We start from the raw sequence: 45,492 nt of genomic DNA, 5'->3' as shown, positions 1-45,492 counted from the left end.
ACCAACCCGATGCAAACTCCGAATACCAGTGAGTACTATCCGGGAGACACACGGCGGGTGCTAACGTTCGTCGTGAAGAGGGAAACAACCCAGACCGCCAGCTAAGGTCCCCAAATTCCAGTTAAGTGGGAAACGATGTGGGAAGGCTCAGACAGCTAGGAGGTTGGCTTAGAAGCAGCCATCCTTTAAAGAAAGCGTAATAGCTCACTAGTCGAGTCGGCCTGCGCGGAAGATGTAACGGGGCTCAAACTGGATACCGAAGCTGCGGCAGCGTGCTTATGCATGCTGGGTAGGGGAGCGTTCTGTAAGTCTGTGAAGGTGTGTTGAGAAGCATGCTGGAGATATCAGAAGTGCGAATGCTGACGTGAGTAACGATAATGGGGGTGAAAAACCTCCACGCCGAAAGACCAAGGTTTCCTGCGCAACGCTAATCGGCGCAGGGTAAGTCGGCCCCTAAGGCGAGGCAGAAATGCGTAGCTGATGGGAAACGGGTTAATATTCCCGTACTTCTTATAACTGCGATGGAGAGACGGAGAAGGCTAGGCCTACCGGGCGTTGGTTGTCCCGGGGAAAGGCAGTAGGCTGGGATCTTAGGCAAATCCGGGATCCTAAGGCTGAGAGCCGAGACCATTGGGGCTTTGTCCCCGAGAAGTGGTTGATGCCCTGCTTCCAGGAAAATCTTCTAAGCTTCAGGTTATAAGGAACCGTACCCCAAACCGACACAGGTGGTTGGGATGAGTATTCTAAGGCGCTTGAGAGAACTCGGGTGAAGGAACTAGGCAAAGTGGTACCGTAACTTCGGGAGAAGGTACGCCACCGATGGTGAAGGGCTTGCCCCGTAAGCTGTTGGTGGTCGCAGTGAAAAGGCCCCTGCAACTGTTTATTAAAAACACAGCACTCTGCAAACGCGTAAGCGGACGTATAGGGTGTGACGCCTGCCCGGTGCCGGAAGGTTAATTGATGGGGTTAGCTTCGGCGAAGCTCTTGATCGAAGCCCCGGTAAACGGCGGCCGTAACTATAACGGTCCTAAGGTAGCGAAATTCCTTGTCGGGTAAGTTCCGACCTGCACGAATGGCGTAATGATGGGGGCACTGTCTCCACCCGAGACTCAGTGAAATCGAAATCGCAGTGAAGATGCTGTGTACCCGCGGCTAGACGGAAAGACCCCGTGAACCTTTACTACAGCTTCACAGTGGACTTTGAGCCTGCTTGTGTAGGATAGCTGGGAGACGTTGAAGCAGTGACGCCAGTCATTGTGGAGTCAACCTTGAAATACCAGCCTGGCATGTTTGAGGTTCTAACCCAGGCCCGTTATCCGGGTCGGGGACATTGTGTGGTGGGTAGTTTGACTGGGGCGGTCTCCTCCCAAAGAGTAACGGAGGAGCACAAAGGTACCCTCAGCACGGTCGGACATCGTGCAATGAGCGTAAAGGTAGAAGGGTGCTTGACTGCGAGACCTACAAGTCGAGCAGGTGCGAAAGCAGGTCTTAGTGATCCGGTGGTTCTGTATGGAAGGGCCATCGCTCAACGGATAAAAGGTACTCCGGGGATAACAGGCTGATACCGCCCAAGAGTTCATATCGACGGCGGTGTTTGGCACCTCGATGTCGGCTCATCTCATCCTGGGGCTGAAGCCGGTCCCAAGGGTATGGCTGTTCGCCATTTAAAGAGGTACGCGAGCTGGGTTTAGAACGTCGTGAGACAGTTCGGTCCCTATCTGCCGTGGGCGTTAGAGATTTGAGAGGAGCTGCTCCTAGTACGAGAGGACCGGAGTGGACGAACCTCTGGTGTTCCGGTTGTCACGCCAGTGGCATTGCCGGGTAGCTACGTTCGGACGGGATAACCGCTGAAAGCATCTAAGCGGGAAGCCTCCCTCAAGATGAGATCTCTCTGGGAACTTGATTCCCCTAAAGGGCCGTTGAAGACCACAACGTTGATAGGCGGGGTGTGGAAGCTGCCGTAAGGCGTGAAGCTAACCCGTACTAATTGCCCGTGAGGCTTGACCATATAACGCCAAAGCAGTTGAACTGCATCTGATAGAATGAGTGTTGGATAAACGCTCTGACGCTGGACTTCCTAATTTCTCAGAATACTTTGCTGGCTTAGCCAGTGAGGTAAACAGATTTGGCTGCTTGCCATGGCAAGTGACCAAGCCGGTTTGCCTGACGACTATAGCGAGTGGGAACCACCTGATCCCTTGCCGAACTCAGAAGTGAAACCGCTCAGCGCCGATGGTAGTGTGGGGCTTCCCCATGTGAGAGTAGGTCATCGTCAGGCTCTTAAATATAAAAAGACCCCTTAGCGCTCGTCGCTAAGGGGTCTTTTTATATTTAGGATACGATGAGCTCCTGTCCCTACTTTTGGGCCCATGTGACCGCCTATGCACCGAAGGTGCCAGGCGGAGGCGCCGTAGGCGTCGCGAAGCGATCACGAGCACGGCTCGTGACCTAAGTAGGTCATCGTCATACCCAGAGGGCACAAGGGCTCTTAAATACAAAACGCCCTGTCAGGATAATCTGGCAGGGCGTTTTGCTGTGCGCGTCAGGCGAGTAAGCCCGCTCAGAAATCGAAGTTGCGTTGCAGGATGCCGAACTCTCCATCCTGGTCCATGTCATCCTCCCAAGCCGTCACGATACGATCATTTCCAGCCATGGCCGCGACGGGCTCGAACTGTTGCCCGGTGGCGTCACTGTTGACTGTGAAATCGCTGGTTTTTTCGCTGCCGTCGGCGCGGAATGTGCGGGCATAAATCTGGAAATAGCCGTTGCCGTCGTTATCGTCTTCCCATAGCACGGTGAAGTTGCCTTCCGGACCCATGGCGAGAGCCGGTGCCAACTGCTGACCGGAGGCTTTGCTGTTGGCGGTGAATTCAGGCAGCCATTCCTGGCCGTCGCTGAGGAAGCCCCGCGCGAGGATCTGATAATAACCATTGCCGTCCTTGTCATCCTGCCAGGCAACCACGAAGCGGCCACGATGATCCATGGCCAGCACCGGTTTTTCCTGGGTGCCGCTGACCACCTGATTGACCGTGGTCTCGGGGAAATGTTCACGTCCCCGGTCGGTGAAACCGCGAACGGCTATTTTGCTTTGCCCATCCCCGTCGGTGTCATGCTCCCAGGCCACGGTGAAATGTCCGTCATTACTCATGGCCAATGACGGGCGTTGATGGCGACCCGGGGTCGAGTTGACGTTGCGTTGTGTGAAGCGGGGCAGCCCATTGCGCAAGAAACTTTGCACATGGATGCCATCGCCTTTCTGCTCCCAGGCAATAGTAAAGCGCCCTTTGTCGTTCATGCCTACCGCCGGCCGGCGTTGTTGGCCGTCCAGCCAGTTCCAATAGTCGCCGGGTTTCCAGCGGCCATGGCCGCGTCCGCTATCGCCGGATGCCAGAATACCGGGGAGGAGGGCGGGGAAGCCCGGGCTCCCGTCGGCCCGGAATACGCGGTAATGAATGCGGCCGTGGCCGTCACCGTCCGCATCCATGACCCAGGCCACCACAAAATTGCCTTCGTCATCGGTAGCCACGGTGGGGCTTCGTTGCGGGACACTGTCCCAGGGAGAAACGGCCAGTTCGGGGAACAGGGCATTACCGTCCTCATCGAAACCACGCACGAAGACCTGGCTGTAACCATCGCCGTCTCGGTCTTCCTCCCAGGCGGTGATGGTAATGCCGTTGGCGGCGGCGGCAACGGACGGTGCCCGATGATCACCTCGAAGGGTCCGATGGGGGTGACGATCCTTGTACAGAGTATCGCCGGGGGTATAGCGGTACTCGGGGATAACCGTCATGTCGAAGTCGATAACATAGTCCATGCGATTATGTTGCTGATCGGAGGGTGCCGCGATCTTGTTGTAGTCATCAAAGAATTGCGCGTTTCCACCTGGGAAAATCCGAGGATTACCGTCTTCGACACTCAAGGTTTCCACCTCTATCCGATTGTCCGTGGGGTGGAACGTCAGCAGTCTCAGCCATCCATTGCCCAGGGCGGTGCCGTCACCCATGACCGGCTCGCTCTGAAAGTCGGTCAGTATCTCATGTACCACATTGCCGCCGTTGCCGGTTCGCTGACGGTAGGAGGTGCCGTGAATATGACCGCTGACCGTCATGAAAATGTTGCTGTGTCGCGCCACCAGCTCTTCCCATAGATCCACACCTTCGCGACCGGCGGTGTTATAGCGGTTGGCCCAGCCGGTGAGGTGCTCGCCGTTGTAATCCTGGTAGGCGTGGGTGGAGACGATGACACGATGACGGGGGTGGTCGGAGATCACTTGATTGGCCCAGGTCACTACATCCTTGCGCGGAAGAAACTCAAGATTCACCAGCAGGAATTGCAGGCCGCCGGCCTCCAGGAAGTGATAGGTGTTTTCGCCGCTGTCGCTGAAACTGCCGCCGAAGCCGGGTTTCTCCGCGAAGCGATCAGGACCGAAGTAACGGGTAAAGTAGGATTCCCTGGCATGGATATCATCGCTGGGGTAGAGGTCGTGGTTCCCGGACAGAGCGGTGTATCCGATTCCGGCCTGATCCAGAATGGTGTGGGCCTGATCCACCACTTGCCATTGTTCCTGGGTGTCGTGTTGGGTCATATCGCCGAGATGCAGCACGTACTGGATGTTGCGATCGTAGGTGTGATCCACGATCCACTGGGTTTGATGGTTATAGACATCGTAACTGGCTTTCTCGGCGTAGTTTTGCGTATCTGGTAACAGCACGATCGAGAAAGAGCCCGTGGGGGAGGATAGGGTGTTGCGGTCCTGGGTGGCTGCCGTGAAGGCATTGGTCGACAGGAGCAGCGAGCTGACCAGCAGCGGCATCCCGATCCGATAACGATAGGACATGATCCGTTCTCCATTGTTATTGCTGGAAAGAGAGAGGGGGGAGGCGCGCCGAGCATCCCGTTGGCGCGCAAGTCTCCGCCCCGGAGCCCGACGGTTCCAGGTAAAACGATAATGAGAAGCCCGGTACCCGACGGGCCTGATCAGCGTGGAAAAGTAATGTGTCAGGGCCGCGACATCAGCGGGCCTTGGGGGTGATGAAGATCACAGTCCGGGGGATGATCATAAAAGTGTTGCGATACCAGGAGCGGAAGGCTGAAGTGCGGGCGGGCTGGTGAGCCCATGCCGCCTTGCGTCATCATCGGTTAAAGTAAGGCCATCTTGAACCCAGAGAGAGTCCTATGTCGTTGACCACCCCCGCGCTCCTCTTTCCCGCCATTTCGTTGCTATTGCTGGCCTACACCAACCGCTTCCTGGTTTTGGCGCAGTTGATTCGCAAGCTGGCGGATGAGGAAAAGACGCACCACGAGGAAGTCGCCACGCGTCAGATTGAGCTGCTGCACAGACGAGTCGTACTGACCCAGCGGATGCAGGTGGCCGGGGTGCTCAGCTTCCTGCTTTGCACTTTGTCCATGTTCGCGCTCTATCTGCATCAGGACATGCCCGGGGTGGTGTTGTTCGGAGCCAGCCTGATCAGTCTGTCACTGTCATTGATCTTTTCGCTTTGGGAAGTGCTGATCTCCACCAACGCGCTCAATGTGCAGTTGGAGACGCTGCGACGTCCCAAGCCCTGATCAGGAAAGAAGGGGGATGTCGGGCGGCAAATGAACCCAGAGCGCGCCAGCATGCACTTTTATTTGAAAATGGGTGTCCTCCAGGGGCTCGCCATCCAGATTCAGATACATTGCCTCCGGAGTGCGTATCTCCATGGATTCCAGGCGGGCGCGGACGAACAAGCCCTCCTGCTCACCGTTCCCATTGTTTTCATTGGCGCCATTATTTGAGCTGAACAGGCCGCGAAGGCCAGACATCAGATCCATCTGTGCAGGCAGGATGGCCACGTCCATCAAGCCATCGTTGATCACGGCGTCCGGACACAGTTTCTGCCCGCCTCCAGCCTGCCGTCCGTTACCGACCCCGAGAGCCATGAATTCGCCTTCCCATTCAAAGTCCTTGCCCTGGAAATGGCCTTGCGCGGCCCGGATTTCGGTGAAGCGGGTGAGACCGGTGAGCAGGTAGGCCGCGCCACCCAGCATGGACTTCAACTCCTCCGAGGTTTCCGTGGTCACTTCGGTGCCGAAGCCACCGGTGGCCATATTGAGAAAGTAATGACCGTTGACCTCGAGCACATCGATAGCGGTCGCGGGTTGGTCAAGCAGCGCCAGGGCCTCCTCCGGTGGCACGGGAATGTTCGCGGCGGTGGCGAAGTCGTTGGCGGTCCCCAGCGGTAAAACGGCCAGATTGGCCCCGCCGCCGTTTTTCATCAGGGCATCAGTGATGTCGCGCACCGAGCCATCGCCGCCGCCGGCGATGATGGTGTCGTAGCCGGCTTTCAATGCTTCCTCTACATACCTTTCGGCGTCTCCGCCTTCCCAGGTGACCCGAACATCGAGTTGGTGCCCTTGCTCACGGCGGGCCATGACCGCCTGACGCACCTCATCATTGGTGGCTTGTTTACCGTGAAGGATCAAAACAGCTTTAGCGCTCACCATCGGCACTCCTTGCAATGGACAAAATCAGCCACCGGATTGGCGGATGGCCCGCTACCCATTCTATTCCAGATTGGTTTAGACGGAACCGTCGGTCTCATCATGATACTTGTATTCCCATAGGCTGAGACTATTGATCAAATCATTTCATCTTTCTTTTTATGTTTATGAGAATGGTTATCATATACAAGTAATGATGGAGGTGTCCCATGGTGAAGACATTCAGCTTCGGCATTATGCATATCAGTGTGGCGTTTCTCGTGGTGTGGGCCATGACCGGTGACTGGCGCATTGGTGGCGCCACGGCGTTGGTGGAACCGTGTGTGAACACGGTGGCTTACCACTTCCACGAGAAGGTATGGAAACGTTGGCAGCGTCGCCGGGCTCCCCGGGAAGAGGAAAAGGCCGCTCTGGCTGCCTGATAGACCCTTTGTTTACTGGGTTCCGGGGCTTGGTTTAAGCTACGCCCCGGTAAACAAAAACAAAGGATAAGTTACTGTGTGGAATCAAGGGGATGACCTGGACGCCATCCGCCAGGTGGTTAATCAGGTGCTGGACGCTCATGCCGAGGATGAAGGGGGGCCCCGCTCGCCGGCGCGGGCGGAAATTTTGATTCATTCCGTGCAGGTATTCGCTCAGCGCGGTGTCGAGCGTACCACGGTGCAACATCTGTTGAGTGCGGCGAATGTGTCACGGCGCACTTTCTATAAGTACTTCCGCAACAAGGTGGATGTGCTGGAGAATATCTACCGCATCTTCGTCGACAATATGCTGCTGCATTTCCATCATGAAATGCGCCAGGCCCGTTCCGTTCAGCAGATCATCCACAACACCACCAAGGTCTATTTCGACTACCACATCAGCATGGGGCCGGTGATCAAGCTGATGATGGAAGAGGCGCGCAGTTCCAATTCGGCATTGGCGCCGCATCGGGACCGGGCCCAGACCATTGCCGCCGAGGTGCTCACCGCTGAAATCAACCGGCTTACCGGCCGTGATTTTGACCCTTTGGTGATGCGGACCATGCTGTGGATTCTGGAAAGCTATTCGCTTTATGTCTTCGAAGGTGGGGAGTTCAGCGAGGAGCGGCTGCATCTTTGCCAGCGCACCATGATCGGGATCGCGGAATCGGTGATCCTGGGCCAGGAAGCCACTCCAGGGGCGCTGAAGCGGCAGTCCTGATCCAGGATCGGGCGGTTACAGGTACTTGATCTTTTCCAACTGGTCTTCCAGACGGGCAAGCTGGGAGCGGTAGTCGTCGAGTTTGGCTTTTTCCTTGGTGACCACGGCTTCCGGCGCCTTGTCGACAAAGGCCGGGTTTTTCAGCTTCCCTTCCGCGCGCCCTACCTCTTTGCGCAGCTTGTCCACTTCCTTGGTGAGGCGGTCGATTTCCGCGTCCTTGTCGATCAGTCCGGCCATGGGCACCAGGATTTCCATGTCGCCGACCAGGCTGGTGGCGGAGGCCGGCGCGGAATCGTCGGCGTTGAGCCAGCTGATGCTGTCCAACTTGGCCAGGCGGCAGAGGAAATTGTGGTTAGCTTGCAGGCGACGCTGGTCTTCGTCCTTGCCATTGTGCAAGTACACATCCAGGGTGCGGCTGGGAGGAATGCGCATTTCGCCGCGGATATTCCGGATCGCCGTGATCACCGCCTTGATCCACTCGATGTCTTGCTCCGCTTGTTCATCCACCTTGTCCTGCTCGGGGTGGGGATAGGGCTGCAGCATGATGGTGGTGTTCCCTATACCTGTATCCTCTGCAGGCGCTTTACTCGCATCCGTGGCGGGCATCTTGCCGGCCAGCGGTGCCACCTTCTGCCAGATTTCCTCGGTAATGAACGGCATGAACGGATGCGCCAGACGCAGAATCGCTTCCAGCACCCGCACCAGGGTGCGGCGGGTACCGCGCTTCTCCGCTTCCGAATAATCGTCGCTATAGAGCACCGGTTTGGACAACTCCAGATACCAATCGCAGTACTCGTTCCAGATGAATTCATAGGCGGCATGGGAGGCGACATCGAAGCGGAACTGATCCAGTGCCTCGGTCACTTCGCGCTCGGCCCGCTGTAACGCGGAGATGATCCAGCGGTCCGCCAGTGACAAGCTGACTTCACCCTCTTTCTCATTCACGCCGCAGTCCTGGCCCTCGGTGTTCATCATCACATAACGGGCGGCGTTCCAGATCTTGTTGCAGAAGTTACGGTAGCCTTCGATGCGGCCCATGTCCCACTTGATGTCACGGCCGGTGGAGGCCAGCGACAGGAAGGTGAAACGCAGCGCATCGGTGCCGTAGCTGTTGATGCCTTCGGGAAATTCCGCCCGGGTACGCTTGCTGATCTGCTTTTCCTTCTGAGGTTGCATCAGCCCGCGGGTGCGTTTCTCCACCAGGTTGTCCAGGTCGATGCCGTCGATCAAATCCAGCGGATCGAGCACATTGCCCTTGGACTTGGACATCTTCTGGCCCTCGGCATCCCGTACCAGGCCGTGCACGTACACCTTCTTGAAAGGCACTTCGCCAGTGAACTTCAGCGTCATCATGATCATCCGCGCGACCCAGAAGAAAATGATGTCGAAGCCGGTAACCAGCACGCTGCTGGGGTGGAAGGTACGCAATTCCTCGGTCTGTTCCGGCCAGCCCAGGGTGGAGAAGGTCCACAGCGCGGAGCTGAACCAGGTGTCCAGCACATCCTCGTCCTGGCTGAGCGGGCGATCATCCAGATCATGGGCGGCGCGGACTTCCTCCTCGCTGCGTCCCACATAGACATTGCCGTCCTCGTCGTACCAGGCGGGAATGCGATGTCCCCACCACAGCTGCCGGGAAATGCACCAGTCCTGCAGGTCGCGCATCCAGGAAAAATACATGTTCTCGTAGTTCTTGGGCACGAACTGGATGTCGCCGTTTTCCACCGCTTCGATGGCCGGTTTGGCCAGGCTTTCCACCGCCACGAACCACTGATCGGTGAGGTAGGGCTCGATGACCACGCCGGAACGGTCGCCGCGCGGCACCTGCAAGGTGTGATCGTCGACCTTTTCCAGCAGACCCAGGGCGTCCAGATCATCCACCACCTTTCTGCGTGCCTCGTAGCGGTCCAGACCGCGATAGGCTTCCGGCACCTGGTCGTTGAGGTGGGCATCGATGGTGAGAATGTTGATCATCGGCAGGTCGTGCCGCTTGCCCATTTCATAGTCGTTGAAGTCGTGGGCCGGGGTGATCTTCACGCAGCCGGAGCCGAAGTCCGGATCCACGTAGTCGTCGGCGATGATTGGAATCTCGCGGTCGGCCAGCGGCAAGCGGATGGTCTGGCCAACCAGGTCCTTGTAGCGCGGATCCTCCGGGTGCACCGCCACGGCGGTATCGCCGAGCATGGTTTCCGGGCGGGTGGTGGCCACCACCAGATGGCCGGAGCCATCGGAGAGCGGGTAGCGGAAGTGCCACAGATGACCCTGCTCTTCCTTGTTTTCCACTTCCAGATCGGAGATGGCGGTATGCAGGGCCGGGTCCCAGTTCACCAGACGTTTGCCCCGGTAGATCAGGCCTTCCTCATAGAGGCGCACGAACACTTCGCGTACTGCGTTGGACAGGCCTTCGTCCATGGTGAAGCGCTCACGGGTCCAGTCGACACTGGCGCCCATGCGGCGCAATTGGCGGGTGATGGTGCCGCCGGACTCCGCCTTCCATTCCCAGATTTTCTCGATGAAAGCATCGCGGCCGAGATCGTGGCGGTTCTTGCCCTCGGCGGCCAGACGCCGTTCCACCACCATTTGAGTGGCGATGCCGGCGTGGTCGGAGCCCACCTGCCACAGCGTGTTGCGTCCCTGCATCCGGCGGAACCGGATCAGGGTGTCCATGATGGTGTCCTGGAACGCGTGGCCCATATGCAGACTGCCGGTCACATTGGGCGGCGGGATCATGATGGAATAGGCATCACCCTGGCCGGAAGGGCGGAAATAGCCCGCATCCTCCCAGGTGTTGTACCAGGCCTGCTCGATACGATCGGGTTGGTAGGTCTTGTCCATGATCTCCGCTGTCTTTCATCGCAAAAACGAAAGGCGGATTATACCGGAACCGGGGCCTGCCGTCAGAGGTTGTGGGTTTTCAGTGGAAAGCCCCTTTCCCGATAAAAACGGAACCGCTCACGGCCGCCCTCGCGCTGCTGTGGGTCGCCGGTGATCATCTCGGCGGCCCGTTCAAAGCGGGTGACGAAATCCGGTACCGCCGCCGCCAGATTGATCAGCACGTCGTGGTGACTGCCCGGGTCGTCGCCAAAGCCCAGCACCACCGGTGCCGGGCTCTCACCGAGCAGGGAATGGGGCAGGAAGCCCGAAGCCGGCTGCGCCCAGAATTGTTGATCCAGCTCACGGGCATGGGCCTCGTCCTGGCAGTGGACGTAGATCCGGCGCCCCTGGCGCCAGGCCTTTTCCGCGATGCGCCAGGCGAGGGCGTCACGCACCCCCGTTCCGGCTTGCTCGGTGATGTAAAACAAAACCTCGGTCAATGTCTCAGCCCTTGCCGGCCAGATTGATCAGATAGCGGGTCAGCATCGGTACCGGCCGGCCGGTGGCGCCCTTGTCCTTGCCGCCGCTGATCCAGGCGGTTCCGGCGATGTCCAGATGCGCCCAATTCACGTCCCGGGCAAAACGGTGCAGGAAACAGGCCGCGGTGATCGAGCCGCCCTTCGGGCCGCCGATGTTCTGCATGTCGGCGAAGGGGCTGTCCAACTGGCTTTGGTAGTCCTCCCACAGCGGCATCGGCCAGCCCCGGTCGCCGGTATCCTGGCCCGCCTCCAGCAGTGACTCGCGCAGCACATCGTCGTTGGCGTACACCGCTTGGGCGTGGCTGCCCAGAGCGATTACGCAGGCGCCGGTGAGCGTGGCGATGTCGATGACCGTATGCGGCTTATACTTCTGCTGCACATAGGTGAGGGCGTCGCACAGCACCAGGCGGCCTTCGGCGTCGGTGTTGAGGATTTCCACGGTTTGTCCGGACAGCGTTTTGACGATATCGCCGGGACGGGTGGCGCCGCCGTCGGGCATGTTTTCCGCCGCGGCCACCACGGCCACGAGATGGATCGGCAGGCCCAGCTCACAGACCGTTTTGACGGTACCGAAAACGCTCGCCGCGCCGCCCATGTCGTATTTCATTTCGTCCATGTTGGCGCCCGGTTTAAGGGAGATGCCGCCGGTATCGAAGGTGATCCCCTTGCCAACCAGGGACACCGGCTTGCCGGTGGCGCCCTTGTACTCCATCACGATGAGGCACCCTTCCCGGGTGCTGCCCTTGGCCACCGCGTGGAAAGCCCCCATGCCCATCTTCTCCGCCTGGGCCTGAGTGACGATCTTCACCGTCAGCTTGTCGTATTCCTTGCCCAGGGCCTTGGCGCGCTCGGCCAGATACTCCGGATAGCAGTCGTTGGGAGGCATATTGCCCAGATCGCGTGCCAGAGCGGTGCCGGCGGCCACGGCCCGACCTTGCTTGAGGGCCTGACGCAGGGCAGCATCGCGTTGCGCGTGCCAGAATGTCAGCTTGCGCAGGGCGGCGGCCTTGGCGGGTTTGCTGCGGTAGTCGTCGAACCGGTAGCTGGCTTCCTCCGCTACCCGGGCCCCTTCCCGCACCCGCCAGTCCAGCTCTCGGGCAACCTTGACGGTGTCCAGCATCAACACCGCTTGTTTCACCGGAGAAGCGAGCAATTGCTTGGTGGCGCCGGTGACCAGACGCTGCCAGGCCTGACCGTCGAGCTCGGTCTTGTCGCCGCAGCCCACCAGCAGCAAACGGCGGGCGGCGACGCCCGGCGGATTGTGCAACCAGCTGACCTGACCCTGTTTGCCGGAAAAATCCCCGGTTTTGATGAACGCCTGTACCGATGCGCGGGTCTCATCGGGCAGGGCTTCCGGCAGGGTGGAAGCGCTACCGAGTGGCAGAACCAGACAATCTGCTTTCAGTTTCGGCAGGGCCGAGTGGCTAATTGCGTACTCCATGCTCTCTCCTGAGTTACAATGCCGCACACTGCAAAGATGGAACAGGTGCGGGCGGGACCAACGTTGATACTACACCGCTACATAAATCGTCAGGTATTCGTGACCACGGTGCTGGTGACCTTCATTTTGGTGATGGTGCTGGTCAGTGGTCGCTTTATCAAGTATTTGGCAGAGGCCGCCGCCGGTCAGATCGCGGCGGACGCTCTGTTTCTGGTGATGGCGTTCCGGTTGCCGGAATTCCTGCAAATGATTTTGCCGTTGAGCTTGTACATCTCTCTGTTGCTAGTGCTGGGACGTATGCACATGGACAACGAGATGGTGGTGTTGCAAGCCGGAGGCCAGGGGCACGGCCGGATCATCCGCTCACTGGTGGTGCCGGTGCTGGTGGCGGTCAGCGTGGTGGCATTGTTTTCATTGTACGTCACGCCCCGGGGTGATGCCGAAGTAAACCGCATCTTCGAGGAACAAAAAGGCCGCTCGGTGCTGGAATTGCTGACACCGGGCCGGTTCCTGGTGCGCGGCTCGGATGGCAGCCAGCGGGCCACCTACGCGGAGAGTCTTAATCGCGAGGACGGTTATCTGGAGAACGTATTCGTCGCCGATGCCCGGTTTGATGATTCCCAGGCCGGGCGCGTACTCACCGTGTGGGCCCATACCGGACGGTTGGTGCAGGACGAGAACGGCATCAACTACCTGGAATTGCGCGACGGCTACCAATACCAGGGCAAGCCCGGCGAAGCGGATTATCAGGAAGTGGCGTTCGAGAAGGCCCGGGTCCGTATCGGCAGTGAAAACACCTCGAGCCGGCCGCCCAAGGTAAGAGGGCGCACCACCGGCGAACTGTTGGAGAGCCCTGGCGATAATCAGGCGGTGGCGGAGTTGCAATGGCGCTGGTCACTGGTATTGACGGTCCCGATCATGTGTCTGGCGGCGATCCCGCTGGCCAAGGTCAACCCGCGCCAGGGGCGTTTCCTGCGGATGATTCCGGCGGTGCTCGGATACATGCTGTACGTCGGTTTGTTGCTTACCATGCGCAGTTGGATGGCGGATTCCGGCGGTGAGCGGCCCTGGTATTACTCGATGATCTGGATTCATGCGCTGGCCGCGGTGGCGGTGTTCTTCCTCTATTACGGCGACCGGTTGTGGCGCCGCAGGAGGAACACATGAAACTGCTGAGAGGCTATTTCTGGCGGGCGGTACTGATTCCGTCCCTGGCCATTGTCGGCATTATCATTGCCCTGGACTGCCTGTTCAGTTTCGTCTACGAGCTGGAATTTCTGCGTGGCGGCTATCAGGCGCTGCAGGCGCTGCAGTTCGTGGTTACCACTGTGCCGCGCCGTTTCAACGAGTACCTGCCGCTGGCGATCCTGCTGGGGACCCTGATCGGTCTGGGGCTGATGGCCAATAACGGCGAGCTGGCGGTGATCCGTGCCGCGGGCATATCCACTTTGCGGATCGCCTGGATGGTGCTGCGGCCAGTGATCTTTCTGATGCTGCTGTCCGTGCCGGTGGGGGAGTACCTGGCCCCGTACTCGGAGCAGGTGGCGCAGAGCAATCGCTCGTTGCAGGAAGGCGGGGGTGAAACCATCCGCAGCAAATACGGCTATTGGCACCGGGAAGGGGATGAGTTCATCCACATTAACGCGGTGCAACCCAACGGGGTGCTGTACGGCCTGACCCGTTATCGCTTTGATGAAGAGCACAAGCTGGCGGAAAGCCTGTATGTGGAGCGGGCCATCTACCAGGGTGATTCCTGGGCCCTGGAAGGCGTGCAGGGTACCCGCTTTCAGGGGGAGCGCACCGAGACCTATCGTGAGGAACACGGCGTCTGGGAGACCAGCCTCAAACCGCAATTGCTCAGTATCGTGGTGCTGGACCCGGCGCGTCTGGGGATGGCCAAGCTGATAGAGTACGCTTCCTACCTGAAGCGGCAGGGACTGGAAACCGCCGACTATATGCTGTCGTTCTGGCAGAAGCTGCTGATGCCCGCCGCCACCATCGGCATGGTGCTGATCGCCATTTCCTTTGTCTTCGGCCCGTTGCGGGAAGTAACCATGGGGCTGCGGGTGGCGGCCGGGGTGGTGGCCGGCCTGATTTTCCACTATGGCCAGCAGTTTTTTGGCCACCTCTCCCTGGTGTTCCGCACCGAGCCGCTGCTCGCCGCCGGCCTCCCGCCGGTGCTTTGCCTGATACTGGGCGTCTGGTTGTTGTTGCGGGTGCGGTAGCCTCGATATCCACGGCATAATGGCTGGCATTGTCCGGCGAGATTGGTATACTCGCCGGCCGATGGCCTGATGCAGGCTGTTGCCATCCCTTGCCAGAGTGGTGGAATTGGTAGACACGACGGATTCAAAATCCGTTGCCTTCGCGGGCGTGCCGGTTCAAGTCCGGCCTCTGGTACCAAATTCGTAGGTGCGCCAAGACACCTCTAAATCTTGGCAAATTGCCGCCGGGGACTCACACTCCCCGGCTTTCTTTTGCCTGCGGTGTCTTGGGCAACCTGAAAATAAGGTCTGTCCTCCCTAGCAGAACTAACGAAACAGTAACCTATCAGATACCCGTTAGCTGCTGGAAAAAGCCCAACAGAAACGCTTTTATCACGACCGCCCCATGGGACGCAACCCCGGCAGATGGCCCAGGAAGGCCGTCAACTGCTCCAGATCGGGATGCACGTAGGTCATGGTGGTTTTGACGCTGGTGTGGCCCAGCACTTCCTGGAGGCTCCGGATCTGCCCTGTCGGAGCGAGATGGGTCGCCATGGTATGCCGAAGGCGGTGGGCCGAGACCGGCTGCCCCAGTTCCCTTGAAAGGGCCTGGAAAAAGCGGGTGACTTGGTCACGGGTCAAGGTGTCACTCTGATAGCGGTCATTGAACAACGCCCCGTTGAAGACCTGTTCCTCTGGCCTGGGGGCCCGACCTAGGACCTCACGGGTGCGCTGGTACAGATACTCCAGATCGGGAACCAGGTCAGGGTGGATCGGCAGGTATTTATCTCGAAAGGTCTTGCTGGTCTCATACCCCAGCAAAAGAGCCCGCCCGGGCAGGTTGAGATGTCGCCATGGGATGCCGACCAATTGGGACCGTCGAATGCCAGTGAAATAAAACGTTCTGATCACGATACCCCAGAACCACCTCGGCGACATGGCGTGAGAGGTGCCAGGGCTTTTGCTCAATAGCGTCAGCGCGGCATTGACCAAATCAATGGTGATGGTTTTGGGCAGCCGGCAGGGTTCCGGTGCGGCCGGCACCTCGACAAACGGGTTCTTTTCAATTAAACCCTGCGCCAGCGCGTGGTTGGCGACGGCGCGTAGGTGTCGGCGCTCTTTGTTCCAGGTGGTGCGGGCAATCCGCACCAATAACCGGTTGCGCCAATCAATCACGTCGTCAGCGGTAATCGCCTTCAGGTCATCCAGTCCGGTCTCGTCAATCCATCGACGAACGGCGTCCTGGTAGCAGCCCACCGAATCGGGCTTCAGCAGCCGGATCCTCAGATAGTCTTGTAATACGTGTTGTAAGTGCGTCCTTGGTAGTGTGGCCATGATGGTCATTAACGTGTCCTCCTTGATGGTGGTTAGGGGCGCTCTCCGCGCCCTGGGAAAGGTTATAGTGTTTCTGTTTGTCACTTGATATGACGAAGTGACTAAGCCATCGGTAGTAGAGTGACCGCCGGATTGGGTGGCGGCAGTGTCAATCCCAACTCGCTGATCTCGGCCTTGGAAATCAAATACACCTTCATCAGGGCTTGTTTTCTGGCGCCAGTGGCCTTGCACGTCCAGATGTTCATGTTGTCGTGGGTGCGCTGGTGCAGCTTCAGCTTTTGGAATCGCTTCTGGACGTGGTTCCAGCGCGCCGCACTGAAGTCTTTGAAAATGCCGGGGGAGACCAGAACCAGGCCCTGTTCGATAACGTGGATGCGGGCCTGGGGTGTGTTGATCGCCAACCGGCCCGTGGCCAGACCATCGCGTAACCAAGCCAGAAACTGCTTGCCTGGGTCGCCTGACGCCTGATCAGCTTCGTTTTTTATAGGTGACGGTGGGGGCGACGCCGGCGTGGTAGGCCTGGGATTGGTTGGCGAACTCGTGTTCGCTTCAACCTGTTTGCCGGGGTCCTCGGTTACCCCTTCGCTGGAGCCTCTGTCGGTGTTGATATCCATTGGTAGCGGCAACGCCAGGTCGTCAGCGATGTCTTTGCCGTCATGGCTATCCGGATGGCCAGTGGACGCGGGTATGGGGGGTAGCGGTAAGTCCGGCTCATTGGCATGCACCGGCGGTGTTTGTGAGTCTGGTGCCGATGGGCGGTGCTCCTGATCGGCTTCCTCATCGGAATTCACATCCGTCGTGGGTTTGGTGGTACTGGGTTGGACGGTGACGCCGGTGCCTGAAGGGCGCTGATCCGGATCGGGCCAGATCCGGCTGAGGTCGATCTTCAGGCAGGTTAACGATTGGCGCCAGTCATCAATGGTGATGTCACAAAGCCAGATGGCCCGATCCTCATTCGGCACCACAATCCCATGCTGTTGCAGCTCATCCATCACGCGGCTGTTGCGAGTGGGGATGCCGGGTTGGCCTTCCTCGATCAAATGCACCAGCAGCGCATCGATGGTGCGTTTGGATACCAGCCAGATGTGGTGCTCATCGGTAAAGCCCGCCGCGCCGCGGCGATTGAGGGGTAGTTCTCCAGAAGTGATGAGGTGCCGCAGCCCGGTGAGCAGGCGTTCGGCCAAAGGCTTGACCCGCGTCGTGGGCATCTGGGGAGTGACGCCACCGGCCAGGTTCTCCGCAACGGAGCGTCGGTCGGCTTTGGCGATGATGGCGCCCAAGGGGCCGGCGTCTTCCATTGCCCCCTGAATGGCCGCCAGCCAGGCGTCCAGCAGGGTAGGGGCCGAGGCCAGCCAGTCCAGTCCGTGTTGCGGCAGCAGGATGGGAGCGAGCAGCGGGGCGATCCGTTCGTGTTGGCGATGGGCACGCCCGTGCCGGAAGGTCATTTGATACTGGCTGCCCTCAGGCATAGGGCCGGACACGGGCGTCCAGGAGTGGCCGGATCCATCGGTGTGGTAAAGCGTGATCTCCTGGTCCACCACGGGTTTCCCCAGGTCGTGGAGCAGGGCGCTGGTAAAGCAGGCGTAGGTCCACAGATCCTGCTGACTGGCTTGCTCTTCAGGGCTGGCGTTCGGCGGCAGCAAGATACCGCGTCTCAACAAAAGGGCGTTGTGGGCCACTTCCAGGCCGTGGCGCAGCAAACCACCTGGCCCAGCGTGGTGGTGGGCCTCTGACGCGGGGAGCAACTGGACCAAAGCCGCGAAGCGATCGAGCAGCGCCTGATACAACCGCTGCCAATGCGACTCGGGGACACCGGCCAGACCTTTCAAGGTGGAGACCAGGCCGTTGTGCGGCGCCAACAGGGCATCCGCGCCCTGGACCTCAAAACGGCCATAGGAAGGCCGCTGAGGCACAGTGGCGTCATTGGGCGCCTGGAACCAGCGCCGAACCTGTTGGAGTGTTGTCCGCATCATGTGGCGGACGGTAGCTCTGTTGCAGGGGCGCGGGGAGGGAAAATGGGAACAGGATGGTGATGGGTTTTCTGTTGCCTACTGCGTTGATTGCGGGTCTCCAAGATGAAATATGGAAGTCGATGTCACAATGGAGGGCCGTGCTTACGTTATACCGAAGATTCCGGTGAACTTTTTGTAATGGATCGGAACCGCGTTGAATTCATGCGGGGCGGCTGATAAACCTAGCCTTGTCCGCTGCGGTAGACGCCATGTCGCGAACTGAAACAACGCGATTGGCTTGAGGCGGATCATGATGGAATGGAATCTTCACAATTCAACGCGGAGGACTTTGCTCATGTGGAAGAACGTAATGAAGGGAAGCGCGCTTGCCGTCCTGGTTTGGTCCGTTTCCGGAACTGGTTTGGCTAATGAATTGACTTCAGAGGAATTTGAAAAGGGTCTGAAGGCGGAAGCGGCCCAATTCTCCAAGATCTACAGCATCAATGAGGATGAAGCGTTGCATCGCCTGAAATGGCAAGCTGCGGCAGGTGATGTGGTCGCGCGATTGCGGGATCAATACCAAAATCGTCTGGCTGGCCTGTACATTGAACATGCCCCGACGGAACGGATCGTCGTTCGACTAAAGGGGAATGAGCGGGTCGCCTCGCGAGCTTTCAACGTATCCGACGAACAGGTGGCGGTGGAGTTCGTTGTCGGTGCACCACATACGCAGGCAGAACTCCAACAGGCGATTGCCACGAATCCGGATACCCTCAAAGCGACCTTTCCAGGCCTGCAAGGGACTCATACCGATCCAAGAACGGGGGAAGTGGTACTGACTGTATTGGGGGGCGATAAGGAATCGCGCCAGATGAGATCGAAAGCGGAGTCTGCTTCTCAGGACCTCGGGGTACCTGTTCGGGTTCGGACTATCCCTGTTCCTCTGGAACGGCAAGCGGTTCGGGGGAGTGGCAGCCTGGACATGGGGTGCACCACTGCGTTCGTGGTAAAACGAACCACTGGAACGACGACCGGGGTCACTACGGCTGCTCACTGTGGGCCCGGTAACGCCAACTATACCGGGGTTGACGGGGCTTCCGCAGCCCTCACGTATCAAGCCCGGTCATTTACGGCCAGGAATGATGAACAGTGGTATACCTCGACAGCTACGGAAGAACCCAAGTTCTATGCGAACTCCACGACAACGCCGCGAACTTTGACAGGGCGACGTACTCAGGCCAGCACAGCGGTGGGGAATAACTTCTGCCACTATGGCTCGACGACAGGTTATAGCTGCGGTGACGTTGATGCCACAGACTTTCAGCCGACCTCCTACACCTGCGGTCCGGCCTCGAATCCTGTTCCCTGTGATGCCACTTGGATCTCGATGGTGCCGCCGAGTTCTGGAACCGGCCTGGCCTGTGCGGGAGGTGATAGCGGTGGCCCCTGGTTTGTAAGCACGGTGGCAACGGGTATCCACTCCGCCGGCGCCTCTACGGGGACCGGGATTGGGGATTGTCTTCTGGCGGTGTATCAAAGCACTGATCGGCTATCATCCCTGGGACTCCAGTTACTGTATGGTCCCTAACGTTTAGTGCTACTCCCGGAGTTCTCGGTGTTGGTTTATGCCGGGAACTCCGAAGTAAATTAGTTTCAGATTGCGGCGAATGTTCGATGAAAAAATCAGTTTCGTTGTTGGCTGCCTGCGGTGTTGTCGCCGCATCGGTCGTCTTGATTGCCGTTTGGGGTGGAAGTATGTCCGATGAGGTCAGCCCTGTTTATGATGCCGCCGAGCTCAGGAAAGCGATTGATTTTCATGAAGAAGAACTGCGTCAGCTTTTCCCAACGTTGCAAGGGATTGGAACCGACGCTGAGCAAGGCAGCGTGGTTCTTACTATTCGATCGGAAACCGGAATCATGGGTGAGAATGCAATGAAAGACGAAGCGGAGGCGCTCTTGGGGGTTCCAGTGAGATTGCGACTCCTTCCTGTTGAACTGCGCCGGCGGTCTCCGGCTCAGTAGACCTTAATTCGCGAGATCAGCCCTCCCTCCTCACGCGCATCGGTCTATCTCTCCACTGTTATAGCTCATCTGGCTTTGTGTTAAATCGCTTGTAACCCTTTGCCTTCTTGTCGTGCGGCGCCGAAGGCGCTGCGACCCTTTCGGATAGGGCCTTTGCCCTTCGCTCTGCCCCTTCCCGTCAGCCCTTTTGCCGGTACCGGCCCTTTGCGCCATTTGATGGTTGTATCTGTCCTGGGTATTCGGATTATCGCGTTGATGCGGCTGGAATCAGGTATGCGCAATGAGCGTGGCGATCTTCAGCCGGAACAGCTCCCATAGGCCAGGGTGCATTTTTCGGTCGCCGGCCTCCCACTGCTGCCATGTGCGCAACTTGCTATGCACTAGCTCAGCGGCTGCCGTCTGAGATAACCCTGCAGCCTCGCGGGCGCCGCGGATCTCTGCGGGAGTGGGCTCATTGTTCACTGCGTTTCCTCATACGTTTCTCTCCTTTCGGCAGTCTTCTCCACACGTCTTCGGCGGGCTGCCGTGCCGGCTTCCTTTCTTTCGCCTTGGTATAGGCTGCCCGCAGATCGAGCATGGGTGGCGGGCTTCATCTGCCGTCCTCCTTCCCCGCGCCGCCAAGTTCCTGCTGGCATCGCTCAATCCAAAGGGCTTCTCCGCCGAACAGGCGGGCCATTTGGGACGCTGTTACCCAGCCCGTGCGACCTTCATTCGGAACGGCCCCGGAATAGCTGTCCGGTAGCCCCGAACTGAGCAACTGATACCCCTCGCGCGCCCACAGCGCGGCATCGAGCCGAGTAGCGTCATCCGTGGCCGCTGAGAATCGGGCGGCCTGCTGCTGGATTGTCACGATCCCGTCTGCGCAGAGCTTGTTGCGGTAGAAGATCGGCGAGTCCTCAAGCGACCTGGCCATAGCTGCCGCTTCTTCAAGCACCTCGGCGATGCTCAGGGCCTTGGCTTCCACGCGGCCCGTAATCCAGTCGGTCAGTTTCATTCCCTCCAGTCGGCTTTCCTTGACCCAGCGGCCCTTCACCTCGGCAGGCACACGCAGGTGGATTAGGGCGTCCGGCTTCTTGTCGTCGTTGTCCATGATCGTCTCCATGAGAGAAGCCCCGCGTTGAGCGGGGCTTGCATGCCTTAACGGTCTTCCCAGCGGCCTTTTGATGCCATGTTCAGTGCGTCCGGGTGGAGCTTCTGGGAAACGACGCGGATTTCGTCGCCGCACTGGATGCCGACGAAGATGTCGGTGCCCTGGAACATTTGAGCTGAGGATGCCGCGCGCTTGGCGCCTGCCAAGGTTTTTGCGGAGGTGGCTTGCCAGTCGGTGTTGGCTTCGCGAATGAAGAACGTGCTCATGATGTTGCTCCTATCAGGATGCCCGGTTCCGCCGGGGCGGTGGTCGGCTCTGCGCCTTCCATGGATTTAAAGATACGCTCAATGAGCGCATTGCGCAAGCCAAATTTCCACACGATTTCCCGAATACCCTCTGTCCTTTGGTGGGCTGGGGCAGGGTAGTGATTGGTGGCATCCAGGTCGTGGGCGCAACGTAAAAAGCCACACCCTTTCGGCGTGTGGCTTGGCGGTGTGCGGGGTGGGGCAGATTGGGATGCGGGCGGGTGCGATGAGACGTGGAATGCAGCACCTGCGTGTTGATGAACAAAACCCTTGCAACAGTCTTTTGGCCTTGCCGTGCGACCATCACCATTGCCTGGTCCAGATCAGGGTGTGGGACCGGAACGTGATCGGGCGCGGCCACCGGGGTGGTCCGCACAAAGGGGCGCTGCCGGTGTCCGGCGGCAGGCGGCCGGCGTGGTTGATGAAGGCCATGCCTTCCCCGGGCCGTCTCAAAATAGAAAAAAGGGAAACGACCTGGGGAAAGCATGGCCCGAACCGGTGCCGGCACGATCAGTGAGCCCGATGGCGTTGTCTTGAACGAGGTTCGGATTAAAAAGAAGAAACGCCGGTTCACCACCGGCGCGTCGTTGAGCGCCTCCCTTCGTAGGTGCGCCGTTATAGTGTCGTTATAGGCGGGAGGGCAGGATCGGAGCCCGGAGGCCGCCCTGATTCTCGATCCGGCAGGGCGTCATGCCGCAAGCGGCAAGGGACCACGATGACCGTCGTGGCAGCGGGTGATGGGCGTATTGTGACATGGGGCGGCGGGTTTCCGCCAGAAGGCGTGTGGGAATAGGGGCGCCCGTTACCTTGATCGCCCTATGGATCCATCGAATACAACGCCTGGTGCCGTGAACCTTGCTCGGCCGCCTGCCGGAATACCTGTTGGGGGACGGTAATGCCTAATCGCTTCAGCTCCCGTTGGTAACTCAGCAGCTGCCGCCGGAACGCACTGGAGTACACGGCGTGCCGATGGCCCTTCGCGTCTTGTGACTCCACGACCATGTAATACCCCCGGAGGCTTTCTCGATACCCAATGGTGACCCACACGGTCTGGCCGTTGCGGTCACCTAAACATCGCGCTTGAGACATGAGAGTCCATCCTCAGTGCTCGGAATTTTATCCCCAAAGTGCCCATTGCATCCTCAATGGGCACTGCCAGACGTTATACGCCTGAAAGGTAAGTCAATTCAATAGGTTGCGTATCAACGTCTTGGGCAAATATGTCTACCTTGACCAAGTGCCCCAAACGAAAACGCCCCGCAAAATGCGGGGCGAGGGCTAGAGAAGGCCGTGTCGGCTGAAGCTGAACCATTGACCGTGGCCGACAATGATGTGGTCCAGCAAGCGAACGCCGATCAACTCCAAGGCCGAGTCGATTCGGTTTGTTGCTGCGCGGTCACCGGCACTGGGCTGAGGCACGCCGGATGGGTGATTGTGCGCCAGTATCAGGCTCGTGGCGTTGCAGGATAGCGCGGCCTTGACGATCTCTCGCGGATGCGCCGCACAGCTGTCAACGGTGCCCTGGAAGAACGCCTCGTACCGTAGCATCCGGTGCTTATTGTCCAAGAGGATGCCGACAAACATTTCTTGCTCTTGACCGGACAGCTTGAGTTGAAAGTACTTCGCCGCGTCATCGGGTTTGTCGAACACCTCGGTGTGTCGATGATACTGTCGGCGCAGTCGACGCTCCAACAGCCCGCAGGCCGCGTCGATGATCGCTTGCTCCGTCTCACGGAGTGATGGGTGACGTTTCATGATAAATCCCGGAATACGGGGAGTCCCTCCATCCGGGAGGGGCTCCCGGGTGGAGAGGAAAAGTCGAGGTCAATCAGTATTCGGAAGGCAGAAGTAGCGTGGTGACGCTCCTATCCGCTTCCGTAATGACCCAGATCGTGGTGTGAGGGGCGATGGAATAGCTCGACATCAGTCGGTATCCCTCGGTGAGTGCTTCTTCATTTGATGCCTGGTCTTCTGGCGGCATCTCGCCCCAGTCGCCGTGACGGTGACGTTGAAGATAGTGGGCGGGGTGAACGTTGGTGTCGGCAAACGCCGCGGCGGCACCCGGAGTGATGACAGTTGCTCCCAAAGGGAAACGGGGTTGGGTCGTAGGCATGGTGCGTCTCCTGAATAAGCACGGAGAAACACGCGCGGATGCGCCCCATGGGGAAGTGTTTCCCCGTGGGGTGAAATGATTGAAAGAGTGCCATGGAAGGCGAGGTTAGAGATTGGATCGAGCCAAGCGGCCGCGCCCCGTTTCACGATCCGGCGGGGCGTTAAGGCAAGGGACCACACGGTTTGTGCGGCGAGAGCCACACCCATTGTTGCAGGATTCAAGGACGAGACTCTATACTGTCATTATGAACAGTGGCCGAGTATTGATTTGTGGTGGTGAGGCAGGCGGTTCCCCCCATGCCTGTCTCAAGGCGCTGGGGCAGTTGTTGTCGCTCCGGAAGATCGATGTGGCGCTGATTCACGGTGGCCACCCGCATGCGGATACCGCGCAACGCTGGGCCGCATCGAACGGGGTTGACCACATTGTCTACGCCTTAAATGTACGGCGCCATGGTGACGGCGCTTGGCGGCACCTGAATCGCCTGGTGATCGAGCACGGGCATCCCGATGGCATCGTTGCCCTGAACGGCGGAAGGGGCATCGATCATTTATTAAGACTGGCCGTCAGGGAAGGCATTCCGATTTGGATGCCCTACGGAAACAGGGCTAAGAACCCATGAGGGAAATGACATTTATTCATCAACGGAGGATGGTATGTTTGGTAGCAAGAACACTGACAGCAGTGAGACAACGGCACCCGGTATTTGGGGAAGCTGGGAGCGGGCATGGGATCCGCGCTGGGCACTACGGTGTTGGTCTTTCCTACTGTTTCTCGACATCATGTCCCTGATTTATAGAAAGGCGGGCATTCTTGCGTACTACGAACAAAGTGCCTTTGAAGCTCAGGATTTGGTGTGGCTGTTCTTCGTGATCGCGGTGTTCAGCATGATGGTGACTTTTATTTTGCCATTATGCTTTACATTGGTAAGAGATGTTTTATTCCAGGTGTTTCCTGCCCGCTGGTTTGGTCAGTCAGGATGGAAGAAGCCGGATTCCTCTGTCGGTTCGTCAAAGGTGTTGAGCGAAGCTTTAGAGAGCGGTGATGTATTTCTGTACGACTACTACAAGGAAAGGCGCCAGAAATGGAAGAAGGAAAATGAGAGAACTCAAGATGCTGTAATTTTAATCCTGTCCGCTTTTCTGATGATTCTGATTGCCTGGAGAGTTAGTGTTTCCTGTGGCGGTTTTGATGGGAGCATTCTTGGCCAACTTTATAAAGTTTATGAGCGGTACACGATGGTGAGAAGGGTTTTCGTCATATTTGCCGCTCTTGGTGTTTTCGGAGCAGCCAGATACATCTACTCTGCATGGTTTGATGGGCCTGACGTAAATTGGATCTACCATCCGCCTCTTCGTCGAAAAGAAGATGAAGAAAAGAACAGAAGAGATGGCGGTCATTACGTAGAGTAAAAAAAAGGCGGCCCATGGGGCCGCCGAAGGTTTTTCACGCTGTGACAAGCTGTTTGGCCAAGGCCACTTCCACCGAGTCACCGTCCTGGTTCAGAACGTCGAGTCCGGATTCTGGCACGTCCCCCGAGGTGCTCTGGGCCACGGTGATTTTCTTCGCCATGAGCCCCAGGCAGGTCATCTGTGAGGTTCGAGCGTAGCCCAGGTAGATGACCCGCACCGGCTGCGTTTGACCAATCCGCCAGGAGCGGCGGGCGGCCTGTTGCAGCGAGTACACATTATACCCGGATTGCATGAACACGATCGTGGGAAAGGCCAGCAGATCCAAGCCGGTTTTCACCAGTTCGGGGTTGGTGATGAGCACATCGATACCCCGTTCCAGCTGATCGGCGATCCAGTCTTCCCGCCGGGCCGCGTCCACGCTGGCGCGCAGTACCGCCACCTTGAACCCGTCCCGCTCCAGGATGCCCTTCAGGCGGGCCGTGGTGTCGCGGTGGCCGGTGTAGACGGTATAGACCAGGGTTTTACGGCCTTCCGCCTTGGCTTCCCGGCAGATCTCAACGAGTTCCGCCTCTTTGGGCATGACGTCGGTGTCGGAGAACTGCGCGGGCACGAAGGCCAGCGGCTCCCGGGTCCGAGGATGCTTGACCGTCTCCGCCCGAAAGCAGGTGTCCGGCCAGGCGAGCAGGACGTTCAGCACCACGCCCAGCAGGGTCGTGTCGCGACGTGCCAGAGCCCGCTTTAGCTCGGCGGTGAGCTGGCAGGCCAGAGTCTGGTGGACCCTTTCCTGTTCCTCGGTCATCGCCACGTCACGAAATTCCTCGTCATACGGGGGCAGCACGCCACCGATGTCCCTCAACTTCAGGAACACCGTGAACGGCAGCACGTAACGCAGTACGCCCTTCGGGCCAAAGCCGGGGGCCTTGGTGGTCCGAACCGTGACCTTGTTGCCCTTGGCGGTCTTGTGGGCCGCGGAGGTGCTCTCGGAGTAAATGTCCTTGAGCACCCCGTGGTCCCGCATGAACGCCATGGCGGCGGACGACAAGCTGCCTCGCTGTGTCGGACGGTAGCCGTCCTCGATCATCCGAGAAGGCAATGCCCGAAACAGCAAGAAAAACAGGTCGTCCGCGTAGCCCCCCATGAGGGTACCGGTAAGCAGCAGGACCTTGCGGGTCTTCGCCGCCAGGACGCCCATGGCTTGGCCCTGGGCGGAGCCTCGGTTCTTGTACTCATGCGCCTCGTCGGCGATGAGCAGGTCGAACGTGTTTTGAGGCAAGTAGCGCTTGATGAACTCAGAAGGCTGGAAGCCGCCTTCGCCAAAGCCGAACTCCATATTGGCCATGGCGCGCTCCATGCGCTGAGCCTGCCGGTCGGAGAAGACCAACTGGCCGTTGGCGTCCATCAGGTTGATGAACTCGTAGAGGTTGTCCCCCAGCATGGACGCCAGGAATGCCTCGCCAAACGTTTTCATCAGCCGTCGGGCGGTCACTTCCCCGATGGTTGGGATCCGCTTCAGGGCTTTGAGCACCGCCGCGGAGCGGTCTGTCGCGGACAGCCCCCTGGGGCGCACCAACGTCCAAAGCGGTGTGCCGCACCCGTCGCATTTGCGGCGGGTGTCCTCGGCGTCGAGGGCCGCGGGCCGGATCGGCTCGCCGTCCGGGTCGGTGAGGGTCCTGCCGCAGTCCGGACAGACCGCTTCCTCGCCGTATTGGCGCCGCCGGCGCTGAAACGCCGGCTGCCAGTGGAACCCCATGCGCATCCGCACACGGCCCAGAACAAAGAACTCCGGCCCTTCGATGGGAGAGCCCAATGTCTCCCGCAGTTTTAGCAGCTTGGACAGGGTGTCCGGGCCATTGAGCACCCAGACGCGGGCGTCGGGAACGGTCTCCAGGATTTCCCGTCGCCACTTATAGACCAGGTGGGGTGGGGAGAGCACCAGCGTGCGCCGGTAGCCTGCGGTCCGGTGCAACACGGCCGCCGTGGCAATGCCCACGGTGGTTTTACCGCAGCCCATTTCCCCGTTGACGATCGCGGCGGGTTCACCGCGGTTGATCAGCAACTCAGTGACGGCGTGTACCGTCCGGGCCTGGGCCGGAAACAACGTCCGGGAGAGGCCTGCCAGGACCTGTTCACGTTCCTGGCGGGGCTGCCCGTCGAAAACGGGCGGGTTCGCCTGATTCAGGGCGGCCAGCAGTTCGTCGCCAAATTCCTCGACGAAGTCGGACAGACCCACGGTCAGAGCGGTCAGGGTAGCCTCGTCACGGTCGCTGGAAACAACGGACGAAGCCGGAGTGGAGGGGGTAAGTGTCTTCATGGTGAAGCTCCTCATTGAATGACGGGCCCACCACGCCCCTTTCGGGGCGGTGTGGCCCCGGTGGGGTGGCTATGTGGAGTGGATATTCCGGCGTGACGCGCCGAAATGGGGTTAGCGAATAGTCAGGATCTGCCCCTGCGTCGCGGAGCCGGGTGTCATGTCCCAGGCCCGAATCACCGGAACAAACCGGTCGGTGAGAATACGCGTTTCCGCGATGGAGCCGTCTTCACGTTCGGCGAACTCCGAGGTCTGTGTTTTTTCCTTGTGGGTGTCCCCCTTCACAGCGAGGACTTTGCCACTGGGGGCGGTAATCACCCCGGAAATGGCGCCGGCCGCCAAGGCCAACGCCAGATGCCACTGCGAGAGCGCGCAAGCCGGCGGCCGGGCCGGGCGGTGTGTGGCGCCGAAGCAGGCGTCCGCCGTGGGCCACAGCCCTCGCAGACGATGCACCTCTTCGGCCAGTTGCTGAGGTTCGAGCGTGACACGGTAGAAGTGCTCGGGCAGAACCCGGGTACAGGGGACGGTGTAGCGACGATGGGGCCAAGTGGGCGGCAGCGTGTCCGCGGCCGCTTCTCCTTGGCCAATACGCAACAGGTGATCGCGGGCCGCTTTGGCCTCGGCAGGCACGGTGTCCCGTTGCCGAACTCGGCGCCCGAGGATCACCACCTGTTTGAATTGCGTCTCCACCGCCTGGTGGACCGTCAAATCCGTGAAATGGCGGGTCAGCCAGCCCACCAACTCTCGGTCGAGCACGTAGGCAGGGACGATGAACACCAGAATGCCGTCGTACTGCAGTAAAGGAAGGGCACGCTGGTAGAACAGCTTTTCCAGCCGTGCCCGGCCTTTGCCGGCGTAGTCGGTCACCCCGTCGGCGTTCTTGGCCAAATCACCATAGGGCGGATTGAGCCAGAGCAGCCCGAAGGATTGGCGTGTGATCATCATGTCCATCAGATCGCTGTGAACACACCGATCCACCAAGGTCCGGGCGTGTTGAGCGCGCTCGCCGTCGTACTCCACGGCGTAGGCCGTGACGGCATCGGGGCCCAGGGCGTGTGCCGCCTCGGCGAGGGCGACGCCTTCGCCGGCACAGGGGTCGAGTATCGCCATGGGACCGTCGGCGGGGCATAGAGCGGACAAGGTCCGCTCCAGTGTGGGCTCGTCCGTGGGGAAGTACCCATTGCGGGCGAAGTTGCGCGCTAGGCGCGGGAACATCAAAGCCATAGGGCTCTCCTGATTGTGATAAGCGGTGTGGAAGTCAGGCAGGGAAATCCCTGCCCGGATGGGGTTTGAAAGGCGGTTGCCGGAACCCAGGCCGCTAGGCGGCCCGGGCTTTGCGAGGCTGTGGTGACGCGGTCAGCGTCCCGGCCCGAATGCGTTCTCCGAGCAGGTCCGTCAGTCGTGGCAGATCCAGCGTGAGCCGAACCCCTTCCAGCGGCCCGAGGGTCATTGGAAGGCGCCCCAGCATGTTGAGGTCCCACAGCAGCGTCAGCACGGTGTCGCGCCAATGATCCAGCAGGGGCAAGGCGCAGGTCTCCCGCACGGCCTGCCATAACCGTGGATCGGTATTGGGGACGCCTCGGGGCAGCAGCGTGAGCGCGGTGCCGTTGGTGCGGTCCGGCGTCAGGCAGCGTGTGTCGAACAGCCACACATGGACCAGGGTGCCGAACAGGGTCTGGCGATAGGCCCGGGTGGTGCGTTTTTCCAGGTGGTCCGTGTTGGGCACGAACACCGAAACGCGGCTGTCCTGCTCCAAGATCAGGTGGAAATGGTCCAGGCCTTGTTCATCGCGCCCCAGCGTCAGCCGAGCGAGAAAGGACTGGATCGCGGTGTCCCGGCCCCAGAGGGACAAGAACACCAGGTTGCCGCGCTCATCGCCGACGTGCCCATCGACCATCAGATCGGGGCATTCTTCGATGCGATAGAGCGCCTGCGGTGTGCAGTGAGTAGAGGTAGACATGGTGGTTTCCTGATTATCCGAGTGAAAGGCAGTGCGGGCCGACAGAGGCCCAAGACACCGAAGGGTTAGCGCAGCGCGCAAGCACCACAGGACCGTGGTGCTGATGACGTGAGAAGGGCCCTCAAGGGCTGACGCGATGCCAGTCCTGAGAGAGGGGCGCGAACTCGTACCCCAGTTGATGGAGCCGGTCGCACTGTTGGCGGAGCCGGCGCCGGTCCACGGTGGCGTCGAGTTTCACGGCGTCTGAGAGAGGCCACAGGGGGCCAAACAGCTTGGCGTCGTCCCCGTCCGCGTTCGCCTGGCCCTCGGACGGTGTGTCCTGGGGCGCGGAGGATTCCTCCGACGGTGCGGGGGCAGCGTTGGGCGCTGAGGGTTGAGGGGCATGGGCCGTTGGCTGAATGGGCTCGTCAGCCGGGTCGGGTTCTTCCGTGCTGAGACGGCTGGCATCGTCGTTGCTCAGGGCATCGATACCGGACAGCGTCATACCGTCCAACTGAGCGCGAATCTCGATCACCAGTCGCCCGTTAGCGAGGTAGTGGGTGGGACGGATGGCGGTGATCAGAAAATCACCGTCGTACTTGCCTTCGTGGTACTGATCCAGCTCCGCATTCTTGACGACAAAATCGCCGATGGAGGTGGAAAGGCGGCCAACGTTGAACGCGCCGTTGCGCCCGTGAATGGTGCGGATGGCCAATTGGCCAGATAAGGAAATCATAGGACAGACTCCAGAAGGAAAGGAAAAGCCCTGGCGGGCAGGGCAGAGCTTGGAATGGAAAAGGGGGAGGGCCGATGAGGCCCGGGTGGTTATAAATAGCCTTCTTCGGCGAAGGACAGAGGCGTGCCTTTGCCGATGATGAAATGGTCCAGAACACGGACATCCACCAGGTCCAGGGCCGCTTTTAAACGAGTTGTTGCATCCCGGTCGGCCCGGCTGGGTTCAGTGTCGCCTGAAGGGTGGTTGTGGGCGAAGATGACCGCGGAGCAGTTGTGCTCGATGGCCCGTCTGACCACGGCGCGAGGGTAGATCGCAGCGCCGCTGATGCTGCCTCGAAACAAGGGTTCGTAGGCGATGACGCCATGGTGATTGTCGAGGAAGACGATGGCGAACACTTCCAAAGGCTCGCTGGCCAGTTGCAGACGGAGATACTCGCGAACAGCCACAGAGCTGGTCAGCGAGGCTTCGCGTTTGAAGAGCTGGGCCTCCAGGATACCAATCGCTTCGCGAATAACCGGGTGCGTTTGGATACTGGTGTAGTCGATGGGGGTGCGGAGAGCGCCGTCATTGATGGATGGGGTTGAACTGAGGGACATTAAAGCCTCCTGATGAACCACTGAAGGAGGCACTGACCCCGTGGGGCAAGGCCCCCGGGACGGTGGGTGGAATGACAGGAAAGGCCCCGAAAACGGGGCCTGGATTGAGGATTAAAAAAATCAAGCGGTGGCCTGAGCACTGCGCGCCCAGTCTTGGGCGTTGGCTTGGCGTTGCGCCTCGATGGCGGCCTTGGCCGCATCGGTGGGCAAACGCCACACTTTAGCCTGACCGTCGAAGCGATAGCCTTGCTGTTTCAGTGCCGCCTTGCGTTCCTGAAAGTCCGGCGCGTCCTTGGACAGCTGGACGGTTTCAGGCAGTGCGGTCTGAGCGGACTGACGTGGGGCTTCCTTCGGTGAGGGTGAAGCCTCGGCAGCGGGTGCCGGGCTGTCCTCGGAAGACGCGGCTTCAGCCTGATCGTCCTGGCCACCCTGATGGGCTTGCCCGGACGGATCCTGCTCCAACTGCGGCCGCTCCGCCTTGTAGACCAATTGACCGTTCACCTTGATCCAGCTGATGAACAGCAGACGGGCTTTGAGGCTGACGCCGGTCTGGCCGGTCTTGTCGCCTTTGGTGTAGGTGAAGGTATCGACCCACAAGTCACCGATTTTGAAGCTGATCAGGACCTTCTGATCCTGCTGTACGGCGGCTTCGTATTGCTGGACCAACGCGGCGGCCTCTTTGCCGCTGACACGACAGTCGAAGCGGACGTAGGTCACGTCGTCGGAGGCCCCGGACAGCGCCGCGATGTTGCACGCCAGGAAGGGATTGCCCTTCTTGGGAGACACTTCGCGGATACGGTTCAGGTACCCGATGCCGGTGGTGTGCAGATCGAAGTATTGCTTTTCTTGAGTAGATTGAGTCGGTTGAGTGGACTGAGCTGGGTTCATGGTGATTCTCCTTAACGTTAAGGAAATACGGAGAAACACCACGCATAAGCGTGCCCCATGGGGATGTGTTTCCCCGTTGGGGTGATATGGAAAAAGGTGTCGAAGGTTGCCGGCTGGCGAGGGTTGAGAGTGGATCGAAGCCCGAAGGCTGCCTCGTTTCACGATCCGACAAGGCTTTTTTCAAGGGGCCGCTTATCCCAGCGGTGAGGGTGTTCGATCAATATCTAATCAACGATGGCGGCGGGGTGTCAAGCTTTTGGGGCCAGCGCAACCCTTCGCACCGGAGTAAGGTCACGAATTGGGGCGATGCACGTGATAGTACAGACTACGGCGCCCGCTGATGCGGCGTGGCTTTGGTATGGGTTTTTCGCCGTTGACCCAGGTCGAGGCTTCCACCCAACCGGTTGCCTCCAGGGCTCGGGAGATCCGCTTGAGTGTGAATTCCGGAATGGCCTTGACCAGCGTGTCGGAGGTGAACAAGTAAACCGGGCCTTGCGGGGTCTCCTCTCGATAGCCGTATTCCCCCATGGGGATGGCGGGATTCTGCTTGGCGTGCCGCAGGTTGGTGAACCCGGTGTCGGCGTGGTGATCCAGAAACATCACCATTAGTTGGTTTACCCTCTGGTACTCCCTCGTCCGGTTGGTGCCGGTCTGCGTTGGGCCGACCAGCCGCTGGTGGTAGGCCATGACGGTGTCCGGATGCACGCCGTAGCAGCGAGCGAAAGTGTCTATCGGCAGGGTTTTAAGGTCATCAATACGGTCCCGCCACCAGCGGTCCAACTGGTCCCGGTGGCGCATGGCCACCCGTCGACGTAACTGATTCAAGGCGGTATGGCTGATCTCCAAGGCCGCCTTGGCCTCATTGAAGATAGGGAGGTCATGCAGAGCCTGAGCCAATACCGGCGTGAGGATCAGGCTGATACCCCGAGAGGGGATGCCGGGGCCGGGCACTTGGTCCATCCGCCAGCCGTATTCAATGAAAATACCGTGGGGGGAGCGCACCCGCTTGCGGACGGCCCAGTGTTCACCATCAATGTCCCAAGCCTCACCGATGATCTGGGTGCGGTGCCGATAACCGCTCTTGCAAGGATATGCTGGTCGATTCATCGCTCAGGTCTTACTGTCCCTGCCTGGCATCCCACTGCCAGAACGTATCCCCGTAAGCACTGCCCTTGAAACTCGGCATGACCTCTCCCTTCTTGAAATAACGGCGGGAGCCCGCTTTTGCCGGGGTGAACCACCAGCCGGACTCAGGGCACGGCTGACCACCGGGGGTTCGGGGAGGGCGTACCGGAACATCAACCGGCTCGACAGCGTCGTCGTACTCGCCTTCAATCTGTTCGACGAAGTACCACTTGCAGGAGTTGAGTGCCATACCTTCGTTTCTCAGGAAACGACTGGCCATATTCGGGTTATCCAATTCCGAAGGGGAGAAGTTGCGCCCTCTTAGGTTGCGCACAAAAGTCTCGTATTCCGAAGGTGCGTATTGTTTGACCGCGTTAACAAGCTCGGGGCCTTTGACCCAAAAGTTATCCCTTCCCGCTGCTTGAATGATCTTTCTTCCCAGATCATTGAAAGTGACGCATTTCCCAGGGCTGCCGTTGGTTTCCCCTCCTGTCCAACAAAACTGGAGCGCCCCTAGCGGGTCGTCTTGAGGTACATACACGCCTGTGCGTGGCGGCTTCTTCCCCGTCTCCGCTTCGACAGCCATATGGACGACATACTTGGGGAGTCGGGGGAAAAGGTGGGCTATCCCCGGGTTGCTCGGGTCAGTGCGGGAGCCGTACCAATACGAATTAAAGGCGCTTTCCGTCATGTTTTTTGGTGGTCCAATCAGGCTGTCGATATAAGTGGCATAGCCGTAAACTTCGCTGAAAGCCTCCTCGAACTGTTTTTCCTCCTCGGGGGTAGTCCAGCCCATGGATAGGTTCCGGAGCATGCCGGAGCAGTTTTCTGCGCCTGTGTTGCTATAAACCTCAATGGCCCGCCGGGCGATCTGATGAATCACACTTTGCCGCCATTCCTTCAACGCCGGGAAGCCGTAGGTGCTCCAGTTGGCCGCGGTGTCCCGCCATCCCCAGCGCGGATTGGCGATGTACTGGTCCCGGCCCTGTTGAAGCGCCGTATCAAGAGTGATTTCCGTGTCACCGATCAGCACATCCAGCCGGTCCTTCAGGCCCTGTAAGTACGCCTGCGAGGTGTAGTGATACAGCACCGTGGCCTGACGCTTTTGCCATACGTTCAGGGTCATAGGCGAGCCGCTCATGAGCCGTCTCCTTGTTTCGTCACTTGCCCAGGCAGATTAGGCAGGCCCAGTTTGACGTCCTCCAACTGGGCGTCGAAGTCCGTGGTGCCCCAACCAGTATCATAGGGACCTTGGATGCGCGGGTCATTGACGGCTTCCCGCAGACTGACGTGACGAGCCTTTTCTGCCTCTGGTAAGTCTTTAAAGGCGGAGTAGTCCAGTTCTGTCGGGTCCAATCGTCCACTCATGTCATCGGACTGCCGGAAAAACCGGAAAGTATCTGAAACGGTACCGGTCGGATTGCCTTGATCTGCAGTCATAATAACGATTTGCTCCCATCCGCCTTCCAGATACTTGCCTTCCATTTCAGGCACTTGCTCCAAGACCTGACTGGCGGCGGGACCACGCCACACATTCACACGGCCTCCTGCGGGGATATCCAGCACCACGAATTGCCCATTGGGGTTCCACTGGGGCCACACCGCCAGGAATTGACGCCAATCGCTTTTCGGGTCCTCCGCCTGTTTCATCAACCTCATAAAGTCTTCCTCCAACATCCAGCAGTCTCCGGCTGCGCCGTTGGAGGGTGAAGTCACACGATATAGCTTTTGCGGTCCCTCAAGGACATCGGGGCGAACACGATGAAATGTAGTAATCTGCCTATCTGATAGCATTGGAAAGTCGCTGTTGGTGAGCCGCTTCTCCTCCAATAAATCAAGCCAGTCTCCCCGTAGATCATCCATAAGATCCCCATCCTTAGGATTTAACCCCGGGTGCGGCGGCTCGCCTTCCTTCAACCACCGCGGCGGTGGGTCTGACTGGCGCATCAAGGTCACGGCCTTGGTTTGAGGCAGTGTTCCTCGGAAATGCACGTTGAGGGTGTTGACCCGGGCGCCGCGGTACAGCAGGTGCTCAGCGTCCAGGCGGCGGATGATCTGGTCCAGCACCTCCTGGATCGGAGCAATTGCCTCGCCGACATAGTTGTCGAATTGCCGGCGAATCTTCAGCACGGTCTCCAGGACCGCTTGGGCGCGGGCCCCTACGACAGGGACGAGTTTCACCTTGTCCGTCAGTTCGCGAAATTTTGCGATGCCGGTGTCGAACGCCCGAGTCAGACTTCCAGGATCTACTCTTCCTTTCAACTTGCGGGTTTCGTTGGCGAGATAGCCGAAGATGTCATCGATCTTAAGGGCCTTCCAGTACTGCTCCACCTCTTTCTTGCGCAGGAAAGTGATCACCCAGGTCATGGCCTCTTCTATCGCTGTGGCAAGCTGACGCCCTCCAAAACGGCGGACAAACAGGAAGAAGATCTTCAACACACCCTTGAGCAGTGAACCCAGGGAGGGGATAAGGCCAATCAGCGTCAGACACAACGCGATCCAGGACCATTTGTCCGAGCTGTCCTCATTGAGGTGCATGCAGTTCGCGATGATGTCGCGCACATCGCATATTTGATCCACCACCGGGATCATCGAAATCGCGGCGTCGAACGTGACCTGTCCGGTACTGCGATCCAGGTTGAAATCCCCCTGAATCGCTTCCCACAGCCAGATCGCCACATCGCGGCGCCCCTCATCAAAACGGACATAGGTGTCGGTCAGGAATGCCAGGGCGTCCCGTAGCTCCTGTTCCGTTGTGGGGCCGTTGCCAGGCGGGCTCATGTTTGTGACTCCTTCACTGAACGACGCTTCCTTGATAGTCCGGTGTGCCTGGCGTCTCAGGCATGGTTATCACCGGCGTCTGGAATTTGAAGATCGAAGAGGGAGGCAAAGGGCTGATCGGTCTCCGGTGTGCGCGGTTTGTACACCACGTTCTCCACCGGCTTATTGTCCACTCGTTCGTGCCGGCCTTCGCCGTTCGCGTCCAACTGTCCCGACACCGTGGGACCGTCCTGGAACAGAATGTCGTAATCCGCCTGGGCGATGCCCACCCCCGTATCGGGATCTCGATAATCCAACGCGATCCAATCCACCGCCTCCTGGGTTGGAAGGTCTGACTTGGCAGAGGGCAGGGCTGGTATCGAAACGCTGCCGGCCTGGCCCGGCTCCAACGACTTTATGGAACCTTTGATGGTGAAGGTACCGGGGCAGCGGAAGAAGATGTTGGCGCCGTCGAGGACGATTTCCACCTCACCGCTTTGCAGGGTGATTTTTTCCTTAGCGAGGACGCTGACCTTGCCTTCACTGCTGGTGGCGGTGATGGCCTGGTCGGCGAGCAGTTCCAGCGGCCCGCCGTTGGCCTGCAGGGAGACCGGGCCGTTTTCGCTGATGATCTTGAGCGGGCCTTTGTGGCTGTAGAGGCCGGCGCTGCCACCGCTGGCCAGGGCGAGGTTGTCGCCGGCGCTGATGTGGCCGTCGCTCTGGGTGGTGATGTGCAGGTGCTCGCCGGCCATGGCGGCGGCGCTTTTGTCGCTGTTGAGGACGATGTGGTCCGGGCTTTCCAATACCAGTTTCGGATCGGCGAAGGTTTCCACCGGCTGGTCGCTGTCTTCCCGGCTGCCAGGCTTCGGTTTGAACGGCGACTGGCCAGCCACCGGAGCGGTGTAGCGGCCGTCCACTTGCGGGTCCAGAGCCTCGCGGAAGGCGGTTTGCGCGGCATTGCCGGCCAGGCCCGGCGCGCCAGCGGCGGTGGCGGCATCATGCAGGGCCTGGGCGGTGCGTTCCGCGCCTTTGAGCTGGGCCACCGCTTCATTCATTTCCATCTGGGTGCCCTGGCCCTTGGCCTTGGCGCTGGCCGATATCAGCAATCCACGGCCGGCGCGCACGGTGGTCCAGGCCTGGGTGGCCAGTTCCCAGCCCTGGCCGCGCAGGGCGCCACGCCGGGTGGGTCCCGGGGTGACACTGTAATCCACCAGATAGCCCAGCCCCAGACCGCTGCGGGCCAGGCTGGTTTCCAGCCGCACGCTCACCTGTTTCGGGGTGTCGTCCAGCAGCAGACGCTGCAGGGTCGGGCTGTGGTCGCCCTTGCCGTCGTGCTCCCGGGTTTGCAGGCCGCTGACGGTGCCGGCGTGGTTGGTGCCGTCTTCCCGGGCGACGCCGAACGGCGGCTTCACTTCGCCGTTGTAGAGTTGGCCGATGACTACTGGCTGGTCGATGTCCCCCTGGCGGAACTCGACCAAGACCTCGCTATCGATCCGGGGCAGGAAGTTGGCGCCCCAGTTGGGACCAGCCAGAGCCTCGGCCACCGGTACCCAAATCCCCGAAGACGCATCGCCAAGGGCATGACCCGATTTGGGGGCACCGGTATCGTTAAGGCCACCGGGGTTGGGAGCGTCCCCGCGCTGCCAAGTGTATTGGATGCGCACCTGGTGGTCGCGACTGCTGGTCACGGCGTCGCCGGGGTGGCCCACCACTCTCGCCAGCAGCGGGCCGCCCACCTCGGGCTTGGGGCGGGGCAGAGGGGCTATGGGAGTGGTGGCCGGAATGGCCAGGAAAGCGTTGCGGTACTGGCCGGCCTTGAGGGTGTCGTCGCCGAGCAGCTCGCCAGCGTGGCCCAGGTTGTTCACCGCTGCGTGTTCCACCACCAGAGCCACATAGGGCCCTTCATCGCAACGTGGATGGCCGCTCAAGGTAAAGGCTTCACCGGTGGCCAGGGTGCGTACCCGACTTTCGCCGCGATGGACCCGTTGTAACACCCGCAAGGCATCCAGATGGTGGCCGGCGGTCCGTTCCGCCTGTTCGGCGCTGTCGAAGCGGGCATCCTGGCGGTGCCAGTAGATCTCCCGTACTGGCAGACCATCTGGGTCGGTGGCTTCGGCGCGACCAGTGACGGTGCGTACCTTGCCGCTGTGCCAGCTGGCCACCTGCACCGCGTTGGGGGTGAGGCGGCTACCGTCGGTGAAGCGGGTCACCGAAGGTCGGCTTTCCTCGGAGCGGTCATTATGGAAATCCAGGGAGGGACCTTCCGGCAGGCGGGCTTGCTGGTCGAACACCACCAAAGTCACCGGCGGGCCGCCGTCCTCGGCATCCTCTTGGCCGTCCTGGCGATGCTCAAAACGCCATGCCAGCCCGTATTCCGCCATCAATCGCTGACAGAAGGCCCACTGGCTTTCCCGGTACTGGGTGATCATGGGCCGTTGCGGCAGCGGGACCATGAGATCGAAGCGGACGGCGGCTTCGGGGTATTCGCCGATGATGCGTTCGATAACGTCTTGGGCGGAGCACTGAGGGAAGATCTCGCTGTTCAGGCGCTCTTCCAGCCAGAAACTCCAGGAACCCAGGATCAACTCGCAGCGGGGCAAACCGTCCATGTCCCGGTATTGATAGGAGTCTACACAGACGCCGTGCCAGCGGCGCCAGCCGCCATCCGGACAGCGCAGGGACAGCGTCATCGGCTGGCCGTTCAAGACGTCACCAATGTCCTCATCCCGACGGTCCGAGCCGGTAATGAAGCAGTCGATGGTGAAGGTGTACAGGCCGCAGACTTCCTCGCGGCCCCGGAAGCGCTCCACCACCAAGCCTTCCGCCGCGGCGTCGATTTCGATCAGGCGTTGCTGTTGGAGTGGCGTGGCCAGGGCAGCCAGGATATCGCGGCCAAGCGAAAAGGGATTGGTCATGGAAATCCTTCTCCAATATCTATCATCAGCGAATCCGGCTGAGTTCAGCGAAGCATAGCAAGCTCGGGCAGGGCGTCAACCTGGGGGACTGAGCCCCTGAAGGGTACCCGTTACCCACACGAGATACGTCTTGACTGTTTGACCATTACGCCGTGTCGGAATAACGTCGCCGCCAGGGCCCCGAAGGCGGGAATGGCAACCATAGCGCAGAATCTGAGTATCCTCCGTGAAAGTCAGAAGATGCCCATTGGCGGAAAGGGCGGTGATTCCGCTTATCACGCCGGTGCTCAGGCAGACCTCCGGTGATATCCATTGGTCTCCATAGTGTACTTGCAGCCGCTCCGCACGGATCACCATGGTGTCAGCCAGCAGCAATTCAGCCCCTCCCGGCAAGATGATTCGAAGGGCATCAGGATAGGCATCCGGATGAAAAGGATCTCGACGGCACAGCTCGGCGCGTTCATCCAGAACCTGTTGTGCCCGCCATTGGTAATCCTCAAACAGGGCGTGCCAGTCGATCATGGGTGTTGTCCCTGCTGCCATCTTGCTTACGGGGCAGAGCAGCAATGCGCTCTTGCATTGTCGAAAGTGTCTGACCTTCAGATCCAGAATAAAAGGTGCAGCGACATTGTGGAACAATAAGGTCACCGTTGACAAAAAACAGGCATTGATTTGCCGCTTTCTCGTGGCTCAGTATTTGCCGCTGACTTTATAAAGGGACGGGACTTTCAGAAACATGTCATCATCGTCGTCGAAGGGCGGTGCCAAGCCATCCTCCGAGGACGCTCTGCGACGTATGCCGCGAAGCGCTTATATGAATGCCCGTCAACGGGGCTTTCTTTCGAGCATGTCTGGTCGACCTGAAGCGGAGGATGGAGGCCGACCTGACAGATCATTTCCGTCACTTTCGGCTTGGGGATCGTGATGGAGGCGATATGGCCATGAACCTCATGGCGTTACTGGATGATAGTGAGGCGGTGCAGGAGCGACTGGACAACGGTCAATACGGCTATTGCTTGGAAACGGGGAAGCCGATCGATATTGAGCGTATGCTGGCGAATCCCATCGCCTAATACACGGAGGAGGTGGAGGCAAGACGGATGCCGCCACCGCAATGAAGGATGGAGAACGCAGGATGCGAGAGCTGATTCAGGCGGCTAAGGCCGCGAGCCGAGTCTTTGACCAACTGTTTGCGGAAGCGGTAGAACCGTTGGGCCTGCCCGCGGTGCAGGCAGAAGTGGTTTTACTACTGTATGAGAAGGGCCCCCTAACGGCGACGGTACTGAGCGAGCTGACCCGGGTTCGTCCGGGTAATCTGACCCGAATCATTGATAGACTGGCTTTCGAGGGATGGGTGGAACGCAGCGCCAATCCTGAAGACCTTCGGCGTGCCAATATCCTGCTCACCGCCAAAGGCGAGGATACTGCCCATCAGATTCAGAAACTCCAGCAGCCGATCCTGGATTGGGGGAAGGCCCATGTTGGGGAGCAGGAGTTGCGACAGGCTATTCGTACTTTATGGCGGTTGGCGAAGAGCCAGCTCACATAGGGGCGATACGTTTTAAGTTTTTATAAGGCAACGTCAGCATAGGAAATGGTGATCATGGACGATGTGATTCGGATGACGCCTGAGAACCTGATTCAGTCGGCATTTGGGAATGCGCTGTTCAAGCAAGTGCCCACGCTGGTCGCGATCTGTGGCACGGTTACGGAGTTAAGAGTCTGGCAGAAGGATAACGAAGTCAAAATAATCTACGGAGACCTGGAATTCGATGGATACAAGATTCAATTCCGCTGTAGCCCTGAAGTGGCGCCTCGGCAAGGCGATTTCGTAGAACTCTTTGGTTCGCCAACCCTCAGTAGGCGGGCGATGAAAGAAGGAAGGGCGGACCTCATACTGTCCGCCACCAGCACAATCACACTTTCCCCACCAGAATCGAGGCCCTTGACGGGAATTTCGAGCCCTGACGTCGTGCGGATGAGCTTGAAGGCGTTTTTGTCCGTTCATGACGTGAGCGACCTGTGTGTATTTTGTACTGAAACGGCGGAAGGCGATATAAGGAAAGCGCTTAATGAACAAGGGCATCCAAGCCTTCCGCTTCGATTTATTCGTACCAAATTTTCTGAAACCGGCTTCCGGGAAAGGATCGCGGAGTATCGGAATGATCCCAGAATGAAAGCGGTGGTGGTCGCCAGAGGAGGCGGTGAGGGGCTGGATGAAGTGGGTGGCAGCGTTCATGCCGTCAACGATTTGGTTGAGTTGAAACGGCCGATTTTTACCGCTATGGGGCATGCGGACAATGTCATGCTGATTGAGAAGTATGCGAGCGAGCATTTTCCCCTGCCGTACGCAATGGGGGTAGAGATAGCGTCTTGGCTTGACGATAAAAACAAGGCCGATCAGCAAAGACAGCGAATTATCCGGTTATCGAATGAGAACAAGCGGTTGGGGGACGATAAGGACAGTTTGTCTTCCCAACTTGAGGATCAGCGGCGATCCAGGCGAATGTACAGAGGCGTTAGTATTGTGCTTGCACTTGTGCTCGTCATCGGGGCCCTACTGGTGTTGGGAGGAGAGGAAGGGTTGCTCACCCGCCTCTAGCCCTGGAATCAGATTGGCTTTTGAGGCGGACAGAGAAAACATCAAAAAGCAATTCGGAGTGGAAACAGGGGGGACGTCGCCGGGAAACGGGGTTGACCTGCCGCAGGGTGACCCCACGTGCCGCCTGTTGCCTTCGGCACGATAGACAACCCGCTATCTGTGGACAGCCTTCAACAAATATAGTAACGTACCTACATTGGAGTTTCGTGTAGGAGGTGACGCCATGACCATCACGACGTTATCCAGCCGGGAGCTTAATCAGGACGTTTCCCGCGCAAAGAAGGCGGCCAAGAGTGGTCCGGTGTTCATCACGGACCGCGGCAAGCCGGCTCATGTGCTGCTGAGTATTGAGGAATACCAGCGGTTGACAAAGCAACGCCGGAACATCGCTGATGCCCTGGCTATGCCAGACGTTGCGGACATCGAGTTTGAACCGCCGCGTGTGGCCATCGACACCCAGCCGGCTGATTTCTCATGATGTTCGTTCTGGACACCAACGTTGTGTCTGAACTACGAAAGGTTCGGGTTGGTAAAGCTGATCCAAACGTTGCGGCATGGACGGAAAGCGTCGATGCCGCCGAGCTTTTTGTCTCCGCCATTACCATCATGGAGTTGGAGCTTGGCGTGTTGTCGATTGAGCGCAAAGACGCTACCCAGGGGGCTGTGCTGCGTTCGTGGTTGGAGCAACACGTGCTGCCGGAGTTCTCCGGGCGGACGTTGCCCGTTGATACCGCCGTGGCGCAACGCTGCGCCCGGTTACACGTCCCCGACAAGCGTGGCGAGCGTGATGCGCTCATTGCGGCAACGGCGCTTGTGCATGGAATGACGGTTGTTACTCGTAATGTGGCCGATTTCGAGCCGACAGGAGTGCCCATCCTCAACCCGTGGGAGGGGGGAAATGAAAGGTCGAAGGCATGAAGAGGCTACCGCCCAACTTGCTCTGCCATACCCACTGAGGCAAACTGGCCATTAATTGTACAACTTCGACGACCCAGGAGGGCGTCATGACCACCCTGAACCAGGAACAGCATCGTAAAGCCGAGAACGCGCGGCATTGGACGGAGCAGGCACAGCAGCCGGCCTCCGAACCGATGGCGTGGCGGGATTGCCTGCGCGCAAAACGTCCGAAGGCTCAGAACCAGGAAGCGGGAACCCGTGCTGAAGAGGCTCGTGCCTGGGCAGAGAGCCCCGAACCGGCGCCCACGGCCAAAGGTAAGGTTTCTGGTCGTCAGACGGCGTGGATCCTGGCGGCGCTGCTCATTGGTCTGCCTCTGGTTCTACTGGTATTCGGTTCTTGGCTGGAATGGGCTTTTGCCTGGATTGCGGTTGCCATTATCGGGCTTCTCGCAATCGGAGTCTTTGGGCGAGGCCTTATGAATGGTGGCTTGATAGCGTTTCTCCCCGACGAAGATGACTCCAGCTCATCATTCGGTGCGACCGATGATGATGAGCACCTAAATAGCTTGTCATTGGATCAACGGAATCCCTATAACTGGTGAAGAAGGGCAAGTCTAAAGCTTGCCCTTTATGATTATTTTTTTCCCTTTGCCTTCCCGGCTACCTGGTTGGCGGCACTTGGACCTTTCCCGCCGGCATCACTGGCACCTTGTTGGCCACCCTTAATAGCGGTTGATGCTGCCTCGCCACCCCTGTATCCAGCCCATGCAAGCATGCTCATCCATAGAGCAGGCAATACCAGGTACATGGAGAAACTGACGAACCACCGGATGCTCTTCTCTTTACTGTTCCCTATGCCCGCCAACCAGCCTTCCATGTCGGCGCCGTAGAGGATCTCAGTCAGGTTGTTGTCCAACCACGCCGCCAATTGCCACCAAAACGTCATAAACACGGTGCCGAACATGATGAAGGTGAAGAGCCCCGTGACTTTCCAGGAGTACCCGGAAAACACCAGGATGAAGGGCAGGGCCATGATCATGGCCATCAGCGTCAACCACTGCACCATGGGCAGGGCGTCCACCATGATCGCTTTCGCAGGGGCTGCGGCCGCAGCGGCGGCCCCCATCCCCACAAACCCAGCCGCGTCGTTGGCCAGGCGGGCCACCCAGCCACTCAGCCCCTCGTCCGCAAAGGTGCTGCCGTAACCTGGCTTCCGGGACGGGCGGGGGTTGCCTTTGAGCACCCGGCGCAGGGCCGCATCCTCGGCGGAGCTGGTCCCGAATACCGTGGAGAGGGCGCTTTGGGTGTCCGCATCCACCTGGTCCATCAAGCGGGACCGCAGGCCCACGCCCGACGTTTCCCACCATTCCTTACAAGTGGGATAGCCCGGCTGGCCGGGTCCGGTGCTGGATCGCCCGGCATCCCGGTTGGCATCATACGGAAAGCCCTGAGTCGGCTTGTCGGCGTACAGGCTGTCGTAATAACCAGGAGTGTTGAGGAAGTAGCTGGACCCGATCCAGTCCACATCAAGCGTCACATCTGGCGGTACGCTGTTGCCGTCGGAATCGCGCAGTAGCTTGGTGCGCGCCATCCCGAAACACCACTGCTGAAATTCGTTCAGCTGATACCGCAGCTTGGGGTCTTTGACGACCGTTTCATCCAGCTTCTGAGCGACGTGCTGGTAGGCCGGTTTGCAGGGTAGGGAGGCCACCGCGGCATTGGTCGCGCCGTGAGACACCGCGTGAACGGCCGCCCACCACAGAGGGATTTGGGCCGACATCCCAGCACCAGTACCCCCGGTGCTGTCGTAGACGGTGGTGCCGCACTGCTGGAAGTGCGTTTGGTCGTATTCGCCCGTCTGGAAGTTAACGCTCATGATCGGCGCGGTGCAGAAGCCGTAGATCAGGATCATGGCGTAGAAACCGGCCTCGATCCGGTTCAGCGTGAGGAGACCTTTGTTGCCTTCGTCCTCTCCCTCCCGGCGGGCTTGGTACCACTCTCTGAGCACCAGAGCAACGAAGGGCAGGGCGGCGACCATGCTCTCGTTGAGCATGCCCCAGATGGCGTTGTTCACCACCCAGCCGAGCACCAAAACGACATGCTCGAAATATCCGAAGGTCATCAGATCCGCGCTCATTGGGTACCTCCGGCGTAAGACAGGACGTTGAACAGTTCCAAGGTGGCGATAACGATCACAACAGCCCGTTCACTGCGGCCCAACCGGTACCGCGCGGCGGCGCCGCCATCTTGGTCGCGTGCCACTGAGACCAAGATCCGGGGTCGCCAGCGGCGCCAGTAGAGCACCCCTATAACGAGATAAAGCCCCAAGCGCCAGACCACCCACCACGGCGTCAGGCGGGTCATGAGGGCATGCCATTCCTGCAGACCGCCCGCCAAGAGGCTGCCAATGGCGGTCACCGCCACGCTCAAACCAAGCAGGATGGCCCATAGGCCGAAAAACAGCTTCCAGCGGGACAGGTGGCTCCAGCGAGCAGGGTGGTACCAGGCGGGGCGTTCAGGCATGGCGGGATCCGGTGTCTGACAATCACGATGCTGACCATGCTGCCCGTAGTGCGATTCGGATCAATGGAAAACCCTAACGTCTTGGTGTTGAATTTTAGGTGGGGCTTTTGACTGACGCGCTGGATTAAATGTGGGAGCAGGGAATGCAGAGGATACGGTCGGCCTATTGTGTGGATCTCAACAGGACGGTTTCTGTCGGCGAGGCGCGGATGGCCTATTTTTCGATGGATCCTCGGCCCAAGAAATTTCACTATCTTTGTAGCCATCCGGCTTGCCAAGCTAAGGGGGTTCGTATCGTAGGCGCGAACGTCCACAAGCTGGCGAAGGATGAGCGGTACTATGCGACGCCTTATTTTCGGACACACCCCGGGGACCTGCATGTCGCTGGTTGTCCCTGGTTGGGTGACGAGGAACCCGTTAAACAGAGAGAAGGCGAATCGGAAACGGATTTTCTGCAGAGACAGGCGAGGGCGAAACTGACGGACTTTATCGGCTTATTCGACCCTGGCGACAATGAGCAGGGAGAGGGGGGCGAAGTTAGCTCGGTTGCGCAGGGGGCCAATCTCGCCGGCGGATTGTCACAGGCGCATGCCGGTGCATCAGGGGCCTCTCGGCAACCAGGGCATTCTCAGACGAAGCTTCTGGATCGTTTGGTAGACACCTTTGAAGAGTCGAGACACCTGCTGACGCGAGAAGAACGAGCCCGTTTGACGATTCAGGTGAAAGGGGAAGGGACGGTCCCGTTGCTGAGCTACTTTTGGCACATCGCGCGCTGCTATCCGGGGTTACGTAACCGGGTCATCTACGGCGGTGCGCACCTGAAGTCATATCGAGAGGGGTTCCGTCTCACGTTCATCGATAAGATGGACGCCCCAGACGGTGAGGGAGCCTGCAATGTTGTTTTGTATATCGCCCCCCAAAGAATGCGCGAGTACCGATATCGTGGCTATATCCAGGAGGTGATCCGTCGGGACCCGCCGTACATCAAGGTCTTTGCATTAGGCAAAATGACGTTCAATCCGGAATGGCGCGTCATGGAGGTTTACATCGACAGCTTGAACCACTTGGCGCTGCGCTCACCGCAATAATGCGCGGTGAGCATGTCGTTGTCCGAGCCCTGGCTCAGGAACAACAGGGTCTGCCAGGCGTCCAGATCATCCACCGCCTCCCACTCCAGAATGCCGTCGAGGACGTCATCCTCGGAGGGCCAATTCGTTCGGCCTGTAATGGCCATCTGGACGGTGATGTCTTGCTTTGCCCCCGTGATGTCCGCACACCAATACACCCGGCCTGCGACACGAAAAGCAGAGAGCCAAG

At 59.3% G+C, this 45,492-nt stretch carries 42 protein-coding genes, 1 tRNA gene and 2 rRNA genes (1 of these 45 running past the window's edge); 19 read left to right on the top strand and 26 right to left on the bottom strand.

The features are described 5' to 3' along the window. A 23S ribosomal RNA gene (locus tag RYH70_RS17040) occupies positions 1 to 2,008 on the top strand; it begins 881 nt to the left of the window's first position. Positions 2,009 to 2,162: 154 nt separating this feature from the next. Continuing rightward, a 5S ribosomal RNA gene (rrf, locus tag RYH70_RS17035) occupies positions 2,163 to 2,278 on the top strand. Positions 2,279 to 2,560: 282 nt separating this feature from the next. Here the strand turns inward: rrf and RYH70_RS17030 are convergent. After that, entirely contained in the window at positions 2,561 to 4,837 is a 2,277-nt protein-coding gene (locus RYH70_RS17030) for a metallophosphoesterase family protein (RefSeq protein ID WP_317009448.1), read from the bottom strand. A 338-nt stretch (positions 4,838 to 5,175) separates the two neighbouring features. Between RYH70_RS17030 and RYH70_RS17025 the strand changes: the two genes are divergently transcribed. Next, positions 5,176 to 5,568, top strand: a complete 393-nt coding sequence (locus tag RYH70_RS17025) for a DUF2721 domain-containing protein (protein ID WP_080531517.1) — start codon at positions 5,176 to 5,178, stop codon at positions 5,566 to 5,568. Here RYH70_RS17025 and yegS read toward each other — a convergent pair whose 3' ends face one another. Next, entirely contained in the window at positions 5,569 to 6,486 is a 918-nt protein-coding gene (yegS, locus tag RYH70_RS17020; RefSeq protein ID WP_233918421.1) for a lipid kinase YegS, read from the bottom strand. It abuts the gene before it with no gap. Positions 6,487 to 6,692: 206 nt separating this feature from the next. Between yegS and RYH70_RS17015 the strand changes: the two genes are divergently transcribed. Together RYH70_RS17015 and RYH70_RS17010 are read left to right on the top strand one after the other, a co-directional pair. After that, the gene (locus tag RYH70_RS17015; RefSeq protein WP_022997524.1) at positions 6,693 to 6,905 is read left to right on the top strand and encodes a DUF2061 domain-containing protein; all 213 of its coding nucleotides are present in this window, start codon (positions 6,693 to 6,695) and stop codon (positions 6,903 to 6,905) included. Between the two features lie 76 nt (positions 6,906 to 6,981). Continuing rightward, a complete protein-coding gene (locus RYH70_RS17010; RefSeq protein WP_022997525.1) occupies positions 6,982 to 7,665 on the top strand; it encodes a TetR/AcrR family transcriptional regulator in 684 nt (227 codons plus the stop codon). Between the two features lie 15 nt (positions 7,666 to 7,680). Here the strand turns inward: RYH70_RS17010 and RYH70_RS17005 are convergent, their stop codons facing one another. The 3 genes from RYH70_RS17005 to RYH70_RS16995 form a co-directional block, all read right to left on the bottom strand. Beyond that, a complete protein-coding gene (locus RYH70_RS17005; RefSeq protein ID WP_022997526.1) occupies positions 7,681 to 10,497 on the bottom strand; it encodes a valine--tRNA ligase in 2,817 nt (938 codons plus the stop codon). 62 nt (positions 10,498 to 10,559) lie between these two features. Continuing rightward, entirely contained in the window at positions 10,560 to 10,976 is a 417-nt protein-coding gene (locus RYH70_RS17000) for a DNA polymerase III subunit chi (RefSeq protein WP_022997527.1), read from the bottom strand. A gap of 4 nt (positions 10,977 to 10,980) precedes the next feature. After that, a complete protein-coding gene (locus RYH70_RS16995) occupies positions 10,981 to 12,456 on the bottom strand; it encodes a leucyl aminopeptidase (RefSeq protein WP_022997528.1) in 1,476 nt (491 codons plus the stop codon). A gap of 18 nt (positions 12,457 to 12,474) precedes the next feature. Between RYH70_RS16995 and lptF the strand changes: the two genes are divergently transcribed. From lptF to RYH70_RS16980, 3 genes are all read left to right on the top strand, one after another. Next, positions 12,475 to 13,623 carry an LPS export ABC transporter permease LptF gene (gene lptF / locus RYH70_RS16990; protein WP_231504749.1) on the top strand — a complete coding sequence of 383 codons (1,149 nt, stop codon included), beginning with the start codon at positions 12,475 to 12,477 and terminating at the stop codon, positions 13,621 to 13,623. After that, positions 13,620 to 14,681: an LPS export ABC transporter permease LptG gene (gene lptG, locus RYH70_RS16985; protein ID WP_022997530.1), complete on the top strand. Its 1,062-nt coding sequence runs from the start codon at positions 13,620 to 13,622 to the stop codon at positions 14,679 to 14,681. The genes lptF and lptG overlap by 4 nt, the downstream gene beginning before the upstream one ends. A gap of 91 nt (positions 14,682 to 14,772) precedes the next feature. After that, positions 14,773 to 14,859: transfer RNA gene (locus RYH70_RS16980), tRNA-Leu, on the top strand. Between the two features lie 194 nt (positions 14,860 to 15,053). Here the strand turns inward: RYH70_RS16980 and RYH70_RS16975 are convergent. Beyond that, entirely contained in the window at positions 15,054 to 16,004 is a 951-nt protein-coding gene (locus RYH70_RS16975) for a tyrosine-type recombinase/integrase (RefSeq protein WP_026949806.1), read from the bottom strand. Between the two features lie 92 nt (positions 16,005 to 16,096). Further along, entirely contained in the window at positions 16,097 to 17,968 is a 1,872-nt protein-coding gene (mobH, locus tag RYH70_RS16970; RefSeq protein WP_317009447.1) for a MobH family relaxase, read from the bottom strand. A 334-nt stretch (positions 17,969 to 18,302) separates the two neighbouring features. Here mobH and RYH70_RS16965 point away from each other — a divergent pair, with 334 nt between their 5' ends. Then, positions 18,303 to 19,535, top strand: coding sequence for a chymotrypsin family serine protease (locus tag RYH70_RS16965; protein ID WP_080531514.1), 1,233 nt, complete (start codon positions 18,303 to 18,305; stop codon positions 19,533 to 19,535). 86 nt (positions 19,536 to 19,621) lie between these two features. Beyond that, entirely contained in the window at positions 19,622 to 19,969 is a 348-nt protein-coding gene (locus RYH70_RS16960) for a hypothetical protein (RefSeq protein WP_080531513.1), read from the top strand. Between the two features lie 267 nt (positions 19,970 to 20,236). Here the strand turns inward: RYH70_RS16960 and RYH70_RS20930 are convergent, their stop codons facing one another. The 5 genes from RYH70_RS20930 to RYH70_RS16940 form a co-directional block, all read right to left on the bottom strand. After that, positions 20,237 to 20,431, bottom strand: a complete 195-nt coding sequence (locus RYH70_RS20930; protein ID WP_063140670.1) for a helix-turn-helix domain-containing protein — start codon at positions 20,429 to 20,431, stop codon at positions 20,237 to 20,239. A gap of 127 nt (positions 20,432 to 20,558) precedes the next feature. Beyond that, positions 20,559 to 21,059, bottom strand: coding sequence for a hypothetical protein (locus RYH70_RS16955; protein WP_063140669.1), 501 nt, complete (start codon positions 21,057 to 21,059; stop codon positions 20,559 to 20,561). A gap of 47 nt (positions 21,060 to 21,106) precedes the next feature. Continuing rightward, positions 21,107 to 21,325: a hypothetical protein gene (locus RYH70_RS16950; RefSeq protein WP_063140668.1), complete on the bottom strand. Its 219-nt coding sequence runs from the start codon at positions 21,323 to 21,325 to the stop codon at positions 21,107 to 21,109. Between the two features lie 1,317 nt (positions 21,326 to 22,642). Next, positions 22,643 to 23,119 carry a JAB domain-containing protein gene (locus RYH70_RS16945; protein ID WP_063140665.1) on the bottom strand — a complete coding sequence of 159 codons (477 nt, stop codon included), beginning with the start codon at positions 23,117 to 23,119 and terminating at the stop codon, positions 22,643 to 22,645. 73 nt (positions 23,120 to 23,192) lie between these two features. Continuing rightward, positions 23,193 to 23,477, bottom strand: coding sequence for a hypothetical protein (locus tag RYH70_RS16940; protein ID WP_317009446.1), 285 nt, complete (start codon positions 23,475 to 23,477; stop codon positions 23,193 to 23,195). A gap of 244 nt (positions 23,478 to 23,721) precedes the next feature. Here RYH70_RS16940 and RYH70_RS16935 point away from each other — a divergent pair, with 244 nt between their 5' ends. Together RYH70_RS16935 and RYH70_RS16930 are read left to right on the top strand one after the other, a co-directional pair. Continuing rightward, a complete protein-coding gene (locus RYH70_RS16935; protein ID WP_317009445.1) occupies positions 23,722 to 24,096 on the top strand; it encodes a DUF2493 domain-containing protein in 375 nt (124 codons plus the stop codon). 34 nt (positions 24,097 to 24,130) lie between these two features. After that, positions 24,131 to 24,886 (top strand): hypothetical protein, encoded by a 756-nt coding sequence (locus RYH70_RS16930; RefSeq protein WP_317009444.1) that lies wholly within the window; start codon positions 24,131 to 24,133, stop codon positions 24,884 to 24,886. A gap of 34 nt (positions 24,887 to 24,920) precedes the next feature. Here the strand turns inward: RYH70_RS16930 and RYH70_RS16925 are convergent, their stop codons facing one another. From RYH70_RS16925 to RYH70_RS16875, 11 genes are all read right to left on the bottom strand, one after another. Continuing rightward, entirely contained in the window at positions 24,921 to 27,197 is a 2,277-nt protein-coding gene (locus RYH70_RS16925) for a DEAD/DEAH box helicase (RefSeq protein WP_317009443.1), read from the bottom strand. A gap of 111 nt (positions 27,198 to 27,308) precedes the next feature. Continuing rightward, the gene (locus tag RYH70_RS16920) at positions 27,309 to 28,418 is read right to left on the bottom strand and encodes a DUF6094 domain-containing protein (protein ID WP_317009442.1); all 1,110 of its coding nucleotides are present in this window, start codon (positions 28,416 to 28,418) and stop codon (positions 27,309 to 27,311) included. A 94-nt stretch (positions 28,419 to 28,512) separates the two neighbouring features. Then, positions 28,513 to 29,154, bottom strand: a complete 642-nt coding sequence (locus RYH70_RS16915; protein WP_317009441.1) for a hypothetical protein — start codon at positions 29,152 to 29,154, stop codon at positions 28,513 to 28,515. 121 nt (positions 29,155 to 29,275) lie between these two features. Next, entirely contained in the window at positions 29,276 to 29,869 is a 594-nt protein-coding gene (locus RYH70_RS16910) for a DUF3275 family protein (RefSeq protein WP_317009440.1), read from the bottom strand. Positions 29,870 to 29,958: 89 nt separating this feature from the next. Beyond that, positions 29,959 to 30,465, bottom strand: a complete 507-nt coding sequence (locus RYH70_RS16905; RefSeq protein WP_203384990.1) for a JAB domain-containing protein — start codon at positions 30,463 to 30,465, stop codon at positions 29,959 to 29,961. A 120-nt stretch (positions 30,466 to 30,585) separates the two neighbouring features. Next, positions 30,586 to 31,353 (bottom strand): STY4534 family ICE replication protein, encoded by a 768-nt coding sequence (locus tag RYH70_RS16900; protein WP_449355841.1) that lies wholly within the window; start codon positions 31,351 to 31,353, stop codon positions 30,586 to 30,588. A gap of 291 nt (positions 31,354 to 31,644) precedes the next feature. Further along, positions 31,645 to 32,460, bottom strand: a complete 816-nt coding sequence (locus tag RYH70_RS16895) for a hypothetical protein (RefSeq protein WP_262462786.1) — start codon at positions 32,458 to 32,460, stop codon at positions 31,645 to 31,647. Between the two features lie 10 nt (positions 32,461 to 32,470). Beyond that, positions 32,471 to 33,619, bottom strand: coding sequence for a hypothetical protein (locus tag RYH70_RS16890; protein WP_014994444.1), 1,149 nt, complete (start codon positions 33,617 to 33,619; stop codon positions 32,471 to 32,473). Continuing rightward, on the bottom strand, positions 33,616 to 35,259 hold the full coding sequence (locus RYH70_RS16885; RefSeq protein ID WP_316310236.1) for a hypothetical protein: 1,644 nt from the start codon (positions 35,257 to 35,259) through the stop codon (positions 33,616 to 33,618). The genes RYH70_RS16890 and RYH70_RS16885 overlap by 4 nt, the downstream gene beginning before the upstream one ends. A gap of 56 nt (positions 35,260 to 35,315) precedes the next feature. Continuing rightward, entirely contained in the window at positions 35,316 to 38,153 is a 2,838-nt protein-coding gene (locus RYH70_RS16880; protein ID WP_317009439.1) for a type VI secretion system Vgr family protein, read from the bottom strand. A gap of 75 nt (positions 38,154 to 38,228) precedes the next feature. Beyond that, a complete protein-coding gene (locus tag RYH70_RS16875; protein ID WP_317009438.1) occupies positions 38,229 to 38,675 on the bottom strand; it encodes a hypothetical protein in 447 nt (148 codons plus the stop codon). Positions 38,676 to 39,088: 413 nt separating this feature from the next. Between RYH70_RS16875 and RYH70_RS16870 the strand changes: the two genes are divergently transcribed. The 6 genes from RYH70_RS16870 to RYH70_RS16845 all read left to right on the top strand — a co-directional run bounded on the left by RYH70_RS16870 (position 39,089) and on the right by RYH70_RS16845 (position 42,254). Beyond that, a complete protein-coding gene (locus RYH70_RS16870; protein ID WP_163128124.1) occupies positions 39,089 to 39,226 on the top strand; it encodes a TraR/DksA family transcriptional regulator in 138 nt (45 codons plus the stop codon). Positions 39,227 to 39,288: 62 nt separating this feature from the next. Beyond that, positions 39,289 to 39,702 (top strand): MarR family winged helix-turn-helix transcriptional regulator, encoded by a 414-nt coding sequence (locus RYH70_RS16865; protein ID WP_317009437.1) that lies wholly within the window; start codon positions 39,289 to 39,291, stop codon positions 39,700 to 39,702. A gap of 54 nt (positions 39,703 to 39,756) precedes the next feature. After that, positions 39,757 to 40,755, top strand: coding sequence for a hypothetical protein (locus RYH70_RS16860; protein WP_317009436.1), 999 nt, complete (start codon positions 39,757 to 39,759; stop codon positions 40,753 to 40,755). Between the two features lie 223 nt (positions 40,756 to 40,978). Continuing rightward, positions 40,979 to 41,233, top strand: coding sequence for a type II toxin-antitoxin system Phd/YefM family antitoxin (locus RYH70_RS16855; protein WP_317009435.1), 255 nt, complete (start codon positions 40,979 to 40,981; stop codon positions 41,231 to 41,233). Continuing rightward, entirely contained in the window at positions 41,230 to 41,673 is a 444-nt protein-coding gene (locus RYH70_RS16850; RefSeq protein WP_317009434.1) for a type II toxin-antitoxin system VapC family toxin, read from the top strand. The genes RYH70_RS16855 and RYH70_RS16850 overlap by 4 nt, the downstream gene beginning before the upstream one ends. 86 nt (positions 41,674 to 41,759) lie before the next feature. Further along, positions 41,760 to 42,254 (top strand): hypothetical protein, encoded by a 495-nt coding sequence (locus RYH70_RS16845; RefSeq protein WP_026949782.1) that lies wholly within the window; start codon positions 41,760 to 41,762, stop codon positions 42,252 to 42,254. A 32-nt stretch (positions 42,255 to 42,286) separates the two neighbouring features. On the opposite strand, the gene RYH70_RS16840 is transcribed toward RYH70_RS16845, so the two are convergent. Together RYH70_RS16840 and RYH70_RS16835 are read right to left on the bottom strand one after the other, a co-directional pair. Beyond that, on the bottom strand, positions 42,287 to 43,789 hold the full coding sequence (locus RYH70_RS16840) for a conjugal transfer protein TraG N-terminal domain-containing protein (RefSeq protein ID WP_317009433.1): 1,503 nt from the start codon (positions 43,787 to 43,789) through the stop codon (positions 42,287 to 42,289). Then, entirely contained in the window at positions 43,786 to 44,175 is a 390-nt protein-coding gene (locus tag RYH70_RS16835; RefSeq protein ID WP_026950066.1) for a hypothetical protein, read from the bottom strand. The genes RYH70_RS16840 and RYH70_RS16835 overlap by 4 nt, the downstream gene beginning before the upstream one ends. 143 nt (positions 44,176 to 44,318) lie before the next feature. On the opposite strand from RYH70_RS16835, the gene RYH70_RS16830 reads away from it, so the two are divergent. Further along, the gene (locus RYH70_RS16830) at positions 44,319 to 45,263 is read left to right on the top strand and encodes a hypothetical protein (RefSeq protein ID WP_026950067.1); all 945 of its coding nucleotides are present in this window, start codon (positions 44,319 to 44,321) and stop codon (positions 45,261 to 45,263) included. Here RYH70_RS16830 and RYH70_RS16825 read toward each other — a convergent pair. Then, positions 45,218 to 45,409 (bottom strand): hypothetical protein, encoded by a 192-nt coding sequence (locus tag RYH70_RS16825; protein ID WP_155854875.1) that lies wholly within the window; start codon positions 45,407 to 45,409, stop codon positions 45,218 to 45,220. The two genes, RYH70_RS16830 and RYH70_RS16825, sit on opposite strands and share 46 nt — an antisense overlap. Between the last annotated feature and the right edge of the window lie 83 nt (positions 45,410 to 45,492).

It is taken from the genome of Alloalcanivorax xenomutans (assembly GCF_032810065.1).
GTDB lineage: Bacteria > Pseudomonadota > Gammaproteobacteria > Pseudomonadales > Alcanivoracaceae > Alloalcanivorax > Alloalcanivorax xenomutans.
The sequence above is the reverse complement of the archived record's forward strand: the minus strand, read 5'-3'. Positions and strand labels throughout refer to the sequence as shown.

What these genes read in the sequence shown, in the direction of transcription:
- RYH70_RS17030 (WP_317009448.1), bottom strand. Translation starts at nt 4,837, where the DNA reads ATGTCCTATCGTTATCGGATCGGGATGCCGCTGCTGGTCAGCTCGCTG.
- RYH70_RS17025 (WP_080531517.1), top strand. Translation starts at nt 5,176, where the DNA reads ATGTCGTTGACCACCCCCGCGCTCCTCTTTCCCGCCATTTCGTTGCTA.
- yegS (WP_233918421.1), bottom strand. Translation starts at nt 6,486, where the DNA reads ATGGTGAGCGCTAAAGCTGTTTTGATCCTTCACGGTAAACAAGCCACC.
- RYH70_RS17015 (WP_022997524.1), top strand. Translation starts at nt 6,693, where the DNA reads ATGGTGAAGACATTCAGCTTCGGCATTATGCATATCAGTGTGGCGTTT.
- RYH70_RS17005 (WP_022997526.1), bottom strand. Translation starts at nt 10,497, where the DNA reads ATGGACAAGACCTACCAACCCGATCGTATCGAGCAGGCCTGGTACAAC.
- RYH70_RS16995 (WP_022997528.1), bottom strand. Translation starts at nt 12,456, where the DNA reads ATGGAGTACGCAATTAGCCACTCGGCCCTGCCGAAACTGAAAGCAGAT.
- lptF (WP_231504749.1), top strand. Translation starts at nt 12,475, where the DNA reads ATGCCGCACACTGCAAAGATGGAACAGGTGCGGGCGGGACCAACGTTG.
- lptG (WP_022997530.1), top strand. Translation starts at nt 13,620, where the DNA reads ATGAAACTGCTGAGAGGCTATTTCTGGCGGGCGGTACTGATTCCGTCC.
- RYH70_RS16975 (WP_026949806.1), bottom strand. Translation starts at nt 16,004, where the DNA reads ATGACCATCATGGCCACACTACCAAGGACGCACTTACAACACGTATTA.
- mobH (WP_317009447.1), bottom strand. Translation starts at nt 17,968, where the DNA reads ATGATGCGGACAACACTCCAACAGGTTCGGCGCTGGTTCCAGGCGCCC.
- RYH70_RS16965 (WP_080531514.1), top strand. Translation starts at nt 18,303, where the DNA reads ATGTGGAAGAACGTAATGAAGGGAAGCGCGCTTGCCGTCCTGGTTTGG.
- RYH70_RS16960 (WP_080531513.1), top strand. Translation starts at nt 19,622, where the DNA reads ATGAAAAAATCAGTTTCGTTGTTGGCTGCCTGCGGTGTTGTCGCCGCA.
- RYH70_RS16955 (WP_063140669.1), bottom strand. Translation starts at nt 21,059, where the DNA reads ATGGACAACGACGACAAGAAGCCGGACGCCCTAATCCACCTGCGTGTG.
- RYH70_RS16950 (WP_063140668.1), bottom strand. Translation starts at nt 21,325, where the DNA reads ATGAGCACGTTCTTCATTCGCGAAGCCAACACCGACTGGCAAGCCACC.
- RYH70_RS16945 (WP_063140665.1), bottom strand. Translation starts at nt 23,119, where the DNA reads ATGAAACGTCACCCATCACTCCGTGAGACGGAGCAAGCGATCATCGAC.
- RYH70_RS16940 (WP_317009446.1), bottom strand. Translation starts at nt 23,477, where the DNA reads ATGCCTACGACCCAACCCCGTTTCCCTTTGGGAGCAACTGTCATCACT.
- RYH70_RS16935 (WP_317009445.1), top strand. Translation starts at nt 23,722, where the DNA reads ATGAACAGTGGCCGAGTATTGATTTGTGGTGGTGAGGCAGGCGGTTCC.
- RYH70_RS16930 (WP_317009444.1), top strand. Translation starts at nt 24,131, where the DNA reads ATGTTTGGTAGCAAGAACACTGACAGCAGTGAGACAACGGCACCCGGT.
- RYH70_RS16925 (WP_317009443.1), bottom strand. Translation starts at nt 27,197, where the DNA reads ATGAAGACACTTACCCCCTCCACTCCGGCTTCGTCCGTTGTTTCCAGC.
- RYH70_RS16920 (WP_317009442.1), bottom strand. Translation starts at nt 28,418, where the DNA reads ATGGCTTTGATGTTCCCGCGCCTAGCGCGCAACTTCGCCCGCAATGGG.
- RYH70_RS16915 (WP_317009441.1), bottom strand. Translation starts at nt 29,154, where the DNA reads ATGTCTACCTCTACTCACTGCACACCGCAGGCGCTCTATCGCATCGAA.
- RYH70_RS16910 (WP_317009440.1), bottom strand. Translation starts at nt 29,869, where the DNA reads ATGATTTCCTTATCTGGCCAATTGGCCATCCGCACCATTCACGGGCGC.
- RYH70_RS16905 (WP_203384990.1), bottom strand. Translation starts at nt 30,465, where the DNA reads ATGTCCCTCAGTTCAACCCCATCCATCAATGACGGCGCTCTCCGCACC.
- RYH70_RS16900 (WP_449355841.1), bottom strand. Translation starts at nt 31,353, where the DNA reads ATGAACCCAGCTCAGTCCACTCAACCGACTCAATCTACTCAAGAAAAG.
- RYH70_RS16895 (WP_262462786.1), bottom strand. Translation starts at nt 32,460, where the DNA reads ATGAATCGACCAGCATATCCTTGCAAGAGCGGTTATCGGCACCGCACC.
- RYH70_RS16890 (WP_014994444.1), bottom strand. Translation starts at nt 33,619, where the DNA reads ATGAGCGGCTCGCCTATGACCCTGAACGTATGGCAAAAGCGTCAGGCC.
- RYH70_RS16885 (WP_316310236.1), bottom strand. Translation starts at nt 35,259, where the DNA reads ATGAGCCCGCCTGGCAACGGCCCCACAACGGAACAGGAGCTACGGGAC.
- RYH70_RS16880 (WP_317009439.1), bottom strand. Translation starts at nt 38,153, where the DNA reads ATGACCAATCCCTTTTCGCTTGGCCGCGATATCCTGGCTGCCCTGGCC.
- RYH70_RS16875 (WP_317009438.1), bottom strand. Translation starts at nt 38,675, where the DNA reads ATGATCGACTGGCACGCCCTGTTTGAGGATTACCAATGGCGGGCACAA.
- RYH70_RS16870 (WP_163128124.1), top strand. Translation starts at nt 39,089, where the DNA reads ATGGCCATGAACCTCATGGCGTTACTGGATGATAGTGAGGCGGTGCAG.
- RYH70_RS16865 (WP_317009437.1), top strand. Translation starts at nt 39,289, where the DNA reads ATGCGAGAGCTGATTCAGGCGGCTAAGGCCGCGAGCCGAGTCTTTGAC.
- RYH70_RS16860 (WP_317009436.1), top strand. Translation starts at nt 39,757, where the DNA reads ATGGACGATGTGATTCGGATGACGCCTGAGAACCTGATTCAGTCGGCA.
- RYH70_RS16855 (WP_317009435.1), top strand. Translation starts at nt 40,979, where the DNA reads ATGACCATCACGACGTTATCCAGCCGGGAGCTTAATCAGGACGTTTCC.
- RYH70_RS16850 (WP_317009434.1), top strand. Translation starts at nt 41,230, where the DNA reads ATGATGTTCGTTCTGGACACCAACGTTGTGTCTGAACTACGAAAGGTT.
- RYH70_RS16845 (WP_026949782.1), top strand. Translation starts at nt 41,760, where the DNA reads ATGACCACCCTGAACCAGGAACAGCATCGTAAAGCCGAGAACGCGCGG.
- RYH70_RS16840 (WP_317009433.1), bottom strand. Translation starts at nt 43,789, where the DNA reads ATGAGCGCGGATCTGATGACCTTCGGATATTTCGAGCATGTCGTTTTG.
- RYH70_RS16835 (WP_026950066.1), bottom strand. Translation starts at nt 44,175, where the DNA reads ATGCCTGAACGCCCCGCCTGGTACCACCCTGCTCGCTGGAGCCACCTG.
- RYH70_RS16830 (WP_026950067.1), top strand. Translation starts at nt 44,319, where the DNA reads ATGCAGAGGATACGGTCGGCCTATTGTGTGGATCTCAACAGGACGGTT.
- RYH70_RS16825 (WP_155854875.1), bottom strand. Translation starts at nt 45,409, where the DNA reads ATGGCCATTACAGGCCGAACGAATTGGCCCTCCGAGGATGACGTCCTC.